Here is a 41,273-nt window from a genome sequence, read left to right on the forward strand (position 1 = left end):
ATGCTCCCGTGATCACCGGATGTCCAGCGCGGATGTGGTGAGCTTGTCCGCCAGGCGATCAAACTTCTGCGGCGTCATCCGACCGTGGATATCGTCATTCACGCGGATGGAAGGGGCACAGGCGCAGTTGCCCAGGCAGTAGACTGGCTCAAGGGTGAATTCGTTGTCGGCAGTGGTACCGTGATAGTCCACACCAAGGCGATCCTTGATGTGGGCTTCGAGCGCCCGGCCGCCCATGGACTGGCAGGCTTCCGCACGGCACACATGGATAACCTTGCTGCCCACCGGATGAGTGCGGAAATGGTGGTAGAAGCTGATCACACCATGGACTTCGGCACGGGTCTGCTGCAGCGCCTCAGCGATGATGGCCACGGCGCCCTCGGGGATGTAACCAATCCGGTTCTGGACGGCGTGCAGGATGGGGAGCAGGGCGCCAGGCTTGTGTTTCAGGGCGTCCACTTCCGCCCGGACCATGTCAGGTGTCCAGTCGCTGGCGTAAGCCATGGCGCCGAGTGATTGCTGATTCACCTCTGACATATGCATAATTGTTCCTATTATTTCTTGTTCTGTTACAGTATCTGAACAGTGATAGTCATACGCTACCACTCCATCATCGCCGACGGAATATGAATAGGAATGCATAAGAAAAGGCTGTCTATTTCCCCTGCCTGGGTCTTCCGAACCGATAACGGTGAGCTGTTCGAGCCGGTATTATTCCGCCTGCTCGAAACGATCCGAGACAGCGGCAAACTGACCGCGGCGGCAGAGGCGGCCGGCGTGTCTTACCGCCACGCCTGGAACCTGCTCAATCGCAGCTCCGATGTTTTCGGAATGCCACTGGTGATCATGCGCAAGGGGCACGGCACCGAGCTGTCCGCCCTGGGCGAGAAATTGCTGTGGGCAGATCAGCGGGTCAAAGCCCGGCTCGGGCCTCAGATCGACAGCATGGCGTCCGAATTTAACGACCAGATCCAGCAACTGCTGGCCGGTGAGCACCCGGTCCTTCGCCTTCACGCCAGTCATGGTTATGCCGTGGCCCTGCTCCCGGAGTTCTCAGATCGCGTTGAAGTCAACCTCCAATACCGCAACCCCGAAGAGGCACTGACCGCCCTCAATCGCGGCGAATGCGACCTGGCAAGCTTTCACTTTCCCACCTGCCCGGAACGGGCCCGGGAAATCATGGCCCATTACCAGCATCAGCTGGCCGGCAAACAATTCCGGCTGATTCGTTTTGTCACCCGGCGCGAAGGCCTGATGATGCGCAAAGACGCCCCGGTGAAGGTCCATAACCTGTCGGAACTGGCCGCTTCCGGGCTCCGTTTTATCGGCCGTGATCGCCATTCCGGCACCCGCATCCTGTTCAACCTTCTGCTACGTCAGGCGGGACTCACTGAAAAGAGCATCAACCGCTCGCCTCAGCACGAGTTCACACACACAGCCGTCGCTGCCTTTGTCGCGTCGGGAATGGCGGATGTAGGCTTCGGCGTGGAAGCGGCGGCCAGCCAGTTCAACCTTGATTTCGTGGAAATGGCCAGCGAGCACTACCTCCTGCTCTGCCATGAAGAGCGGCTGGGGCAGGACAACCTGTCGCACCTGATTGAGCTGATGCGCTCGCAGGCCTTTATCGATCGGATCGAACACCTTCCCGGCTATGAGCCGGACAGTCCGGGAACCATCACCACCTTTGAACAGCTACTCGCAGGCACGGGCTGAACCGAGTCGAAAATCCCCGTAAATGGTCGCGCATAAAAAAGCCGGACGTCGGTCACCCGACATTCCGGCTTTCTTGCGGATGGCGCCTGTCTGTGGCTACTCAGTCTTTACGTAAATCCGGATTCAGCGTGTAGGTACCGGTCACCCGGGCGCTGGCCAGAACGTGACCTGCCATGGCTTCACGAACTGCGGCACCATCGAACTCACCATCCAGCCCCAGAGTTTCAACATCCAGCGCGTGCACTTCGTAGTGGTAATGATGGAGGATCTCATCGTTCCAGGGCGGACAGGGACCATCGTAACCGGCATAGGTTCCTGCCATGTCGGGATTGCCAGCCAGGAACTGGGTGTAGTTGTTCACGCCACGAATACCGATCGGGCCCGGACCGGGCTCCTTTCCCTTGGGAATCACACCATCGCTGTCCTCGCCCTCGGGGATGCGGGACGTGGCGGCCGGCACGTCCACCAGCAGCCAGTGGAAGAAATCCACCCGGGGAATGTCCTTCGACACGGTTTTGCCTTCCTGATTGACGTCGTCCGCCACGCTGGGCACGTCCGGGTCAAACATCATCACCACGAAACTCCTGGTGCCCTCCGGCGCGTCCTCCCAGACCAGTTCCGGGTTGCGGTTGGGGCCAAAGCTCATGTGGTCCTGTTCGCTGTAGACACCAAACGCGAATTTCTCCGGCACCGGCTGGCCTTCTTCAATACCTCGAACCTTGATTTTCACAGTCCTGTTCTCCTGTACCCTTGATGGTTTTGCTTACCTGATAGCACGGTTTTAACAGTGGCGTTGTGGGTCTGTCCAGATCCATACCGTACCCAAGTCCAATTCTTGGCTGGCTCCAGGCGTGTTACGGTTGCCCAAGATTCGCTATGAAACCAGAGGAAAACCATGAGCCACGACAAGCCAACCAGGCCCCAGAACCCCGACAATCAACAGGACGAAGACGCCATTGCTTTCGCCCAGGGGTTGTTCGAACTGGCCCGGAATGGTGGTGCCGGCCCCCTCAGCGTGATGCTCAACGCCGGCGTACCCGTGGACATCCGCACCAACACCGGTGACAGCCTGCTGATGCTCGCCTGCAGCAACAGCCACAAAGACACCGCGCGCCTGCTGCTGGAACAGGGTGCCGACCCCAACCTGGCCAACGACCAGCTACAAACGCCCCTGGCCAGCGCGGTGTATCAGGGCAATACCGACATTGTAGACCTGCTGCTGACCTCCGGCGCCGACGTCGACCATCGCCCGGCAGGCGCCAAAACACCGCTGATGGTCGCCGCCATGTTCAATAGGGTGGATATGATTGGGCGTTTGCTGGAAGCAGGCGCGGATAAATCGTTGAAAGATGAGGATGGGCAAACGGCAGAGGATCTGGCCCGGACCATGGAAGCGAACGAGGCTATCGGGGCGTTGTCGTCGTAGCGGCAGAATCACGAACAAAACGCCTCAGCGTGACTTCGACCGTCACCGCCAGGGTTTCGAGTGTCTCGGCACGAACCCGCCCCTCCGCAGGCGCCCGGTAAAAATGCGGCGTCATCGCCAGCAGGTCGGCAATCGCCTCCTGGCTTTCCAAGGTCAGTGAATAACGAATCGTCTCTGTCCCCAGACTCAAAAAACCTTCAGGCACGTCAACAGCTGGCGGCTTTTCGGGTTTGAGCGACGGATAGATAATCTCCCGCAGTTCCCGCAGGTGATCGGGGCCAGCGTCGGCCTGGATCAGGATGCCGCCGGGTTTGAGCACACGGGCAAACTCACTGTAGACGGGAAAGCCAAACAGGCAGAGTACGCAATCCAGGCTGCCGTTCAACACCGGCAGGTTAGCGTTACTGCCGACCAGCCAACGGGGGCGCTTATCCTGCTTCGCGGCGGCCAGGGTCGCCCACTTGGAGATATCCACTCCCACCAGCGCAAGAGACCTCTCCGTATTTGCCGCTGCCAGTTGCCGGAGGTAATAGCCCTCTCCACACCCAGCGTCCAGGCAGGCCAGTGGTTTGGCATCGGCGGCTCCGGGCGCCACCGCTTTGTTCACGGCCTCGGCAATGGGCTGATAGAAACCGGCATTCAGGAAGCGCCGGCGCGCCGCCACCATGTCCTTGCTATCACCCGGGTCCAGCGAGCGCTTCTTCTGGACCGGCAGCAGGTGCAGGTAGCCCTGGCGGGCAACATCAAAACTGTGACCAGCCGGGCAACGCCAGCAGGTACCGGACTGGTTCAGGGGCTCACCGTCCAACGGGCAGGCCAGGGCGCTGAAGGTGTCCATGCTCACAGGCTCGCGGCCTCCGGCCCTGACGTGCGGCTTGAGAAGCGGCGGATAAATGCCCAGAATAACGACGCAGCGATCAGACAAGGGACGCCACCGTGAAGGGCGAGATTATCCATTACACCCGGGACGCACTCGGTGGCATTCTGGTGGTCGACTATCGCAAACATCGGGTGATGACCTTTGATTCGGTGTTTGAGCAAAGCAAGATAGATCGCCGCAGGCCCCATCTTCCCGTTCATGAGTACAGCCGCGCCATGCTGTTGCCAGTTGCCTTTGCACAGCCCGCACACGCCACGATTCTTGGCCTCGGCGGCGGCGTGATGGCCGGTGCGCTGTTGCACCTGCTGCCTGACTGCCAGGTACACGCGGTGGAATTGCGGCCCCGGGTGCTGGAGGTGGCCCGCGAATACTTCAGCCTGCCGCATTCCGCCAACCTGACAATGACCATCGGCGATGCCAGGGACGCCCTCGGCAAAGCGCCGGACGGTAGCAGCGACCTCATCCTGGCCGACATGTACAACTCCGACCGCATGAGCCCGGCCCAGGCCCAGCGGCAGTTTATCAGACAATGCAGCCGGGTACTTGGCGACGACGGCTGGCTCGCCATCAATTATCACCGCACGCCGGACATCAATGGTCCGTTGTTCCACCAGCTGCGCGCGGGGTTTGCAGTCCTCCTGCTGTTCAAGAGTAAAACCAACAACACGGTGATCTTCGCCAGCAAGCGCCCCTTTGAAGCCCTGCACACCAAAGACCCCACCCTGGTGGCGCTGGAAAACCGCCTGCCTATCGACTGGCGACGTTTAATGGGGCGGGTGATTCGCCTGAACTGATCGACCTCTGCTTTCCTTCTCAGCCTCCATTTCTCCTCACAAAGTAGCACCTGCCCGGCCCGGAGGTCGCATTGTGCCCGCATGGCAAATCTCTAGCATGGATCTGACCAACAACAAGAAATCGATGGAGAGAGACCATGCCCTTGCGGCTATTGCTGCTGTTGGTCCTAGCCTGTTTTCCCCTGGCGACGTATGGCGCCCTGGACGATGAGAAGCAGACGTTAATCCAGGAACTATTCCCCAAGGCCACAGACATTCGTGACCGGTTGCCGGACTACCCGGTGTACCCGGTGTATCAGCTTCAGGAGCTGATAGGCTACGCCTACGAATCCCGCGATATCAGTCCACTCCAGGGCTTTGCCGGGAAACCCGTCAGCATGTTGATCGGGCTCGACAGCCGCGGCCGCTTTACCGGCATTCGCATTCTCAACCATCACGAACCGGTGTTTCTTCATGGACTTGGCGAAGAGCCACTGTTCGAGTTCATCGACCAGTACGAGGGCCGCTCCCTCACCGAACAGATTGTTATTGACACGTCAGGCTCTCGCAGCGGCAAAAGCCCGGACGGCAACGTGGTGCATTTCGACGGCGTGAGTAAGGCCACGGTGTCCGTGCTGATCATCAACGACACGGTTCTGTCCTCGGCCCTCAAGGTGGCTCGAAAGAAGCTCGCCGGATTTACTCAGGAAGCGCCTACCCGGGCGAAAACCGATCTCTACCAACCGCTGTCGTGGGCGCAACTGTTCGAACGGGGGTACATCGGCCACTGGCGTATCAGCTCTGCGGCGATCGAACAGAAACTGGGCTCGCCCCTGGTGGATTATCCCGAGGCGTCGCAACCTGACCCTGGCGAGCCTTTCGCCGAGCTGTTTTTCGGCTACATCAACGCACCAATGGTGGGCCGCAATCTGTTGGGCGACGAAGGTTTCCAGCGGCTGAAAGAAAAGACGGGGCCAGACGCCCAGATACTGGCCGTCATGTCCCGCGGACTTTACCCACACCTACCGGATGACTTCACCCCAGGAAGCTCACCGGATCGCCTGGGATTGCAGCAAAATAGTCTGTCGCTGGACATTCGCGATATCAACGTGTTCGACCAGAACATACAGATCAACGCCGACGGCATGCCGGAGTTCGCCCGGACAACCCTGTTCCGGGTCGGCGGCAACGCAGGCTTCAATCCCGGTGCCGAAGCGACTCTGAAGCTGGGCGTCACATTGCGGAAGAATCACCTGGTTGCCGACAGCACCGAGCTGGAGATCCCGATGGCCTTTGCGCAGGAGCTGTTCGAAGCCGTCGAGGTGACACCTCGGCCAGAAGACAATCGCCAACCGGTGTGGATCGGGCTATGGAAGGAACGCTGGTTGACCATTTCCCTGTTGGTCCTCAGTCTCACCCTGTTGACGGTGTTCTTCGCCCGCCAGCGCACCCTGAGCCAATATCCGAAACTGGTGCATCGGTTCCGCTGGGGCTTTCTGTTCTTCACCCTGTTCTTTATCGGCTTCTATGCTCAGGGTCAGCTTTCGGTGGTGAATATCTACACCCTGTTCCTGGCCATCTGGGACGGTTTTTCACTCAACGTATTCCTGATGGACCCGGTGCTGTTTATCCTGTGGACCTACACCTTTATCAGCCTGTTTGTCTGGGGGCGCGGGCTGTTCTGTGGCTGGCTATGCCCCTTTGGCGCGTTGCAGGAGATGGCGGCCTGGTTGGGCGAGAAACTGAAGTTCCGCCAGGTGAAAGTACCGGAAAAATGGCATCGGCGGCTGATTCTATTGAAGTACCCGATACTCCTGGTGCTGGTGGGAACGGCGTTCTATTCACTGGAACTGGCGGAGAAGCTGGTGGAAGTGGAACCGTTCAAAACCGGCATCACGCTCATCTTCGTGCGTTATTGGCCGTTCGTGGCCTATGCCGTTGGCCTGCTGGTGGTGGGCATGTTCATCCACAAGTTCTACTGCCGCTACCTTTGCCCGCTCGGGGCCGGCCTGGCGGTTCTGGGCAAGCTGCGCCTGTTCAGTTGGCTCGACCGGGTGGAGCTGTGCGGCAAGCCTTGCCAGCACTGCAAGAACAGTTGCGGAATCAATGCGATCCATAAAGATGGCCGGATTGACTACAACGAATGCATCCAGTGCCTGGAGTGCGTGGTGATTCTGAAAGACCAGAGCCAATGCGTGGACAAGGTGCTGGAGAAGAAACGCCAGCGCCAGGCGCAAATACTGGCAACGGATGCGGGCTGAACCGCACCCGTAGCGTCAGGGAATCGTTCCGTTACTTCTTCTTTTCCCAGGCAAACTTCTGGAATGGCTCGTCAACCGGCGTTTCCGCAATGTGGTTGATGTAGTTGCTCATGACTTTCTGGGACAGCACCAGGATCACTTCCAGTACCTGACGATGCTTGTAGCCAGCACCATAGAACGCATCCAGGTCTTCCTTACCGACATTGCCTTTCTTGTGCATGACAGCCAGCGTGAACGTCCTCAGGGCTTCAAGCTTGTCACTGGGCAGTGGCGTCTCGTCGCGCAACGCGTTGATGATGTCGTCCGACACTTCCATCATCTTGGCGATTCCGGTGTGCGCCGGTACGCAGTAATGGCAGGCATTCTCTACGTTGATGGTCTGCCAGACAACGGTTTTCTCATCATTGTCAAAACTGCTTTCCAGCACCAACCGGTGCAAGGTCTGATAACCCTCAAGAGTTCCTGGTGCTTCTGCCATGATCCCGTGCAAACTGGGAATCATGCCAAAGCCCTTGACTGAATTTTCCAGAAGCGGTTTTGATTTTTCGGGCGCCGATTCGACATCGTGGATGGTGAAATCCGTCATAACACTCTCCTTTCGGTTAATATTGAGCGTTCATTCAATTACAGACCCACGGTAACTGTTTTTGAGCGATCACTCAAGTTATCATTACGAGGAATTAAATCACCCGTCGTTGGCAGGTACCCATGGCCAGAAACGCTCGTTACGATCGACAAATCGCGCTAGACAAAGCAATGAACCTGTTTTGGGAGCGGGGCTATGCCGGCGCTTCCATGAAGCAGATTGAGCAGGCTCTGGACATGCGCCCTGGCAGCATTTATGCAACCTTTGGCAGCAAGGATGGACTGTTCAGCGAAGCGCTGGCTGCCTATGCACAGAGAAGCGGGCTGGAACTGCGCGAGCACTTGGCTGGAAGTCCGTCGGTGATGGACGGGCTGCAAGAGCACCTTCGTTGCATCGCACGACAGGCCAGCCCCGGCGGCGAGTCGCCATCCCGCGCCTGCATGGTCGTTAAAACCCTGCTCGAAGCCAGTAACACCAATACGGCCATTGCAAACCAGGCGAACTCGATCCTGAGCGCTATTGAGCAGGCCCTGACTGAACTTCTGGAGCAGGCGAAACGCCAGGGCGAGCTGGCACCAGGAACCCATTGTGCCCGGCTGGCAAGACTGCTTCAGGCACAGATCATTGGCCTCCGGTCTTTTGCCCAGCGGGAGATCAGCTCTGAACAGGTCGCTGAGCTTGCCGAAGACATGGCAGCCATGCTCGATCACTATCGTGCCCGCCACTAGACCCCGCCCGCTCAGGGCCTGCCCCGGATATAGGTACTAACGGCGAATTGTCCCTGTCACAACAGTGCGTTAGCATTACCGCTCTGTGTCGTTGCCTTCCCCAGTGAGGACAGCCAAGGGTTTTTGACGAGAGTTCTTGGCTATCTTCACTTCAGGAACCCTTGTCATGGATAATCTGCATCACATCGTCGTCGTAGGCGGCGGCGCGGGCGGTCTTGAGCTGGCCACCCGCCTCGGTAACAAACTCGGAAAGAAACGCAAAGCCCGTATCACCCTGGTCGACGCCGGCCTGACCCACGTCTGGAAACCCCTGCTCCACGAAGTGGCCTCCGGCTCGCTTGATGCCAACGCCAACGAAATCAACTACCGGGCCCACGCACGCAAGCATCACTATGAATTCCAGCTCGGGCGCATGAACGGCCTGGATCACAACGCCAGGGAAGTGATCATCGCGCCATTCCACGATGAGGACGGCGGCGAAGTCGTGCCGGAACGCCGCATCGGTTATGACACCCTGGTGATTGCCGTGGGCAGTACAGCGAACGACTTCGGAACCCCCGGCGCCCAGGATCATTGCCTGTTCCTGGACAGCCTCAACCAGGCCCGGCGTTTCCACAACCTGATGCTTAACGCATTTTTGCGTAAAAACCACGATGCCCAATCCGGCAATGGCCATGAACTGCCCATCACCATCATTGGCGCCGGCGCAACCGGCGTTGAACTGGCAGCGGAACTGCGACTGGCTTCCAGGGAACTGCCAATATACGGCATGAACCACCTGCGGCCGGAGGATGTATCCATTACCGTTGTCGAAGCCGCTGACCGCATTCTGCCAGCGCTGCCAGCCCGGCTCTCCGAGGCTGCAACCCGCGAACTGGATCACCAGAATGTCAGGGTGATGACTGGCGAACCCGTCAGCGAAGTCCGCGATGGCGTGGTGGTGCTCAAAGACGGTACGGAAATCGCCTCGGAGATGACCATCTGGGCCGCCGGCATCAAGGCGCCTGCGTTCCTGGCAACACTGGACGGCCTGGAAACGAACCGTGGCAACCAGATCAAGGTGAAGCAAACCCTGGAGGCCACCACGGCTCCGGACATCTTTGCCTTTGGCGATTGCGCCGAGTGCCCCCAGCCCCAGTCAGAACGGCCCGTACCACCGCGTGCTCAATCCGCGCACCAGCAGGCGGACACTCTTTTCAAGACTCTGTGTCATCGACTGGAAGGCCGTGAGGCGGTTCCGTTTGTCTACAACGACCATGGTTCGCTGATCAATTTCAGCCGCTACACCACCGTGGGGAACCTGATGGGGAATCTCTCCGGTCGCAGTATGTACATCGAGGGCAAAGTCGCGCGCCTGTTTTACCTGTCGCTCTACCGCATGCACCAGGTCGCGCTGCACGGCGTCGTTCGAACCGGAATCATCTGGTTGATGGACCGGATAAGCCGGGCCATGCACCCGCGCCTGAAACTGCACTGATCCGCTCGTGACCCTGCTATCATCGAGACATATTCCCAGGCCGGAGCAGGAATGGATCCGCTAGTTACTCTGATCGGCGCTCTGATGCTGGTCATCAGCATCATGCTCAGCCCGCTGTCCAGCAGGCTGGGCATGCCGGTACTGCTGATTTTTCTCGTGGTCGGCATGATCATGGGGGAAGACGGTCCCGGTGGCATCCTCTTCGACGACTTCGAGCTGGCGTTCCTGATTGCCAACCTGGCGCTCGGCGTGATCCTGCTGGATGGCGGCATGCGCACCCGGGCAGAAACCTTTCGTGTCGGTCTCCGCCCGGCATTGGTACTCGCTTCCGTTGGCGTATTCCTGACCGCCTCCGGGGCCGGCCTGGTGGCCTGGTGGGTGTTTGACATGCACTGGCTGACAGCACTGCTGATTGGCGCCATTATCTCCTCCACCGATGCAGCGGCAGTGTTTTCACTGCTTCAGGGGCGCGGCCTTCATTTGAACGAACGGGTCAGTGCAACCCTGGAAATCGAGTCCGGCAGCAACGACCCGATGGCGATTTTCCTGACCCTGATGCTGGTCACCATGATTGAGGCAGGCGGAACATCCGAAGGCTGGATGGCGCTGATGATGCTGGTGAAGCAATTCGGCATTGGCGGTGCGGTAGGCGTCGCCGGCGGTTTTATCGTAGTGGAACTGGCCAATCGGGTTCGGCTGACCCCGTCGCTATACCCTTTGCTGGTGGTGGCCGCCGGCATCATGGTGTTCTCCGGCACCAACGCGCTCGGAGGCAGCGGTTTCCTGGCGATCTATCTGGCTGGTGTGGTGGTTGGCAACCGCCCGGTTCGAATGATGCCGATGATTCTCCAGGTTCACGATGGCCTGGCCTGGCTGGCCCAGCTATGCCTGTTCCTGATGCTGGGGTTGTTGGTCACGCCCTCGGAACTGTTGCCTCTCGCCGGGGGCGGTCTGGTCCTGGCGCTGGCGCTGATTTTCCTGATCCGGCCGCTGACGGTGATGGCGACACTCTGGCCGTTCGGCTTTAATCGACGCGAGCTGGGCTTTATCAGCTGGGTTGGTTTGCGAGGCGCCGTGCCCATTGTGCTGGCGTTATTCCCGATCATCGCCGGGCTGCCGGAGGCGCAGCTCATCTTCCATGTCGCCTTCTTCATCGTACTGGTGTCGCTGGTGGTTCAGGGGACCACCATGGCGCCACTGGCCAGGAAGCTGCGACTGGAAGTCCCCGCCGGTGAAGATCCCTACCGCCGCCTGCCCCTCGATGTCCCGGCCGCCGGGGATCACGAACTGATGCTGTTTCCGCTCCGGGGCGGCGCCTGGGAGTCACCCAGACCCCTGGGCCAGCTCCGGTTACCGGACAACACGGCCATTGCTGGCGTTTTCCGCAAACGGACGTGTTATCAGCCGAGCCCGGATATGGAAGTCGCCAGCGGCGATGTACTGGCAATGTTTGCAACGCCAGCGATGCTGTCCGAGCTGGGCAAAGCCCTCAGCGGTCGCCATGCCCCCAAATACCTCGCCGAGCGCGCCTTCTTTGGCGACTTCGTGCTTAATGGTGATGCTCTGCTGGGGGATGTGGAGCAGGTCTACGGCATCGAGTTTGACCAGTTGCCCCCAGAATTGTCCCTGGCGGAGTGCTTTGCACGGCGCACCAAAGGGCATCCGGTGGTGGGCGACAAGGTGGTACTGGGCCCCGTTACCCTGGTCGCAAGGGCAACCGAGGCCGACCGGGTGACGAAGGTAGGCCTGAAAATGGACAACCAATAAAAATCTTTAACAAAAACACTCAAAACCCTGGTTCGATTAACAAAAGTCCTGTGCTATAAAGTGTACAAAGATTAATCATTGACTCCTTATGCTACTGAAAATGTCGATTTCACTCTCCGGCACCGGCCGGTCCTCAGTTGCCATTGCCAGCTTTCTGGCCTTTGCTTTCTCGTTGTTGCTGGCGCCCCTATCTCCGCTATCGGCATCGGAGCTGCCGATGGGTGCCATGGATGAAACGCCGGAAGTCAGCGAGGTTCTGGTTCGCAAGGAAGAGCGCAGGCTTTACCTGCTGTCCGGTGACCAGGTGGTGCGCAGCTACCGTATCGGGCTGGGCGACAACCCCTCGGGGCACAAGCTCTACGAAGGGGATAAGCGCACCCCCGAAGGTAAATATGTGCTGGATTGGCGGAACTCCAACAGCGATTTCTACAAATCCATCCACATTTCCTATCCCAATGCTGAAGACCGCGAGCAGGCTTCTGCCTGGGGGCTCGATCCCGGCGGTAGCATCATGATTCATGGTTTGCCAAACGAGGCCGGTGATATGGCATTCGCTTTCCTCGGATTGGACTGGACCGATGGCTGCATCGCCGTCAGTAACGAGGAAATGGACGAAATCTGGCAATTGGTGGCTGATGGTACGCCAATACGGATTGTCCCCTGACACTGATCCAATCCCCGCTTCATGCGTAGATTCTTGCTGCAATATTAAGTTGTTGTCATAACCTAGGAACTTTTACGTATCCTTAGTTAACATTTCTGTCTAGACTGATTTACACTGTTTGACGATGTCGTTGGCCAAACGCTAACGACCCCGTTTTGACAGAATGTCTGCACCAACGACTTCTGGAACGCAGGAAATAAAACGACCAATAAGGGGATATACAATGCGTAAACTGACGATCGCAGGGTTTGCACTGGCCACCGCACTGACCGCAGGTTGTGCGACAACCGACCAGGGCGCTCTCGACGAAGCAAATGCAACCGCTTCTTCCGCCGAGCAAACCGCTGAAAATGCACTGAACACCGCTAACAGCGCTTCCAGCGCTGCACGCTCCGCTCAGCGCACTGCTGACGAAGCACTGGCTGCCGCCAAGGCTGCCCAGAAGGCTGCTAACGAAGCCAACGAGCGCGCCAAGCGTATGCTCGAGCGTGCCAGCCAGAAGTAAGGCTGTTACGTAAAAAAGGCCGGGATTCGTCCCGGCCTTTTTTGTGGGCGCCTGGTAGCACTCATCAGGATTCGTCGTTATCGCTCTTCGGCTTCTGTGGTGAGGGCGTTTTGCTCATAAAGGCAGACATCATTTCCATCGGCAGCGGGAACACAATCGTGGAACTGTTGTTGGTGCTCATATCCGCCAGGGTTTGCATGTAGCGCAGCTGCATTGCTCCAGAGTTGGCGGACATAACTTCGGCCGCTTCAACCAGCTTTTTCGATGCCTGCAATTCGCCCTCCGCGTGAATCACCTTGGCACGACGCTCCCGCTCTGCCTCCGCCTGACGGGCAATGGCACGAATCATCGACTCGTTCAGGTCCACGTGCTTGATTTCAACGTTGGCGACCTTGATGCCCCATTCCTCGGTCTGGGCGTCGATAATACTCTGGATATCCGAATTCAGCTTGTCACGCTCTGAGAGCATTTCATCGAGATCATGCTTACCCAGTACCGAACGCAACGTCGTCTGGGCCAGTTGACTGGTAGCAGAGCCGAAATCCTCGACCCGTATAATCGCACGCTCAGGGTCGACCACCCGGAAATACAGCACGGCATTGACCCGCACGGTCACGTTATCTTTCGAGATAACGTCCTGGCTTGGCACGTCCAACGCAATAACGCGCAAATCCACGCGGGTTATCTGTTGGATACCTGGGATTACGATGATCAGGCCAGGCCCTTTGACACCCTGAAAGCGCCCCAGGAAGAAAACCACGCCACGCTCGTATTCCGGCAGAATCTTGATCGCCGACCCAAGAATCAGCAGGAGCACCACCGTGGGTGCGATATAGGGAATCAGGTCTGTGATGTTCATAAGGCCTCCTTCGTTGGCTTGATCGCCGGGTAACCTGTCAACATTCTCCAGGCCGGCGTCAGGGTTCCGCTTTGTCGGCTTCGACGTACACCGTCAAACCTTCCAATGCAGTCACCCTCAGCTTGTCACCGTTGCCTACTGGGGATTTACAGGCGGCATTCCAGCGTTCACCGCTCATGCGCACGTGCCCCCTGAAATACCCGTCGTCTTCCTGAAAGTCATCAAGTGCGGTCACTCTCTCGTGGACAATCTGTTCGCTTCCGCTGACCGGGTGCTTCCGGCGCAAGCCGATGAACTTGATGACGGTCCAGAGGATAAAGCCGGCCGCGACCAGTGCCGTGCCACCGATGGTGGGCAGTGAAATCTCCTGATGGCTGCCGTCCATCAGTATGATGGAACCGGCTACAAACGCGACAATCCCCCCTATGCCCAGTATGCCGAAGCTGGGCATAAAGGCCTCGCCGACAATGAAGGCAAGCCCCAACAGAATCAGCGCCAGGCCCGCGTAATTGACGGACAGCACCTGGAAGGCAAACAGTGCGAGGATCAGGCAGATAGCGCCAATCACACCCGGGAATATCGCCCCGGGGTTGGATAATTCGAAGATAATGCCGTAGAAGCCGATGATCATCAGGAAGTAAGCGACATTCGGATTGGTGATCACCGATAGCAGTCGCGTGCGCCAGTCCGGGTCTGCTCGCGTCAATTCAATGTTCGCGGTGGCCAGCGTTTTCTCGCCATTGGCCATTTTCACGGTGCGCCCGTCGATCTGCTGCATCAGGCTGTCCATGTTGTCAGCCACCACATCGACCACGTTCTGCGCCAGTGCTTCTTCGGCGCCCAGGTTGACGGCTTCGCGCACTGCCTGCTCCGCCCAGTCGGCGTTGCGGCCATGTCGCTCCGCCAGGCCACGGATGTAGCTGACGGCATCTTCCAGAACCTTACGCTCCATGGCCGTGCCGCCTCGGCGTTTATCGGAGGCGTCATCCTGCGCCGATTCCTCGTTTCCGGCGCTTTCCTTGTCATCGGGATTGGCATCCCCGGCATCTTCTGCAGGCTTCTGTTCCTCGGAACCGGGCAGCCCGCCCATCTGGACCGGCGTGGCCGAACCCAGGTGGGTGGCCCCTGCCATGGCCGCCACGTGACTGCCATAGAGAATGTAGGTACCGGCGCTGGCGGCACGCGCCCCTGCCGGCGACACCCAGGTCACCACGGGTACCTCTGAAGAAAGGATTTCCTTGATGATACCGCGCATGGATTCCATCAGACCGCCAGGGGTATCCATCCGGATAACAAGCAACTCGGCACCTTCGGACTCGGCGCGGCGAATGCCACGCACCAGGTAGTCCATGGTGGCAGGGCCGATAGCCCCGTCGACGGTCAACACAAGACCTCTCGGAGCGTCATCCTGCTGGGCGATAACCGTATGGGACAGAGAGGCCAATGCCAGCACCAGGCCCAGCAGGAACACGGCCAGCCACCAGTGCAGGCGGCCGGAGGGATTGGATTGGTTGGGTCGGTTAGCGATCATCACTCCTCCCCGGATCCGTTCAGCGGATCAGAGCCTTCGGTATCAGAACCAGAGGCGTTGCTTCTCACCTTTATTGCCATCTGGGGTACTTCGCATCGGCCCGGCAGACTCATCCGCGACGCGGGTCAGACGTTCACCCACCATCCGCGGCAGGCCGTCCGCCTGGTCCACAGCCAGTTCAATGGCCATGCGCTTCACTTCCACACCGGGCATTTTCTGGCGGAAGTCTTCCACCTTTTTCTGCACCTGCTTCCACAATTGTTCACGGTCCTGCTGACTGTAGTCTTCTTCAGGGCGGTGTACCTCCAGCCAGACCTCATTACCTTTCAGGCCGATCTTCACGGGCTCATGGATAACCTGCACCGGCGTGCCCTTACTGACTTCGTAGACAAACCGCGATATATCCTCGTTGTACATGCGGAAACAACCGTGACTGACCTGCATGCCCACTCCGAACAACTTGTTGGTACCGTGAATCAGGTACCCTTTCTCACTGAGCATCAGTGCGTGGGACCCCAGAGGATTACCCGGCCCCGGTGGAATCATCCTGGGCAGGTACTCTCCCGCAGCTTCGTATTCGGCACGGATGCTTGCAGGCGGATACCAGGCCGGCGACTCCAGTGGCATGGTCACTTCAGCGTTGGTCAGTGGCGATGGGTTGTCATCGGTGCCTACCCCCACCGGATAGACCTGTACCTTTCCCTCAGTAAAGTAGTACAAACGGTATTCCGCCAGATTGATGATTATGCCCTCGCGCTTTACATCCGGAAGCACGTAGTGTCGGGGCACGGTTATCCGGGTGCCATCACCGGGCAGCCAGGGATCAACACCGGGGTTGGCCTTAACGAGTTCCAGATAACCAAGACTGTTCTGATTGCCAATGGCCGCAAAGGTGTCTTCATAGCGGGTGGTCATCACCGACAGCTCCCCGGCCAGATCCCCGTCAATGGAAAACCGGGGAACACGGGGCTTCTCGGGGGTGTCGCTTTTTCCTTTGGCTGTAGTCAGTTCCTGACCCGCGGCCTGCGCTTCCGTTTCGGCACCAACCACGTTGGCCGACACCAGGGCCAGCAAAACCAGCAGAAAACCTGTCAACTGCGTTCGATACATAGCGTCTCAATCCGATATCCGGTCTGCGGCGACAACAACGCGCTTCAAACCGACGTCAGGGCTGTCCAAACGGTGGCAACAGCCAGAATCATAAATAGAAGGCTGGCTCCAATTCTGGCCGTCGCCAGTGGTAACCGCTCCATCAACCATTTACCAGCCATGATAACCGGTATATTAGCCAGCAGCATACCAACGGTGGTGCCCATAATCACCCAGAAGGTGTCCGTATATCGCGCGGCCAGCACCACGGTTGCAACCTGGGTCTTGTCGCCGATCTCCGCCAGGAAGAACATCACCGTCGTGGCCATGAAGGCGCCCATCCCCAGGAACGCCGAATCGCCATTGTCATCCTTGTCCGGAATCAACAACCAGAGCGCAATGGCCACGAAGCTGGTAGCCAGGATCCAGGGTAGCCAGGCTTGCGGAATCCACTCTGCGATCCAGGCACCCAACAGCGCTGACAAGGCATGGTTCAGCAGGGTGGCGACAAGTATGCCAAGAATGATGGGCGCACGCTTGGCGTAACGGGCAACCAGGAAGAGAGAGAGTAGTTGGGTCTTGTCGCCGATCTCCGCAATGGCGACCGCAAACGTTGAAGCGAGAAAAGCGTCCATGAAAAGCTCCGGGGCGGACATTCAGACATGAGACAGCCCACCTTCCGCCCTGGGAGGTGAAACTGCCTCAGGTCTTGCCAATTTCACCAATGTACCGGTGAAACATGATAGCCACGGAGATTGAGCCCCAAGTATGTTGACTACCATCCGCCCCTGGAAACGGGTTCCGTTGCGGAGGCTACTCCCCTGAAGAGTGCCGAAATGTTAATCAATACCTGGGCGGATGGCAACTATACGCGCATTTTCCACACTGGAATGGCCGCCATCGCCACGAATACAGCCACCAGCCACCAGGCTGAATGAAATGCCCCAATGGTGGGGATGCCGCCACTGTGGTCACCAAATTCAATGGTCAGGGCCACGATATTGACGCCAAAGGCCCCACCCAGCTGGCGGGTAAAGTTAATGGTGCTCGAACCGGCACCGAGTTGCTCCGGCGCCAGTGGATTCAGGGCACCCGTTGAGAGGGCTGGCAGCATGAAGCCGATACCGATTCGCCCCAACACGGTCCATAGCGCCAGCCAGCCGAAGGCGAGCTCAATGTCCGATACCGCAAACAACATGGCAGACATGGCGAACAGGACAATGCCGAATATCACCAGCTTACGGGCGCTCAGGCGGTCCGCCAGTCTCCCGGCCAATGGAAAGGTCATGCCCAGCACAATGCCTGCTGGCAACATCAGCAAACCGGCTTCGGTGGCGGTGAATTCCAGGGCCGTCTGCACAAACAGGGGTACCAGGTAGGTGGAGCCAAACAAGGCGAGCCCCAACGCCATGGCGCCCACGTTGGCGTAAACGAAGGCCGGATTGCGTAGAAGCTCTATGTTCACCAATGGGTGTCGGGCGCGTCGCTCACGAATCACAAACAGCACCAGGGCGATGACCGCAACAGCGCCCTCGATGGCAATTCGTGCTTCCTGTCCCGCCAGTTCCTGAAGCCGGTTGAGGGTGTCCAGCGACAGACCGATGGCAGCGCCCAGGAGCACCAACCCAGGAAAGTCAAAACGGTAGGGAGCCGGGCGGGAGACCGGCAGCGGCAGAAAGCGCCATGCCATAAACACCCCGGTCAGGGTGACGGGCACGGGGGCGAACATCACATAGCGCCAGTCCAACTGATCCACCAGGAAGCCCCCGAGAACCGGGCCCAGGGCTGGAGCGAGAATTACACCCATGCCGTAGATACCCATGGCCTGCCCACGACGGTTGCGGGGGAAAATCCGGAACACCAGATACATACCCATGGGCTGCATGAGCCCCGCCATGGCACCCTGGCCAATGCGGGCGGCAATCAACTGTTCCGGGGAGGTGGCAAAACCACCAAGGAGGGAGATCACCGTGAACAGGAACATGGCCGTCGCCAGGGTCTTGCGCACGCCAAAGTGATCCAGAAGCCACGACGAGGCCAGCATGGTGGTGGTCATGGCCGCGATGAACCCGGTGGCCAGCCAGTGCACCTGGCCCTGCCGAATACCGAATTCCAGCATGATGTCGTGCAGGGCAACATTGACCACGGTTGCGCTGAGCACCGTTGCCATGGTGCCCAGCATGACCGTGGCAACCGCCAGCCAACGCCAGCGTTCGCCGTAACGGGCCCTTAACCCCTCAACCGTGTTATCACTCAGACCAAGACCCCTTCAGGCCGAGATATCGACCGCACACCATTACCGTTGCCGCTCCGCATTCTCCAGGATCCTGTGGAACACCTTGACGGCACCTTCGATGTCCCGGTCGCTAATACCCTCCAGCATCTCTTCACGCAGGCGGGCCGCACGCTCGGTCAGGACGTTCATGAATTCGGTCCCGTCCTTGGTAAGGTGAAGACGGCGGGCACGACGATCATTGGGACAGGGACGGCGCTCAATCAGGCCCTGCTGCTCCAGGCTGTCCAGCAATCGCACCAGCGTCGGATTCTCAATGGCCATCAGGCGGGCGAGCTCACGCTGGGTCAGCCCTTCGCCCCCTTGTTGCAGATAGACCATGGTGGTCCAACGAGCCTGGGTGACACCCAGATCCTTAAGGCGTTCATCCAGCAATTTGCGCCAGCGACGGGTGACCCGGGCTACGGCAAAGGGAAACTGATCTCTCATGATCTGGGACTCCGGTAATGGGGTATCGACTGCTGTACTACCTGTAACGAATACCACTGCCGAAACGGTGCAGTGACGGACAACGTTACCAATAGTAAGCTAACCATTACGATAAAAACAGATATGCAAGGTGAAACAAAATTGGGGAAAACCGAGAGACGCGGCCCGATAGGCGAGAAAGACCGGCCTATCAGCCGGTCCTGTGTAGGTCTTCGTGACGCTCCTGAGCCGCTGGTGACTCGTGAAATTCCTCGTTACGGGGGTCCATTTCCGTCAGCACCGGCGAGGTCTCAGGCATGGCAGGTATGAAGTGTTCCTGCTCCGCCACCGGCACGTCTTCCGTGTGGCTGATGCGATAACTGGTGATAATCGCCAACACCACCAGGAAACCGGCGTTGCCGAAGAACAGCCCCCTGGGGCCCAATATGCCCACCAACTCGGCCATCACGATGGGGCCAATGACACTGCCCACGCCGTAACTCAGCAGCAGTGTTGCGCTGGCGGCCACAATACGATTACTTTCCATCCGGTCGTTGGTGATTGCAACCGCGATCGGATACAGCGTGGCCGAGAGGCCCGTAAACAGGCCAACCAGCAGGGTCAGTAGCCACATCCGTTCAGCCCCGAGGATGCCAACCGACACCGCCGCGGTGCCCGCTGCCACCGCCACCCAGAACATGACGCGGCGACGATCAAACCGGTCACACACCAGCCCCAGCGGCCAGGCCAGGAGCATGGCCGCCACAATGGCACTGGCCATGAAGGTGGACACCCGGCTGACCTCCAGACCCACCAGGGTGGCGTATACCGGGCCGAGCGCATAAAAAGAACCGATCATGACACCGCAGATCAGCGCACCGGAAACCCCGGTGAACGACTCACGGGCCAGGGTGAAGAATGACAGTCGCTCGGACTGCTCAATCACCGGGGCATCCATACGTGTCAACGACAATGGAATCAGCGCCAGCGTCAACAGGACAGCGGCGAGCGAAAACGGTATGAACGAAGACGGCTCACCGACGTTGATCAGCAACTGGCCACCGGCGGCGGACAGGTAGAACACAATCTGGTAAACCGCAAAAAGGGCGCCCCGGTTGGCGTTGGTGGCGCGACTGCTGAACCAGCTCTCAATCACCACCAGAACGCCGGCCACACTGAAGCCCGACAAGGCACGCAAAATGGCCCAGAACACCTCGGACACCGCCATGGGATACAGCAGGGCGCACACCGCCGCCATGGCGGCAAAGACCGCGAAAGCCCGGATATGCCCGACACGACCGATGATGAGATGGACGTAGAGCGTACCCAACACGAAGCCAATGGAGTAACACACCAGGATCCAGCCGATAATGTTCGGCGAGACCGCTTCAATACTCAGTCGCACACCCAACAGAGTCATCAGAAAGGCGTTGCCACTGACCAGCAGGACAATACTGAGGATCAGGGCTGAAAGCGAGGTGACCATTCGGGTCATCGGTCTGGCTCCGGCGTACTTTAAACAGGTTGATACAGGAATGTAATGAAACTAGCAGCAACGCCGGAACATTGCAGAGCACGAATTAGAACAGGGCGTAATTCACAAAACCACTACGCAGTTCCCGAAATCCCCAATACCGCTTGCAGCGCCGTGATGACTGGATTTAACATCATTTTACATTAAGGTGACGTAACACACGCTGGCGACCTGAAGGGTTAACATGTGGGTAGTTTGATCGCTGCCTATTTGAACCCACGAGAGTCTCTCATCTCATGCAATCCACGCTAACCATGAGCGCCTGGTTATGAAAAAGACGGACTGGCCCATTCGATGGGATCTGTTGCTTCGCTACCGGCTGATTGAAATCATCGCCCTATGGGAAGGACGGCTCACCACCAATCATATCTGCCACAGTTTCGGCATTGGGCGACAGCAGGCTTCCAAGGATATCAACACCTACCTGCGGGAACTGGCACCGGACAATCTGGTTTACGATCGCCACCTTAAAGGCTATGTGCCATCGTCCAGTTTCCGGCCGGTGGTCACCGCCGGCAACGCCAGTGAATACCAGGATCTGCTGGCTCGCCAGGACGCCCTCAGTGACACCTTTGAATCGCTTAATATCAGCTTGCCTGACAGCACCATCGTCCGTGGCCCGGAACGGGTTGTTAAGCCGGAAGTCATGCGTGCCGCAGTTGCAGCAGCTCGCCACGGCCGGGTGATGAAGGCAGAGTATGCCTCCCTAAGCCCTGCTGGCGTTTCCCAGCGCACTCTGGAACCCCACACTCTGGTGTGTGTCGGCCAGAACTGGCACCTCCGTGCCTGGTGCGACGCCAACCGGGAATTTCGGGACTTCGCCCTCAGCCGTTTCCGCGGCAAGCCGGAAACCACCCGGCAACGCAGCCGTCACACCATCCAGCATGATGATGACTGGAACCGTCAAGTCTCACTGGTGATGATGCCTGATAGCCGTTTGAACAAGGCACAGCAGGATATTGTTGCCACCGATTACGGCATGGTCAGCAACCGGCTCGAACTCACCATTCGCGCGGCCCTTGCACCCTACGTACTGTCCCGGCTCGGCCTGGGTTCAGACAGCCAGCACCCGGACCCAATGGTCCAGCAGCTGGAACTGGCCAACGAGGAGCAGCTGGGCATTGCCGAGTCGGCTCGCGAACGGGCTATTAAAGCAGTAGCGGGGCTCTGCTAGACTGAGCGGGTGATCACAACCAACCCTTTCCTGTTCTGGCGCCTTGCCCTCGCCCTACTCATAGGCCTGCCCGCTGTCGCGGCGGGGGATTGTGGTACCGGGGTTATCCCGGTTTCCCGCATTCAGGGCACGGGCGATCATTCCTCTTTCGCCGGCCAGACCGTTTCCGTTGAAGGCATCATAACCATGGATGCTCGCCAACGAGGCGGCTTCCGCGGTTTTTATCTGCAACAAGCCGATGGCGAAACGGACAACGATCCGCAAAGCTCCGAGGCCCTGTTTGTTTACACCCATCGCACCGACGGACAGCACGGGGATAGGGTGCATGTCTCAGGGCGGGTGAAAGAGTTCCATGGCCTGACCGAGCTCACCGATATTACCTCCATCACCCGTTGCGGGAATGGCCGTCTGCCTGAGCCTGTCTCCGTCACGCTGCCGTGGCAGGATGGCGAACCTCCGGAACACCTGGAAAACATGCGGATCAACGTCGCCGGCGAGCTAACGGTGATCAATCACTATAACCTGGCCCGTTACGGTGAACTCACCCTCGCGGCAAAGCCTCAGACGATGGCCACGGAAATCCTGGAACCAGGGCCGGGCGCTCAATCGCGCCACAGGTGGCAGGCGATCAACCGACTGTTGCTGGATGACGGCCTGGGGGCGCGCAACCCGCGCCCGATTCCCTGGCCTGGGCCACAACTGTCCGCAAACAACACGGTTCGCACCGGCGACAAGGTCAGCGGGTTAACAGGCATACTGGATTTTCGGTTCGGCGCCTGGCGACTGCAGCCGCAATCAACGCCGGCGTTCAGCCCCGCCAATCCACGCGCACCAGCACCCAAGCGACCGGAGTCGGCCACGCTCAGGGTGGTCACACTCAATCTTGGCAATTTCTTCAATGGCGATGGCCGTGGCGGCGGTTTTCCGGCAGCTCGGGGGGCCCGATCCGCCACTCAGTTTGAGCAACAGAAAGCACGGCTGGTTGCCGCGCTGACGGCGCCGAACCCGGACATCATCGCTGTCACAGAAATGGAAAACGACGGCTATGACGGCGACAGCGCCATTGCCGAATTGGCCGGCGCCTTGGGTTCACACTGGCGCTACGTGGAAACAAGCGACAACACTGGCAGTGATGCCATACGCACCGATCTGCTGTACCGCAGCGACCGTGTGGTCGCGGAAGGCTCTCCCAGCCGCCTGACAACAACACCATTTGATCGTCGTGGCCGGCCACCAGTCACTCAGGTATTCCGGCTCATTCACAGTGATCGAGCCCTGAGGGTTGTCGTTCCTCACTTGAAATCAAAGGCCTGCCGTGGCGCCAGTGGTCAGAACCGGGATCAGGACGACGGCCAGGGCTGCTACAATCACAGCCGCGAACAAGCGACCCGGGCCATTATCCGCTGGACCAATGCCCTGCCGCACCCGGATGGCCTGTCCGGCACCCTGATCACCGGGGATATGAACGCCTACGCCCGGGAGACGCCGCTGCAACTGCTGGAAGCGGCAGGCTTTATCAACGCCGTTCGTCACATCCACGGCTGCACCGACACCACCTGTAAGCACACCAGCTATAGCTATCACGGCCGTAGCGGAACCCTGGACTACAGCCTGGTCTCGAAAAGGCTGCTCCCACGGATCGTCGATGCCCGCACCTGGTCGATAAATTCCGATGAACCCCGGGCGCTGGGCTACAAGGGGCCGGTTACCGTACCCACCGGCCAGCCCTGGCGCTCATCGGACCACAACCCGGTCATCACCGACCTGTCACTCTGATTCCACCTTGCCCGCGAGCCGCAGCATCAGGGCAGGCAGGCCAAAGCCCGGCGCGGGATACGCGGTACACTGGCTCCAATCCAGTTGAAACGGAAACCGACCGTGAAAATACCCACTCCAAACTTATGGCCTGCCGCCCGCACCAGTCAGCGATGGCTGGTACAGGCAAAACGTCGTGAAACCGTGATCGATGGCCACCGCATGGTGTATCTGGAAAAAGGGACCCCTGCCGGGGACCAACCCACCGTTATACTGATGCACGGTTTTGCCGCCATGAAAGAGAACTGGGCGCTCTGGCTGCAGCGGCTGCCCGAACACTGGCACATTCTGGTTCCGGACCTGCCAGGGCTTGGAGAAAGCGAGTACCGTTCGGACGCCGATTACGGCTACGAGGCCCAGGCGTCAAGACTGGAAGCCTGGATCGAGACTCTGGCCACCAACAACCTTCACCTGGTCGGCAGCTCCATGGGGGGTGCCATTGCCACCGTCCTCGCTCACAAAATGACGCCCGCACCCGCTTCCCTGACGGTGCTGAACAGCGCCGGCATACCCGAACATACAAACGTGGACCTCGATGCCCCCTTCGAGTCCGACCGCGACGCCATTCTGATTCCCCGGGACTGGGCCGGTGTCTACCGGATGTTCAACAGCGTCGGCACTGGCAGGCCAACGGCTATGGGCGTCGCCATGACGGGGCTCCTGGGGCCGGACCTGCTGCAACGAACCACGTCCTTGCGTCACATTTTCAACGATATGCTCGCCGACGCGTTGGCACCAGCACGCTACCTTGGCCCCAACACACCTCCCCTTCAGGTCCAGTGGGGGGACCGGGACGTGATCACGCCCACACGCTGTGTGGACTGGTATCGAAAGGTGACGCCCCAGGCCGATATCCACGTGTTCCGGCGGGTAGGCCATCTTCCCATGCTGGAGAATCCCGGTCGCTCAGCCCGTAAACTGGCAGCCTTCATCGACCGCCACTCAGCGGGCGGCCAGCTCTGTTAATTGGCCTGCATATCCTGTTGACCCGTCAGCGAAGTCATGGGGTGGGAGGAACATTCCGTTCATAATCGTGGAAGAAGTTTCATCCCTGACATAACAACAACAGGAAACACGAGGAAATCCCATGCGCGCCTCAGTATCTACCACTCAGGATCTGGGCATGCCGGCCATTTACCTGCACTTGCTGGCGGAGTTGCTTAGTACCATCGGCGTCGATGAAAAAGCGCTGCTCAAGCGTGTCGGCCTGGACCCGGTGCGCCTGCAGTCAACCGATTTAAGAGTCAGTCAGTCACAGGCCAGCGAGTTCGTGACCCGAGCCATCATCGAAAGCGGCGAGCCCGGGCTCGGCATCATGCTGGCCCGGGAGCTTCGACTGCCACTGCACGGAGCCCTGGGCACCGCGGTCATGAGCAGCCGCACGCTGGCAGAGGCTCTGGACCTGATGACGCGATACCTGACCCTGCGCGCCCCGCACCTGCACGTCAAGCGCCGACAGCAGGATGGCCAGTCTATCTACGCCATCTCGTGTGGCATTGATCTGGGCCCATTGCAGGGCTTTATCATGGACGCCATGCTGTTCGGCTGCGCGTCCATGGGAGCACAGCTAACGGGCTCACCGGTCGCCGGCTCGTCGATTCAGCGACGCGGACCGGAACCGGCCTACTTCCATCGCTTTCGCCAGCAAATCCCCATCCCCGTGGTGTACGGCGCTGGCGAAGATGCGATTGTTATTCCCGATCCGCAGCTGGCATTGCCCATCCGCTTCTCTGACGATCAGTTGGCCGCCTCCTCGAAAGCCCAGTGTGAGGAAGCCTTACGCCTTCTAACCGAAGATGCCGGCTTTGCCTGTCGGGTCAGGCGGGTGATTGAAACCAGTCACCCGTTCCCGCCGAAACTGGCCAGGGTAGCCACAACGCTGTTTGTGTCGGAGCGCACCCTGAAACGGCGTTTACAGGCGGAAGAAGCCAGTTTTCAGCACCTGGTGGATCAGGTGCGATTGGAAAGAGCGGGGGAGTTGCTGCAGCAAACTGCCATGAACCTGAGCCAGATTGCCGACGCCCTGGGCTACGCCGACGCCGCCAACTTTACCAGGGCGTTCAAGCGCTGGACCGGACAGAGCCCCAGCCAGTACCGAAACCAGGAGTCATTGCCAACAACAACGTCGATCAAGAGAACACCAACCAGTGCGATGGCCTGAAACACTCAGTCGATGCCTATGATCTTGTGCATCTGCAGGGTCAACCGCCACTGCGGGTGGGTCAGGCAGTAATCCGTGGCTTTGCGGGTGTTACTTTGCTTGACGGGGTCAGCCTCACCCTCTGAGACAGTCGGCGACGCCATTGGCGAAAGGAAATAGTGGCTGGCGTTAATGTCGGTGAAACGCTCCGGCATCGCCAGGGGCTGAGGGTACACCACTTTCAGCTCGTCACACTGGCGCAATACCACCGGCGCGTCCGCCTTGGGGCTCACACACAACCAGTCAATACCGGACGGTGCCGGCAGTGTGCCGTTGGTTTCCACGCCCACTTCAAAGCCGGCCCGGTGAAAGGCATCCACCAGCTTGTCATCCAGTTGCAGTAGTGGCTCACCACCCGTGCACACCACATAGGGTTGCCCAGGCGCATCCGGCCAAAGGCGACGAATATGCGCCGCCAGCGCATCCGCGGTTTCAAACTGGCCGCCGTTCTGACCATCGGTACCTACGAAGTCGGTATCGCAGAAGCTGCATACGGCATTGGCCCGGTCCTTTTCACGGCCAGTCCAGAGATTGCACTTGCTGAAGCGGCAAAACACCGCTGCCCGCCCGGCCTGGGCACCCTCTCCCTGCAATGTATAGAACGCTTCCTTTACCCGATACATCAGGTTTCCACCTCATACCGCAAGGGATCTGAAACGCCGTTGGCGGCAAACGCCTCCAGGCGCTCCACGCAGGAGCCACAAACGCCACAGGCTCGGTCCCGGCCGTTGTAGCAGGTCCAGGTTTTGCCGTAATCGAGCCCCAACTTCAGGCCCTCGGCCAGGATGGCCCCCTTGTCCGAGCCCATGAAGGGCGCTTCTATTTTCACCGGCTCATAGTTCGCCACCTGACAGACGGCGTCCATTTTCTCCACGAACTCCGGTCGACAGTCCGGATAGATCGCGTGATCGCCGCCATGGGCGCCGTACCAAACAGCAACAGCACCGGCGGTAACCGCATAGCCGGTGGCCAGCGACAACAGAATCATGTTGCGGTTGGGCACCACGGTGGCCTTCATGTTGTCTTCTTCGTAGTGCCCCTCGGGCACGTCCACTGCGTCCGTCAGGGCCGATCCGGCCATGACTTCACTGAGCGCACGAATATCGATCACCTTGTGCGGCACCGATAATTCTTCGCACACCTGGCGGGCGCATTCCAGTTCGCGAACGTGCCGCTGGCCGTAGTCAAACGACAGGGCATGAACCTTATACCCTCGGGCACGGGCAAGGTGGAGCAGGGTGAACGAATCCATTCCCCCAGAGTAGATTACAACGACGGTTTCGGTCATCAGGTCATCCCGGTTTCAGACAGCCAGCAGGGCGTCACTGGATTGTTATAGGGTCGGAGTAACATCCGTGGACACATTGTAACAGTGGAATGCGACGATGGGTTCGCGTCTGCAGTAGCGTGCGGGTAAACTCTGATGACGGCACATCAACAAAAACCAGGCGGAATGAGAACCAGAACCAGCCCAGCCTTTATTGACTTCGAGGCCTCCAGCCTCGATCTGATCGCCAGCTATCCGATCGAGGTGGGCATATGCTTGCCCGACGGCACCTTGCACAGCTGGCTGATACAACCCCATGTACTTTGGCAGGACTGGTCAGAAAGTGCCGAGCAGGTTCACGGAATCACCCGGGAAACCCTGGAAACGGAGGGTACACCGGTGTCGGAGGTTGCGGCACACCTGAACCAGCTGCTCTCGGGGCAGGTATTCTGTGATGCCTGGACGTTTGACAGCTTCTGGCTTCATCGCCTGTTTCGAGCCGCCAACACCCGCGCCGACTTTCAACTGGAATCCATTTCCATGTTGCTGGATGCCAATCAGGTAAGGCACTGGTCGGCATCGCGTCAGCAGGTTATCAAGCGTCTGGGGTTGCCCGTGCACAGGGCGGCAAACGACGCGCTTATCCTCCACAGAACCTGGGAAGAGATCCAACTGTTCGCTGCGGACGACCAACCGCTTCACGGACGCAGCCGGCAGGTCTGAGGTTTCCATCATGGAGCACAGCGCGCCGGCATGGAACTCAGCGCTGGGGACTATTCACCTTGGGGACGAGGACTTCGAGTCACCTTGAGGGCGAGGACTTCGAGGCCATCACGCATGGTGTTCAGTGTCCAGTAGGTTACCAGCACCATCAGCGCCGCCCCAATGACGGTAAAGGAAAAATTATCACCCACCATCTGGCTGCGGGCGATGAACAGGTATACGGCGAGCGCGAGGACAAGCAGCACTTCGACTATGGCGTGTGACTGTAACCGGTTTTTTGCAGATCCGTTTTCTTCGGACATCTTACTGGGTTTCAACCTCTCATTTCTGACGATACATTGCATTGATTAGTGTGCAAATTATCGCCAAATATGGTCCGGGCGTCTGTACGAACTAGTGGCTACGAGGTTTCCACGATGCCGTCAGGAACACACTTTTCGGACGGCCAAAAAAAACGCAGCCCCGAGGGCTGCGTATAAAGGAGAGATCCATGCGGTACGCCACAGATAAAAGGTGGGCACCGGAGGATTGCACAACGTAAAACACGTGACAGAACAAATTATGATCGCTTCGAGGAGCCGCGTCTGTAGGGGTTTGCCGAAGCACTCTGCCCCTTGCAAAGCCATGGGCACGCGATACACTGATGACAGTACCGAAACCGATATGCTCGGCAAACGATGCCGGAAAAGGCCCATGACAATGCTTCAGAAATACCAGTATCTGATGATTGACGCGATTGCGCACCGCAAGGGTGAAGCGTGTGCGCACTCCATGGTGAACGACATCTAACGGCTTTCGGTCAGTCCCGGGAGCCTTTGGAGCGACCGGGCAAGCTTCTCCGCGAGACCCCGGTTGCCCAGAGCGCCGGGGTTTTGTTTTTGCAGCCGCAAAACGACAAGGAGAAGATCATGAAGAGACATCCGACAAAAGCAGCAAACCAGCCGGCAAGCAGCCGCACGGGGCCTATTCGGCGCCCGGAAAAGCTGCCTCTGCTGGATGCCATCTGCAAAAAACTGAACCAGCGCGTCAACCTGGACGACGAACAACGGGTGCTGGGGCTGTATGAGCGAGGCTGGATATTCAAGGGTGTTCTGGGCAATCTGAACGATGGCGAGGCACGATACGTGCGTGCTCTTGCCACTCGCTACGGTTCCTGGATCGCCCGCCAGGTTGCGTAATGGGAAACCCGATGGGCCGAACCGTCAATGCTGGCGGTTCAGTCCCTGTATCATGGCGGCATCGCCGCCGTGCACCATGGCGTAGTTGTTCACCACGTCGTGAATTTTTTCCTGGGAATAGGGTTTGACCACGTAACCGTTGGCCCCGGCACTGATTGCTTTCTGGATGCTGTCGATGGAGTCATCCGCTGTCACTAAAACAATGTGCTGATCCTTGCGCTTGGCCTTGAACTCCTCCATCAACTGATGACCGTTGCCGTCCGGCAGCCCCAGGTCCAGCAAGATGATCTGGAAGACGTCAGCCTCAAAGGCAGCCCTGGCACCCGCAATGTCCGGACACTCAACCACACTGCTTGCACCTGCCGTGTAGAGCATGTCTACCAACCGCTCCCTCATGACCGGCTCGTCTTCCACCACCAATATTCTCATATCACTCATACCCCGCCTCCTGATTCTATTTTATACCCGGTCCCACAAGGCACTTCAAAGGGAATCACCGCCGGTTCGCCGGGGAATCGCCAGCGGCTCATGCTGGGCAGTGGCTGGCGCAGGTTCTCCAGTCTCGTCCAGGCGAGCGCCAGCAGTGCGGGACGAACTGGCGTTTACCCCGCCGGACCGGGTCAGAATATTACTGATACTGACGGCCGTGGTGTAGAGGGAAATCGCGATGATCAGCAGGATAGGCTGAACAAACGCCACGAACCCGGGCACTTCGCGATGACCAGCGATACTGAGCATAAGGATGATGGCCGGCCCCAACACTACAAACAGCGTCAATGCGATAAAGAACACAATACGCTCCTTGAAACGGCCCAAGTCGCGGTTACTGACCAGCCCCAGCACGAATTTTCCGATGGCCAGCCCGGCCAGTATCGCAGCCGCAATGCTCAGATCGGGCCTGAGTAGCGTCTCATAAAGCTGGCCATCCCATAACCGTTGCATGCTGATGACCAGGAACGGAAAGAGGACAAACAGAATGTCGGCGTAGGTGCCATACATCATACTCAGCGAGTGCTGTTCGCTTTGCTGGAGGTTTTCACTCATCAATCACGATTCCTGTTTTATCGGTAGCCGAAATGTCGGTTGTCATAGACGTGCCTCCCGCCCCTGCAATGCCCTGTCGATCATGTCAGCCAGGGCTTGCAGCTGGCTGTGAACGTGGTCCCAGTCACGGTCTTCAACGTTCACGCAAGCCTCCAGTTTCCCTGCCTGCCGTGTCATGTCAGGGTAGCCCATGGCGCCGGCGGTGCCTTTGATCTGATGGGCTTCCGATGCCAATCGCTGCTGATCACGACGCGCGGCTGCGGCTTCCATGGCCACTTTTCGGGACGCCAACCCATCGAGGAAGCGTTCGACGAGGTGACCAATGTCCTCATCCTCCGTCGAGTCTCTGCTCGGGCCATTGGACTCTGGGAGGAAATGGTCCAGCGTGCTCAGCAAATGCCTACTGTCGATGGGTTTGTTCAATACGCCATCGCACCCGGCCGCCATCAACGCATCGGTTTCCGACTGGTCACCGGCGGTGAAGGCAATAACTGGCCGGCGGAAGCCCGTCTGCCGCAGTAACCGGGTAGCCTCCACTCCGTCCAGACCCGGCATATGGCGGTCCATCAGCACCATCTGCACCGATTCGGACAGCGCCGTTCGGACCGCATCATCGCCACTGGCAACGGTGATGACATCCAACCCCTGGGCCCCGAGCATGCGCTCCACCAGACGACGGTTGTCCTCGTTGTCCTCCGCGACCAGTATTGTGCTGCAATAGCGCCGGTGGCCATCGGATTCACTCTCCGTCCGCACCACCAGATATCTGGCCATGACTTCGTAGAAACGCTGTTTGTCGATGGGTTTGGCCAGATGGTCATTACAGCCTGCGAGGCGATAGTCTGCAATATCCTCCGCCATCACGTTTGCCGTCAATGCAATGACCGGGATATTCAGGCCAGCTTCACGAATGGCCGCCGTTGCATCCCGACCGTTCATGACCGGCATCTGTATGTCCATCAGAATCAGATCAAAGGGCTCCCTCAGCGCCAGATCCAGTGCTTCAGCGCCATTGCCGACATGGACCAGCTCAGCGCCCGTGCGACCCACCAGCAGGGACACCAGGCGACGATTCACGTCATTGTCCTCCGCCAGCAGGATACGGCCGGAAAGCCTTGGCGCAAGCACCATGGGAATGCTCCGCCGACGTTGCGACAATTCCGACGCGTCGCGCAGAAAGTGGACATCCTCCAATGGGCCGGTGGCGATGGAAAGCTCAAACTCACTGCCTTCGCCATACGTGCTGGAAACGGATATGTTGCCACCCAGCAACTCCGCCAGCCGACGGGAAATGCTCAACCCGAGACCGGTTCCTCCATATTGCCGGGCAATCGCGGCGCTACCCTGGGCGAACGGGTCAAACAGCCGGCCCAACTGTTCGGGTTTCATGCCGATGCCGGTGTCCACCACCCTGGCCACCAGGGCCTGGCGCTCGCGATCACACCGAACATTCAGAGAAATAGAACCATTTTCCGTGAATTTAAGCGCATTTCCGCACAGATTTATGATGATTTGGCGAAAGCGGGTCGGGTCCGTGGCAACCTTTTCGGGCAGGGGATACTCACAGATGATATGAAATTCCAGCCCCTTTTCCCGCGCCCTGGGTGCGAAGAAAGCGCGGATTTCGTCAAGCAGTTCCGGCAAATTAACCGACACTATATCCACATCCAGCTTATTGGCGTCGATCTTCGAGTGATCCAGGATGTCGTTAATCAGGTCCAGCAAGTGACGGCCACTGCGCACCACCGTTTCCGCACTGGTGTGTTTCTCCCTCTCGGTCAGGTCGGGATCGAGCAGGGTTTCGCCATAACCGATAATCGCCGCCAACGGTGTGCGAATTTCGTGGCTCATGTTGGCCAGGAACTGGCTTTTTGCTTCGGCCGAATTGCGGGCCAGTTCTTTTTCCAGACGTTCCTGCTCCCTCTCCCGCTCGATACGCTGGCGCTGATGGCGCTCGGTGGCGTCAATGCAGGTGCCCTCAAGATGGGCGGGATCGCCATCGGGGGTATACACGGTATGTAACGAAATGGTGGCCCAGCGCTCTTCACCGGAACGGGTGTAATAGCGTGCTTCGATACCCTTGACGGTGCCCCGGGATTCCAACTGCCCAATCACCCAGCGGCGCACTCTCTCATCCGCAAAACAGGTTTCCAGGACGTCCGGGTCAAGATCCAGCAGCTCCCGGCTGCTGGTGTAGCCCATCAACCTTGCCATGGCGGGGTTGGCGGTGACGAAACGTCGGCCCAGCGACATCTGGAACACGCCCTCTATGGCGTTGTCGAACAGCGACTGGTATCGACGCAGGTTGGCCAGAGCCCGCTGGCTCCAACCCAGGGCTTCGCCCTGCACCTGTTTGATCCGGTCAGCCAGGGCAAAGGAAAACAGGATAATCTGGGCCGTCAGGCCGAACTGCGGGGCGTAGGAAGTGAACATGTTCAACGGCAGGTAGCCCATCACGGTCAGACCATAGATACCGAAACCCACCAGCGCCAGGGTCCAGGCAAAAAAGTAGGAGCGCGCAGCCGGGTTGTAATAGCGCCAGGACAGGTAACTGACCACAATCAGGATGATGCTGAGCAGGATCGACGCCAACACGATCCATTCCATCGCCGTGTGATAGGGCAGGAACAGGGATAGCACAAAGGTCGCCACAATGGCGTACAGGCAAAGCTGGATCACCTTGTCCAGGTCCGCCGACCGCTCCCGGGTTTCCAACAGGGACCGGGCCATCAACAGGCCCCAGAACCAGGTATTGATGATCTGGTAATGGAGGTATTCCTTGTGCAACAGCGCAGGACGATTCTCCAGTAGCTGGATACCGTGCACCTGCTCGGTGGCGATGAATACCGTGGCTGATACCAGATACATCACGTAGTAGATATTGCTGCGCTCGCGAACCGACACGGCAACAAACAGGTTGTAGGCGAGAATGGCCAGGATGCTGCCTAGCAGAATGCCCCGCACGGCTTCATCGACCGACACCTTCTCAATATAAGCATCGGGGTGCCACAGGGTGATCGGCAGGCGGAAAGTGTTGGTATTGGTGATGCGCAAATAAATGCGGGTTGAGCTTCCCGGTTCCAGTGACAAACGGAACGTGGGGTTGGGTACGGCCAGGTCACGCCCGGACCAGTCACCCTCGTAGCCAGCACGGCGCTGCTCTATCAGCTCACCATCCTGGACCAGATAGAGCACCACCTCATCCACCAATGGCAGGGCGAGCTCCAGTATCCAGTCTGTCAGTGCTGCGCCAGCTCCTACCTCGACATCAAATCTGGCCCAGTATGCCGATTCCGTGTAGCCAAAGTTCAGCACACCGCCTTCGTGACGGGTGAAAGGCGCGGTATCGCCACTCAGTATATCGTTGAAATCGACGGCGTGTTCCGGGTCCTCCAGGTACCAGATACAACTACCCAGATCACGCACACTGCTGGTGGCGCTGTTCAGAACAATCTCGCCGTCCTGGCATCGCTCCTGCGCTGCGGCGGAGGCCGGAATAATAATAGCCAGAACCGCAAGCGCGATGAAACGGAACCATCGGGCGTGGCATTCCCATTGCTGCAAAATGTGATCTCCGCGAGGGCAGATGCCTTTTTTATGGTTTATTGTCAGCAGTCACGCAGGTGCCGAATGAATTCAGCGGCACCCTGGCTAAACACTTTAGCGTTTTACCGACAACGACGCATCTCAGGGTCACTTGAAATGAGACATTCCTGCATTTTCGCCACCGTTCCCCTGTTTGCCCTGACATTGGCCGGCTGTGGGCCAGATGACTCTTCAGACAGTAATTTCATCAACCCGGCAACCAGCGTGGCGTTGACGTTCGAAAGCTTTGATATCCAGAACGAAGATGGGCTGCCCCCCGTACTGCCCCAAACCATATTCTACGATTTTTACCGGGGCGTTGAGCCCGCTGACGGGGAGGACGACGAGGGAATAGCAACGCAGCTGCGTGAGCGTCTTAATACGCTGATGGGCCTGACGCCAAGCAACGATGGTACCCGCTACACCAGTGCCCGCAATCCGATGGACTTCCTGCAACATGTCATTTCATCGAACCAGGTGGACTCATTCAACCGGGGCCGCCGACTGATGCGGGACAGCATGAACAGCGGTGACCCCGCTACTTACAACACACCGGACAAGAACGCGCAGATCCACTTTACCGAAACCGGTGGCAACAATGGAACCGAGCCTGAACCTGACCAGATCTGGGTCTATCCGCTACTGGACTGGACCAGCAACCCGCAACTGAACAAGATTTTCCGGTCCTTTCAGTTTATCGCCAGGGCGCCCGATCAGAATGACAGTTCACCGTCAGAGATTGCCAGTGCGTTCTGGAGTGGCCGCTTTGCAAATGAAAGCTTCTCGGTGAGCGGTTACAACCGGCCAGAGTTTGCGTCGCTGAGTTTTACCGGTCGCTCACTGGGCCACGGGGAACTGTTTCAGGAGTTCATCAGAAACAAATCAGACATGCTGACATTCCTGGACACATCCGGCATTACCGTTGACGGCCAGGAACCGGACTGCATTCGGGTCAGAGTGGACTATGAGGCTGCAGAAGTGCGCGTTTTTACATCCAGTGGCGAAGACCCTACCATCGAGGATGACGAAACCGGGGAAACCTCTCCCAATCCGGCACATTGCGGAAACCAGCAGAACGGCAGCGAGGCCATTTTCTACCAGTCCGTGACTATCGATGAGCGTCAGTAACCGGTATTGCCCTGCATATCCCAGTTCTTGAGGAACCCCTTCTTGCGGTCGATCATGCGCTCGTAGGTCGAGATCATGATGGCGGCATGAGGGGCTTTGGTCAGTCGGAGGGTTTCAATACGGCGCTCAAGGCGTGCCACTTCGGTACTGACCTGCTGGCAGACGTGGGACCGAACACTGTCGTGATGGTCAAGCTTGACCGGGCGCGGCTGTTCCGGCCCAGGCTGTGGCTGCGTGTGTTTATCCATGATCGTCCTCTTCCACTGAGTATCCAATGATCAATACGCCGAAACCGATGATTCCGCCCATGTTTTAGTGGCTCTTTTTGGCCGGGCTGGAAGTCCTTTTATCCTTCTGTTTCGTCGGGCTTTTCCAAAGCCTCAGTACATACTGTAGCAGGCTTTGTCCACGTTGTATGATTTGGCGTAATTCTGCACAACTGTCGGACAAAACTCAATAAAAATGAATAGAGTTTCATATTTTTTGCAGCGAATACGACGCTGCTACCCAAACTACACGAACAAACCCCTGCTATAGTTCCCTTCAGATCACCATATATGCGCAGCCATTTGCCGTAACAGCCCCATTCCATCCCGGCCAGGAAGACCGCTTATGAACCAGACATCCGTTGCCGACACACTAAGGGAATACCTTTCCCTGCTGGAGCTGCTTGACGATGCGTACTGGGAGGCGAGCTCCATTCAGCACAAGGACATGCTTTACGACATCATCAGCATCTTCAGTCAGGAAGTGGCTGAGATCAACAAACTCAGCATCATGGACCACCATTACCCCTACGAAGTTATCACTGAGGGAATCCGGCGGGTGGTCCCCAAGCTGGAGCGGCTGGATGAAAGTCGGGAGGATGTGATCCAGCGAACCCAGACACTCACCGACTTCCGGGATATCCTGTCGTCAGTGCTGGGGATACTGGAGGAACAGCTGGCGACCCTTTAAGGGGTCAGGCCGCCACCAGGGGCCTGCGGTTTTCCGGTATCAACGGAAAACGGTCGCACACTGTGTAGACAAACCGCGCCAGCGCCGGCAGATGGTGGCCAACAATGGGGATGCCGGTGTTGAGCAGGCTGACGGAAATGTCCCGGGCTGCATCGGCCCAGCACAGCTTGTTGATCAGACCAATGTGACCAAAGGCATGCCTGCTTTGCTGGCCCCAAAGCCCCACGGGGTTGCCTCCAAGCATCATGCCCGCACTGAAGCGCATGGGGATCATCATCGTGCGGTCAATCTGTAGCGAGCCAAACTGTTGGATGGAGCGCCTCACGGTCATCTCGCCGCAAATACGTTTGCCATTCCAGACCCCGCCATTGAGCATCATCTGAAAGAAACGCCCCATTTCCTCGGCGGTGCCACACAGGTTGCCTGCAGGGATAACCGCCTCCTGGAAGCGGGGATCATTGGAGACTCGTTCCACGGTGCGTATATCGCCTCCCAGCGCCCGGTTCACAATCCAGGATACCGGAAAGCGCGGCGTTGGGCCGGTGGCATAGTTGCCGGCCAGCTTATCCACGTCTGCGGGTGCAATCCCATAGGTAAACCACTTCATACCCATGGGCTTGCGGAGGTGTCGGTCGATATACGCCTCAATGGTATCGCCGGTCACTTTCTCCAGTACCCGCTGCAACACAAAGCCCCCGGTGATGGCGTGGTACGCCACTTTGGCACCATCCACCTCCACCGGCTTCGCTTCACACAGCAGGCGCCAGATTTCGTCCCTGTCCCAGAGCACATCAATGGGGGTTTCCCGGGGAATCGCCGGAATGCCGCCACGGTGGGACAACACCTGGTGAATGGTAATGGTGCGCTTACCACCCCCCGCAAACTCCGGGCAGTAATACGACACCGGGTCCATCAGATTGACCAGTCCCTGTTCCGCCAGGATGTGGATTAGCAGGGCCGTGACTGCCTTGGAGGCGGAGAAATAGCAAATGGGTGTCTCGGTGGTCATCGGCACCTTCAGCGCGTCCACGGCGTCATGGGGCCCGTTGCCACTGGCATGGCCGATGGCTCGATGCAGGATCTGTTCGCCCCGGTGCCTGACCGACAGCTGTATGCCCGGATGCACTCCGGTTCGGTACAACCGCTCAACGCTGTGCCAGATGGCCTCGACAACCTCGGGGCTCACTCCGGCCAGCTCCGGTTTCTCGCCAGCCTCATCGCGGTGGGTTACTGACGCCAGGTCAGTGGGAACGGCGGAGGTGTGGAGCGCACGGCGGGCAATTCGGTTCATCGCTTGACCTTTGATTCCGGAGACTGTCTTTTCGCACATCCTGACGCTGGATATCACCCGGCACATTGGCCGGATAGCGGGCCTGGCTGCGTCAACTCATCCAGCACATCGTCTTCAGGGATTATGGGCTTCCTCGGTCAAGGGTGCCAGTACCACCTGATTGCGGCCATCGGCCTTGGCCTGATACATGGCCCTGTCGGCTGCCGCGCACAGGGTATCGGCGCTTTCACCATGGTCGGGAAATACGGAAACGCCGATACTGACGGTCAGTGCGACCGTGTTGCCACTCCCCAGAGACTGTGGGGCATCACTCACCAGTCGGCGCAGTCGCTCTGCGGTATCCAGAGCCTCGCGATAGTCCATTTCCGGCAACAGGATAACAAACTCTTCGCCGCCAAACCGACCGACACTATCCACACTCCGCACGCTCTCTGCCAGCAATGCGCTAACCGCCTTCAGCACGGAATCGCCAGCGGCGTGCCCGTACAAGTCATTGATGTGCTTGAAATGGTCAAAGTCGACCCAGAGCAACGCCAGGTTTCGACCATAGCGCGTGGCACGGACAATTTCCTCATCCAGCAACCGGGCCATCTCCCGACGATTCAGCAACCCTGTCAGCGGGTCCCGGGCCGCCATCTCGGACAACTCGTTTTCAAGTGCTTTACGGTCAGAGATATCCAGCACAATCCCCTCAAGCACCAGCTCACCCTCACCTTCGACACTGCGGCCGCATTCCCAGACCCAGATCCGAGTTCCATCCTTGCGAACAAGGGAATACTCGATGGAAAACAGCTCCGCATTGCCGACGGCCAGGTCCACTGCTTGCAGCGTCGCCTCATCGATGCCTTCTGCGATCAGCTCGGCAAAACTGATCACTTTGTTGTTGATCAGTTCATCCGGCTCGTAGCCGGTCAGCTGACGACAGCCTTTGGAGGCGGATATCAAGGTCCAGTGCTCATCGTATAGGCAGCGGTAGGCCATGCCGGGCAGGCTATCCAGTATGGTGGCTAACTGGCGCTCACGCTGACGGGCCATAGTCTCCGCCTGGCGAATATCGGTAATATCCTGTCCGATAGCGATTGACCCTGCGAGTTCACCCGTTTCATTCCGCAGGCTGCGCGAGTTCCAGGACAGCTGTCTCTCACGTCCATCGCGGGTGGTTATCCAGGTTTCGTAACCGACAACCTCGCCCTCATCGCGGAGAATTTCGTTCGCCCTCTCACGGATTCTGGCCCTGTTTTCCTCATCGGGATACAGCAGCTGCCAGATCTCATCGGACCCGATCACTGCCTCCCTGGGATAGCCGCTGATGTCTTCCGCGGCCTTGTTCCAGAGTACCACCCGGCCCTCCGGATCCAACACGTTGATCCAGACATTGGCGCGCTCAATCACGCTTTCACGGAACTGGCTCAGTTCCCGATTTTCCTTGCGCTGATGGCGGTAGAGCGACAACAACTTCCGGTCATTGGTGAACTGTCGAATCAACAACAGGAAAAGTGCGAGCCCGGTCACCAGGACGAAAAGCGCGCCCTTGTAGGTTTGTATCCTGCTAACTACGTCCGGATCGGGAAACCATTGCTGCACCAGATAGTCGGAAAACGTAATCCACAACCATCCCACCAGCAAGTAGGTTCCAACAACCCACAACGAACGTCGCAGCGGCGTAGGACGGCCTTGAAGTTTCTCCATCTAAACAGTTTCCCCGGGTTCCGGCTGCTTCCCTGTTGGTGTGAACACCTCGGGCCCAAATCGAAGGCATGACACCCTGAAAATAGACACAGACGGCGCCGCCGTCGAGCGAATATTGCAATTGATGAGGCATAAAAAAACCCGGAGGGTGCTTCCACCGTCCGGGTTTTGCCAGGCTTTATAGACTTACTTTACCTGAGCGCGAGCCTCTTCGAGAATGCGATTGAAGGTCTCACTGGGCTGCATGATCTTGCAGACGTTCTCGGCCGGTGGGTGATAGTAACCACCGATATCGGCCGGATGGCCCTGGATCACACTCATTTCTTCCAGGATTTTGTCCTTGCTGTCTTCCAATTGCTTCGACAGCTTCGCGAAGAAGTCCTTCAGATCCTTGTCGTCATCCTGGTTGGCCAGTTCCTCTGCCCAGTAACGGGCAAGATGGAAGTGGCTGCCACGGTTGTCCAGTTCACCGGTGTTGCGCGACGGTGACTGGTTGTTCTCCAGCAGGCGCTCGGTGGCCTTGTCCAGGGTCAGGCCCAGCAGGCGCGCACGTTCGTTGTTCTGCTTCTCACCCAGTTCTTCCAGGGAAACAGCCGTCGCCAGGAACTCACCCAGCGAGTCCCAGCGTAGGTGATTTTCCTGCAGCAGTTGCTGAACGTGCTTCGGCGCGGAACCGCCAGCACCGGTCTCGTAAAGGCCGCCGCCGTTGAGCAGGGGCACGATGGACAGCATCTTGGCACTGGTGCCCAGCTCCAGGATCGGGAACAGGTCGGTGAGGTAGTCGCGCAGGACGTTACCGGTGACCGAGATGGTATCCAGACCACGAATCAGTCGCTCCATGGTCCAGCGAATGGCACGTACTGGCGACTTGATGAGGATATCCAGGCCGTCGGTATCGTGCTCCTTGAGGTACATTTCGACTTTCTTGATCAGCTCAGCGTCGTGCGGGCGCTCATCGTCGAGCCAGAACAGGGCGGGCATGCCGGTGGCACGGGCACGGTTAACGGCCAGCTTGACCCAATCACGGATCGGCAGGTCCTTGGTCTGGCAGGCACGCCAGATGTCGCCCTTCTCGACTTTGTGCTCAGTCAGTACGGCGCCGTCTTCAGCAATAACGCGAACAACCCCGTCTTCCTTGATTTCAAAGGTCTTGTCGTGGGAACCGTATTCCTCGGCCTTCTGCGCCATCAGACCAACGTTCGGCACCGTGCCCATGGTGGTGGGATCAAACGCGCCATGGGTCTTGCAGAAGTTGATCACTTCCTGATAGATGGTGGCGTAGGTGCTTTCAGGCATCACCGCTTTGGTGTCCTTGAGCTTGTTGTCCCGGGCCCACATCTTGCCGGAGTTACGGATCATTGCCGGCATGGAGGCATCAACGATGACGTCGCTGGGTACGTGCAGGTTGGTGATGCCCTTGACGGAATCTACCATGGCAATTTCCGGACGATGCTCATAGCAGGCGTGCAGGTCTTCAAGGATCTGCTCCTGCTTGGACTCCGGCAGTTGCTTGATCTTGTCCGTCACACTGGAAAGACCGTTGTTGGGGTTCACGCCCAGTTCGTCAAACAGTTCGCCATACTTGTCGAACAGCTCCTTGTAGAAGATCTTTACCGCGTGACCGAAGACGATCGGGTGGGAGATCTTCATCATCGTGGCTTTGACGTGCAGGGAGAACATCACACCGGTTTTTTCGCAGTCTTCAATGCAATCATCAAAGAACTTGCGCAGCGCCTTGCAGCTCATGAACATGCCGTCCAGCACTTCGCCTTCCTGCAGTGCCAGCTCACTCTTGAGAACGGTCTGCTTACCTTTGGCGTTCTCGAAGACGATGCGGGCGTTGGTGGCCTTGTCCAGTGTCAGTGACTGTTCGTTGGAGTAGAAATCACCACCGCGCATGTGGGCCACGTGAGTGCGTGACGCCGGGCTCCACTCGCCCATGGTGTGGGGATGTTTACGGGCAAAGGCCTTGACGGCGGTCGGAGCACGACGGTCGGAGTTGCCTTCACGCAGGACCGGGTTTACCGCGCTGCCCAGGACTTTGGAGTAGCGGGCGTGGATTTCTTTCTCTTCGTCTGACTCAGGGTGTTCCTTGTACTCGGGAACCTTGTAACCCTGGTCGTTAAGCTCCTTGATGGCAGCCCGCAGCTGGGGAATTGAGGCACTGATGTTGGGAAGCTTGATGATGTTGGCTTCCGGGTCCTTGGTGTAGTCACCCAGCTCTTTGAGGTCATCCGGGACTTGTTGCTTCTCTTCCAGGTAATCAGGGAAGAGCGCGAGAATACGGGCAGCAAGCGAGATGTCGCTGGTGCCGAACTCGATGCCTGCGGGCTTGGCGTAAGTTTCGAGGATGGGAAGAAGTGACCGTGTCGCGAGGGCGGGGGCCTCATCGGTCAGTGTGTAAATGATCTTGGCTTTGGATGATGTCATTTTCGTCCTCAGGCTGATGGGTGAGTTCAGGACGGTCACCGCAGGGTCAGCCGTCTTGTGAACGTCTGGCTTGAGCGATGACTGATTCGGGAACTTTTGATAGACCTACTAAGATAGCATTTTTTTGCCAATTCTGGTTACGATCTTAGTATAAGAACCGACTAAAAGTTCGCTAAAAGCCGTTACAGGGTGATGAAAAGGCAGGAATTTACGAAACTTTCGGACATTTAGGTTTGGGAGTATCGCGCTGGGGGTAGGGGCAACCAAAACACGCTCAAGCACATCCCTGTGGCGCTTG

The 41,273-nt window shown here is 58.4% G+C and carries 39 protein-coding genes; 17 read left to right on the plus strand and 22 right to left on the minus strand.

Annotated elements, in window-relative coordinates; genetic code table 11:
- Positions 1-12: 12 nt before the first annotated feature.
- Positions 13-504 carry a formate dehydrogenase subunit gamma gene (locus B3M52_RS18095; RefSeq protein ID WP_075196439.1) on the minus strand — a complete coding sequence of 164 codons (492 nt, stop codon included), beginning with the start codon at positions 502-504 and terminating at the stop codon, positions 13-15.
- Between the two features lie 132 nt (positions 505-636).
- Here B3M52_RS18095 and B3M52_RS18100 point away from each other — a divergent pair, with 132 nt between their 5' ends.
- A complete protein-coding gene (locus tag B3M52_RS18100; RefSeq protein WP_075196349.1) occupies positions 637-1,713 on the plus strand; it encodes a substrate-binding domain-containing protein in 1,077 nt (358 codons plus the stop codon).
- 100 nt (positions 1,714-1,813) lie between these two features.
- Here the strand turns inward: B3M52_RS18100 and B3M52_RS18105 are convergent, their stop codons facing one another.
- Positions 1,814-2,443, minus strand: coding sequence for a YbhB/YbcL family Raf kinase inhibitor-like protein (locus B3M52_RS18105; protein ID WP_036207624.1), 630 nt, complete (start codon positions 2,441-2,443; stop codon positions 1,814-1,816).
- Between the two features lie 165 nt (positions 2,444-2,608).
- On the opposite strand from B3M52_RS18105, the gene B3M52_RS18110 reads away from it, so the two are divergent.
- A complete protein-coding gene (locus tag B3M52_RS18110) occupies positions 2,609-3,139 on the plus strand; it encodes an ankyrin repeat domain-containing protein (RefSeq protein ID WP_075196350.1) in 531 nt (176 codons plus the stop codon).
- Here B3M52_RS18110 and B3M52_RS18115 read toward each other — a convergent pair.
- Positions 3,117-4,064 (minus strand): putative RNA methyltransferase, encoded by a 948-nt coding sequence (locus B3M52_RS18115; RefSeq protein WP_227662328.1) that lies wholly within the window; start codon positions 4,062-4,064, stop codon positions 3,117-3,119. The two genes, B3M52_RS18110 and B3M52_RS18115, sit on opposite strands and share 23 nt — an antisense overlap.
- Before the next feature lie 11 nt (positions 4,065-4,075).
- Between B3M52_RS18115 and B3M52_RS18120 the strand changes: the two genes are divergently transcribed.
- The gene (locus tag B3M52_RS18120) at positions 4,076-4,813 is read left to right on the plus strand and encodes a spermidine synthase (protein ID WP_075196351.1); all 738 of its coding nucleotides are present in this window, start codon (positions 4,076-4,078) and stop codon (positions 4,811-4,813) included.
- 137 nt (positions 4,814-4,950) lie between these two features.
- Entirely contained in the window at positions 4,951-7,053 is a 2,103-nt protein-coding gene (locus B3M52_RS18125; protein ID WP_075196352.1) for a NosR/NirI family protein, read from the plus strand.
- A 31-nt stretch (positions 7,054-7,084) separates the two neighbouring features.
- On the opposite strand, the gene B3M52_RS18130 is transcribed toward B3M52_RS18125, so the two are convergent.
- Complete coding sequence (locus B3M52_RS18130) at positions 7,085-7,639, minus strand: carboxymuconolactone decarboxylase family protein (RefSeq protein WP_075196353.1); 555 nt, start codon at positions 7,637-7,639, stop codon at positions 7,085-7,087.
- A 122-nt stretch (positions 7,640-7,761) separates the two neighbouring features.
- Here B3M52_RS18130 and B3M52_RS18135 point away from each other — a divergent pair, with 122 nt between their 5' ends.
- From B3M52_RS18135 to B3M52_RS18155, 5 genes are all read left to right on the plus strand, one after another.
- Positions 7,762-8,367 (plus strand): TetR/AcrR family transcriptional regulator, encoded by a 606-nt coding sequence (locus tag B3M52_RS18135; RefSeq protein WP_036207639.1) that lies wholly within the window; start codon positions 7,762-7,764, stop codon positions 8,365-8,367.
- A gap of 166 nt (positions 8,368-8,533) precedes the next feature.
- Positions 8,534-9,844, plus strand: coding sequence for an NAD(P)/FAD-dependent oxidoreductase (locus tag B3M52_RS18140; protein WP_036207642.1), 1,311 nt, complete (start codon positions 8,534-8,536; stop codon positions 9,842-9,844).
- Positions 9,845-9,895: 51 nt separating this feature from the next.
- The gene (locus B3M52_RS18145) at positions 9,896-11,611 is read left to right on the plus strand and encodes a potassium/proton antiporter (RefSeq protein WP_041332786.1); all 1,716 of its coding nucleotides are present in this window, start codon (positions 9,896-9,898) and stop codon (positions 11,609-11,611) included.
- A 217-nt stretch (positions 11,612-11,828) separates the two neighbouring features.
- Entirely contained in the window at positions 11,829-12,275 is a 447-nt protein-coding gene (locus B3M52_RS18150; RefSeq protein ID WP_226910032.1) for a L,D-transpeptidase family protein, read from the plus strand.
- Between the two features lie 223 nt (positions 12,276-12,498).
- Positions 12,499-12,780: an Lpp/OprI family alanine-zipper lipoprotein gene (locus tag B3M52_RS18155; RefSeq protein WP_007154661.1), complete on the plus strand. Its 282-nt coding sequence runs from the start codon at positions 12,499-12,501 to the stop codon at positions 12,778-12,780.
- 64 nt (positions 12,781-12,844) lie between these two features.
- Here the strand turns inward: B3M52_RS18155 and B3M52_RS18160 are convergent, their stop codons facing one another.
- From B3M52_RS18160 to B3M52_RS18190, 7 genes are all read right to left on the minus strand, one after another.
- Complete coding sequence (locus B3M52_RS18160) at positions 12,845-13,639, minus strand: slipin family protein (RefSeq protein ID WP_041332783.1); 795 nt, start codon at positions 13,637-13,639, stop codon at positions 12,845-12,847.
- 58 nt (positions 13,640-13,697) lie between these two features.
- Positions 13,698-15,170 carry an NfeD family protein gene (locus B3M52_RS18165; protein WP_075196354.1) on the minus strand — a complete coding sequence of 491 codons (1,473 nt, stop codon included), beginning with the start codon at positions 15,168-15,170 and terminating at the stop codon, positions 13,698-13,700.
- Between the two features lie 42 nt (positions 15,171-15,212).
- A complete protein-coding gene (locus tag B3M52_RS18170) occupies positions 15,213-16,280 on the minus strand; it encodes a L,D-transpeptidase family protein (RefSeq protein WP_075196355.1) in 1,068 nt (355 codons plus the stop codon).
- Between the two features lie 44 nt (positions 16,281-16,324).
- A complete protein-coding gene (locus B3M52_RS18175; protein WP_036207659.1) occupies positions 16,325-16,894 on the minus strand; it encodes a TMEM165/GDT1 family protein in 570 nt (189 codons plus the stop codon).
- 230 nt (positions 16,895-17,124) lie between these two features.
- A complete protein-coding gene (locus B3M52_RS18180) occupies positions 17,125-18,516 on the minus strand; it encodes a DHA2 family efflux MFS transporter permease subunit (protein ID WP_036207660.1) in 1,392 nt (463 codons plus the stop codon).
- A gap of 39 nt (positions 18,517-18,555) precedes the next feature.
- Positions 18,556-18,981, minus strand: coding sequence for a MarR family transcriptional regulator (locus B3M52_RS18185; RefSeq protein ID WP_036207661.1), 426 nt, complete (start codon positions 18,979-18,981; stop codon positions 18,556-18,558).
- A 190-nt stretch (positions 18,982-19,171) separates the two neighbouring features.
- Positions 19,172-20,455: an MFS transporter gene (locus B3M52_RS18190; protein WP_075196356.1), complete on the minus strand. Its 1,284-nt coding sequence runs from the start codon at positions 20,453-20,455 to the stop codon at positions 19,172-19,174.
- A gap of 307 nt (positions 20,456-20,762) precedes the next feature.
- On the opposite strand from B3M52_RS18190, the gene B3M52_RS18195 reads away from it, so the two are divergent.
- The 4 genes from B3M52_RS18195 (at position 20,763) to B3M52_RS18210 (ending at position 25,644) form a co-directional block, all read left to right on the plus strand.
- On the plus strand, positions 20,763-21,668 hold the full coding sequence (locus B3M52_RS18195; protein WP_036207665.1) for a WYL domain-containing protein: 906 nt from the start codon (positions 20,763-20,765) through the stop codon (positions 21,666-21,668).
- 9 nt (positions 21,669-21,677) lie between these two features.
- Positions 21,678-23,444, plus strand: a complete 1,767-nt coding sequence (locus B3M52_RS18200) for an ExeM/NucH family extracellular endonuclease (RefSeq protein ID WP_075196357.1) — start codon at positions 21,678-21,680, stop codon at positions 23,442-23,444.
- A gap of 102 nt (positions 23,445-23,546) precedes the next feature.
- A complete protein-coding gene (locus tag B3M52_RS18205; RefSeq protein WP_075196358.1) occupies positions 23,547-24,449 on the plus strand; it encodes an alpha/beta fold hydrolase in 903 nt (300 codons plus the stop codon).
- 121 nt (positions 24,450-24,570) lie between these two features.
- Entirely contained in the window at positions 24,571-25,644 is a 1,074-nt protein-coding gene (locus B3M52_RS18210) for an AraC family transcriptional regulator (RefSeq protein WP_036207671.1), read from the plus strand.
- 5 nt (positions 25,645-25,649) lie between these two features.
- On the opposite strand, the gene queE is transcribed toward B3M52_RS18210, so the two are convergent.
- Both queE and queC read right to left on the minus strand, forming a co-directional pair.
- Positions 25,650-26,306, minus strand: a complete 657-nt coding sequence (gene queE, locus B3M52_RS18215; RefSeq protein WP_036207673.1) for a 7-carboxy-7-deazaguanine synthase — start codon at positions 26,304-26,306, stop codon at positions 25,650-25,652.
- Positions 26,306-26,971 (minus strand): 7-cyano-7-deazaguanine synthase QueC, encoded by a 666-nt coding sequence (gene queC / locus B3M52_RS18220; protein WP_036207677.1) that lies wholly within the window; start codon positions 26,969-26,971, stop codon positions 26,306-26,308. The genes queE and queC overlap by 1 nt, the downstream gene beginning before the upstream one ends.
- A 165-nt stretch (positions 26,972-27,136) precedes the next feature.
- Here queC and B3M52_RS18225 point away from each other — a divergent pair, with 165 nt between their 5' ends.
- Positions 27,137-27,673 carry a hypothetical protein gene (locus tag B3M52_RS18225; protein ID WP_075196359.1) on the plus strand — a complete coding sequence of 179 codons (537 nt, stop codon included), beginning with the start codon at positions 27,137-27,139 and terminating at the stop codon, positions 27,671-27,673.
- Positions 27,674-27,723: 50 nt separating this feature from the next.
- Here B3M52_RS18225 and B3M52_RS18230 read toward each other — a convergent pair whose 3' ends face one another.
- Positions 27,724-27,990, minus strand: a complete 267-nt coding sequence (locus B3M52_RS18230; RefSeq protein WP_226909995.1) for a hypothetical protein — start codon at positions 27,988-27,990, stop codon at positions 27,724-27,726.
- 591 nt (positions 27,991-28,581) lie between these two features.
- On the opposite strand from B3M52_RS18230, the gene B3M52_RS18235 reads away from it, so the two are divergent.
- Complete coding sequence (locus B3M52_RS18235; RefSeq protein ID WP_036207831.1) at positions 28,582-28,851, plus strand: hypothetical protein; 270 nt, start codon at positions 28,582-28,584, stop codon at positions 28,849-28,851.
- Between the two features lie 24 nt (positions 28,852-28,875).
- Here B3M52_RS18235 and B3M52_RS18240 read toward each other — a convergent pair whose 3' ends face one another.
- Genes B3M52_RS18240 through B3M52_RS18250 form a run of 3 tightly spaced genes read right to left on the minus strand, consistent with a single transcriptional unit; the run spans position 28,876 to position 33,459 of the window.
- On the minus strand, positions 28,876-29,289 hold the full coding sequence (locus B3M52_RS18240; RefSeq protein WP_036207689.1) for a response regulator: 414 nt from the start codon (positions 29,287-29,289) through the stop codon (positions 28,876-28,878).
- Between the two features lie 45 nt (positions 29,290-29,334).
- A complete protein-coding gene (locus B3M52_RS18245) occupies positions 29,335-29,895 on the minus strand; it encodes a hypothetical protein (RefSeq protein ID WP_036207692.1) in 561 nt (186 codons plus the stop codon).
- A 42-nt stretch (positions 29,896-29,937) separates the two neighbouring features.
- Positions 29,938-33,459 carry a response regulator gene (locus B3M52_RS18250; RefSeq protein WP_075196361.1) on the minus strand — a complete coding sequence of 1,174 codons (3,522 nt, stop codon included), beginning with the start codon at positions 33,457-33,459 and terminating at the stop codon, positions 29,938-29,940.
- 138 nt (positions 33,460-33,597) lie between these two features.
- Between B3M52_RS18250 and B3M52_RS18255 the strand changes: the two genes are divergently transcribed.
- A complete protein-coding gene (locus B3M52_RS18255; protein ID WP_075196362.1) occupies positions 33,598-34,608 on the plus strand; it encodes a hypothetical protein in 1,011 nt (336 codons plus the stop codon).
- On the opposite strand, the gene B3M52_RS18260 is transcribed toward B3M52_RS18255, so the two are convergent.
- The gene (locus B3M52_RS18260) at positions 34,602-34,856 is read right to left on the minus strand and encodes a hypothetical protein (protein ID WP_036207701.1); all 255 of its coding nucleotides are present in this window, start codon (positions 34,854-34,856) and stop codon (positions 34,602-34,604) included. The two genes, B3M52_RS18255 and B3M52_RS18260, sit on opposite strands and share 7 nt — an antisense overlap.
- A 364-nt stretch (positions 34,857-35,220) precedes the next feature.
- On the opposite strand from B3M52_RS18260, the gene B3M52_RS18265 reads away from it, so the two are divergent.
- The gene (locus tag B3M52_RS18265) at positions 35,221-35,565 is read left to right on the plus strand and encodes a hypothetical protein (RefSeq protein ID WP_036207704.1); all 345 of its coding nucleotides are present in this window, start codon (positions 35,221-35,223) and stop codon (positions 35,563-35,565) included.
- 4 nt (positions 35,566-35,569) lie between these two features.
- On the opposite strand, the gene B3M52_RS18270 is transcribed toward B3M52_RS18265, so the two are convergent.
- The 4 genes from B3M52_RS18270 to B3M52_RS18285 all read right to left on the minus strand — a co-directional run.
- A complete protein-coding gene (locus tag B3M52_RS18270) occupies positions 35,570-36,856 on the minus strand; it encodes an EstA family serine hydrolase (RefSeq protein WP_041332770.1) in 1,287 nt (428 codons plus the stop codon).
- 114 nt (positions 36,857-36,970) lie between these two features.
- Entirely contained in the window at positions 36,971-38,545 is a 1,575-nt protein-coding gene (locus B3M52_RS18275; protein ID WP_075196363.1) for a sensor domain-containing diguanylate cyclase, read from the minus strand.
- Between the two features lie 186 nt (positions 38,546-38,731).
- Positions 38,732-40,975, minus strand: coding sequence for an NADP-dependent isocitrate dehydrogenase (locus tag B3M52_RS18280; RefSeq protein ID WP_075196364.1), 2,244 nt, complete (start codon positions 40,973-40,975; stop codon positions 38,732-38,734).
- 108 nt (positions 40,976-41,083) lie between these two features.
- The coding region (locus B3M52_RS18285; RefSeq protein WP_286750012.1) for a hypothetical protein at positions 41,084-41,273 on the minus strand (190 nt) is incomplete at its 5' end.

Origin of the sequence: Marinobacter sp. UBA2688 (assembly GCF_002352785.1) — a bacterium.
In the GTDB taxonomy this organism is placed as follows: domain Bacteria; phylum Pseudomonadota; class Gammaproteobacteria; order Pseudomonadales; family Oleiphilaceae; genus Marinobacter; species Marinobacter salarius.

Coding starts and splice junctions, on each gene's coding strand:
- B3M52_RS18095 (WP_075196439.1), bottom strand. CDS start 504: ATGGCTTACGCCAGCGACTGGACACCTGACATGGTCCGGGCGGAAGTG.
- B3M52_RS18100 (WP_075196349.1), top strand. CDS start 637: ATGCATAAGAAAAGGCTGTCTATTTCCCCTGCCTGGGTCTTCCGAACC.
- B3M52_RS18110 (WP_075196350.1), top strand. CDS start 2,609: ATGAGCCACGACAAGCCAACCAGGCCCCAGAACCCCGACAATCAACAG.
- B3M52_RS18125 (WP_075196352.1), top strand. CDS start 4,951: ATGCCCTTGCGGCTATTGCTGCTGTTGGTCCTAGCCTGTTTTCCCCTG.
- B3M52_RS18130 (WP_075196353.1), bottom strand. CDS start 7,639: ATGACGGATTTCACCATCCACGATGTCGAATCGGCGCCCGAAAAATCA.
- B3M52_RS18135 (WP_036207639.1), top strand. CDS start 7,762: ATGGCCAGAAACGCTCGTTACGATCGACAAATCGCGCTAGACAAAGCA.
- B3M52_RS18140 (WP_036207642.1), top strand. CDS start 8,534: ATGGATAATCTGCATCACATCGTCGTCGTAGGCGGCGGCGCGGGCGGT.
- B3M52_RS18145 (WP_041332786.1), top strand. CDS start 9,896: ATGGATCCGCTAGTTACTCTGATCGGCGCTCTGATGCTGGTCATCAGC.
- B3M52_RS18150 (WP_226910032.1), top strand. CDS start 11,829: ATGGGTGCCATGGATGAAACGCCGGAAGTCAGCGAGGTTCTGGTTCGC.
- B3M52_RS18155 (WP_007154661.1), top strand. CDS start 12,499: ATGCGTAAACTGACGATCGCAGGGTTTGCACTGGCCACCGCACTGACC.
- B3M52_RS18160 (WP_041332783.1), bottom strand. CDS start 13,639: ATGAACATCACAGACCTGATTCCCTATATCGCACCCACGGTGGTGCTC.
- B3M52_RS18165 (WP_075196354.1), bottom strand. CDS start 15,170: ATGATCGCTAACCGACCCAACCAATCCAATCCCTCCGGCCGCCTGCAC.
- B3M52_RS18170 (WP_075196355.1), bottom strand. CDS start 16,280: ATGTATCGAACGCAGTTGACAGGTTTTCTGCTGGTTTTGCTGGCCCTG.
- B3M52_RS18175 (WP_036207659.1), bottom strand. CDS start 16,894: ATGGACGCTTTTCTCGCTTCAACGTTTGCGGTCGCCATTGCGGAGATC.
- B3M52_RS18185 (WP_036207661.1), bottom strand. CDS start 18,981: ATGAGAGATCAGTTTCCCTTTGCCGTAGCCCGGGTCACCCGTCGCTGG.
- B3M52_RS18190 (WP_075196356.1), bottom strand. CDS start 20,455: ATGACCCGAATGGTCACCTCGCTTTCAGCCCTGATCCTCAGTATTGTC.
- B3M52_RS18195 (WP_036207665.1), top strand. CDS start 20,763: ATGAAAAAGACGGACTGGCCCATTCGATGGGATCTGTTGCTTCGCTAC.
- B3M52_RS18210 (WP_036207671.1), top strand. CDS start 24,571: ATGCGCGCCTCAGTATCTACCACTCAGGATCTGGGCATGCCGGCCATT.
- queE (WP_036207673.1), bottom strand. CDS start 26,306: ATGTATCGGGTAAAGGAAGCGTTCTATACATTGCAGGGAGAGGGTGCC.
- queC (WP_036207677.1), bottom strand. CDS start 26,971: ATGACCGAAACCGTCGTTGTAATCTACTCTGGGGGAATGGATTCGTTC.
- B3M52_RS18225 (WP_075196359.1), top strand. CDS start 27,137: ATGAGAACCAGAACCAGCCCAGCCTTTATTGACTTCGAGGCCTCCAGC.
- B3M52_RS18235 (WP_036207831.1), top strand. CDS start 28,582: ATGAAGAGACATCCGACAAAAGCAGCAAACCAGCCGGCAAGCAGCCGC.
- B3M52_RS18240 (WP_036207689.1), bottom strand. CDS start 29,289: ATGAGTGATATGAGAATATTGGTGGTGGAAGACGAGCCGGTCATGAGG.
- B3M52_RS18245 (WP_036207692.1), bottom strand. CDS start 29,895: ATGAGTGAAAACCTCCAGCAAAGCGAACAGCACTCGCTGAGTATGATG.
- B3M52_RS18255 (WP_075196362.1), top strand. CDS start 33,598: ATGAGACATTCCTGCATTTTCGCCACCGTTCCCCTGTTTGCCCTGACA.
- B3M52_RS18260 (WP_036207701.1), bottom strand. CDS start 34,856: ATGGATAAACACACGCAGCCACAGCCTGGGCCGGAACAGCCGCGCCCG.
- B3M52_RS18265 (WP_036207704.1), top strand. CDS start 35,221: ATGAACCAGACATCCGTTGCCGACACACTAAGGGAATACCTTTCCCTG.
- B3M52_RS18270 (WP_041332770.1), bottom strand. CDS start 36,856: ATGAACCGAATTGCCCGCCGTGCGCTCCACACCTCCGCCGTTCCCACT.
- B3M52_RS18275 (WP_075196363.1), bottom strand. CDS start 38,545: ATGGAGAAACTTCAAGGCCGTCCTACGCCGCTGCGACGTTCGTTGTGG.
- B3M52_RS18280 (WP_075196364.1), bottom strand. CDS start 40,975: ATGACATCATCCAAAGCCAAGATCATTTACACACTGACCGATGAGGCC.